At 58.0% G+C, this 49772-nt stretch carries 41 protein-coding genes; 16 read left to right on the top strand and 25 right to left on the bottom strand.

What is annotated here, in order from left to right; translation table 11 throughout:
• Positions 1 to 202 precede the first annotated feature (202 nt).
• Entirely contained in the window at positions 203 to 403 is a 201-nt protein-coding gene (locus tag IEX74_RS19260; protein WP_188815708.1) for a hypothetical protein, read from the bottom strand.
• 13 nt (positions 404 to 416) lie between these two features.
• Complete coding sequence (locus tag IEX74_RS19265; protein ID WP_188815659.1) at positions 417 to 2291, bottom strand: M2 family metallopeptidase; 1875 nt, start codon at positions 2289 to 2291, stop codon at positions 417 to 419.
• Positions 2292 to 2502: 211 nt separating this feature from the next.
• Between IEX74_RS19265 and IEX74_RS19270 the strand changes: the two genes are divergently transcribed.
• Both IEX74_RS19270 and IEX74_RS19275 read left to right on the top strand, forming a co-directional pair.
• On the top strand, positions 2503 to 3309 hold the full coding sequence (locus IEX74_RS19270) for a sterol desaturase family protein (RefSeq protein WP_229755377.1): 807 nt from the start codon (positions 2503 to 2505) through the stop codon (positions 3307 to 3309).
• A 237-nt stretch (positions 3310 to 3546) separates the two neighbouring features.
• Complete coding sequence (locus IEX74_RS19275; protein ID WP_188815660.1) at positions 3547 to 4062, top strand: hypothetical protein; 516 nt, start codon at positions 3547 to 3549, stop codon at positions 4060 to 4062.
• Positions 4063 to 4102: 40 nt separating this feature from the next.
• Here IEX74_RS19275 and IEX74_RS19280 read toward each other — a convergent pair whose 3' ends face one another.
• The gene (locus tag IEX74_RS19280; protein ID WP_188815661.1) at positions 4103 to 5050 is read right to left on the bottom strand and encodes a M90 family metallopeptidase; all 948 of its coding nucleotides are present in this window, start codon (positions 5048 to 5050) and stop codon (positions 4103 to 4105) included.
• A gap of 136 nt (positions 5051 to 5186) precedes the next feature.
• Complete coding sequence (locus IEX74_RS19285) at positions 5187 to 5543, bottom strand: low molecular weight protein tyrosine phosphatase family protein (RefSeq protein WP_229755378.1); 357 nt, start codon at positions 5541 to 5543, stop codon at positions 5187 to 5189.
• Positions 5544 to 5731: 188 nt separating this feature from the next.
• Here IEX74_RS19285 and IEX74_RS19290 point away from each other — a divergent pair, with 188 nt between their 5' ends.
• From IEX74_RS19290 to IEX74_RS19300, 3 genes are all read left to right on the top strand, one after another.
• Positions 5732 to 8602 (top strand): glycosyl hydrolase, encoded by a 2871-nt coding sequence (locus IEX74_RS19290; protein WP_229755379.1) that lies wholly within the window; start codon positions 5732 to 5734, stop codon positions 8600 to 8602.
• An 81-nt stretch (positions 8603 to 8683) separates the two neighbouring features.
• Positions 8684 to 10000: a gluconate:H+ symporter gene (locus tag IEX74_RS19295; RefSeq protein WP_188815662.1), complete on the top strand. Its 1317-nt coding sequence runs from the start codon at positions 8684 to 8686 to the stop codon at positions 9998 to 10000.
• Between the two features lie 87 nt (positions 10001 to 10087).
• Positions 10088 to 10609: a gluconokinase gene (locus IEX74_RS19300; RefSeq protein WP_188815663.1), complete on the top strand. Its 522-nt coding sequence runs from the start codon at positions 10088 to 10090 to the stop codon at positions 10607 to 10609.
• Between the two features lie 148 nt (positions 10610 to 10757).
• Here IEX74_RS19300 and IEX74_RS19305 read toward each other — a convergent pair whose 3' ends face one another.
• The gene (locus tag IEX74_RS19305) at positions 10758 to 12140 is read right to left on the bottom strand and encodes a DEAD/DEAH box helicase (RefSeq protein ID WP_188815664.1); all 1383 of its coding nucleotides are present in this window, start codon (positions 12138 to 12140) and stop codon (positions 10758 to 10760) included.
• Between the two features lie 214 nt (positions 12141 to 12354).
• Here IEX74_RS19305 and IEX74_RS19310 point away from each other — a divergent pair, with 214 nt between their 5' ends.
• Positions 12355 to 13596, top strand: a complete 1242-nt coding sequence (locus IEX74_RS19310; RefSeq protein WP_229755380.1) for an MFS transporter — start codon at positions 12355 to 12357, stop codon at positions 13594 to 13596.
• Here the strand turns inward: IEX74_RS19310 and IEX74_RS19315 are convergent.
• Positions 13593 to 14537 carry a YihY/virulence factor BrkB family protein gene (locus IEX74_RS19315; protein ID WP_188815665.1) on the bottom strand — a complete coding sequence of 315 codons (945 nt, stop codon included), beginning with the start codon at positions 14535 to 14537 and terminating at the stop codon, positions 13593 to 13595. The genes IEX74_RS19310 and IEX74_RS19315 overlap by 4 nt on opposite strands.
• A 99-nt stretch (positions 14538 to 14636) precedes the next feature.
• On the opposite strand from IEX74_RS19315, the gene IEX74_RS19320 reads away from it, so the two are divergent.
• Positions 14637 to 15149, top strand: a complete 513-nt coding sequence (locus tag IEX74_RS19320) for a DUF2062 domain-containing protein (protein WP_188815666.1) — start codon at positions 14637 to 14639, stop codon at positions 15147 to 15149.
• Positions 15150 to 15286: 137 nt separating this feature from the next.
• Here IEX74_RS19320 and IEX74_RS19325 read toward each other — a convergent pair whose 3' ends face one another.
• The 4 genes from IEX74_RS19325 to IEX74_RS19340 form a co-directional block, all read right to left on the bottom strand.
• Positions 15287 to 16231, bottom strand: coding sequence for an enhanced serine sensitivity protein SseB C-terminal domain-containing protein (locus IEX74_RS19325; protein ID WP_188815667.1), 945 nt, complete (start codon positions 16229 to 16231; stop codon positions 15287 to 15289).
• Positions 16232 to 16630: 399 nt separating this feature from the next.
• Positions 16631 to 17056, bottom strand: a complete 426-nt coding sequence (locus IEX74_RS19330) for a c-type cytochrome (protein ID WP_188815668.1) — start codon at positions 17054 to 17056, stop codon at positions 16631 to 16633.
• Entirely contained in the window at positions 17053 to 17748 is a 696-nt protein-coding gene (locus tag IEX74_RS19335; RefSeq protein WP_188815669.1) for an SCO family protein, read from the bottom strand. Before IEX74_RS19335 ends, IEX74_RS19330 begins: the two co-directional genes overlap by 4 nt.
• The gene (locus IEX74_RS19340; RefSeq protein ID WP_188815670.1) at positions 17745 to 18239 is read right to left on the bottom strand and encodes a hypothetical protein; all 495 of its coding nucleotides are present in this window, start codon (positions 18237 to 18239) and stop codon (positions 17745 to 17747) included. Before IEX74_RS19340 ends, IEX74_RS19335 begins: the two co-directional genes overlap by 4 nt.
• A 179-nt stretch (positions 18240 to 18418) precedes the next feature.
• On the opposite strand from IEX74_RS19340, the gene IEX74_RS19345 reads away from it, so the two are divergent.
• Entirely contained in the window at positions 18419 to 19243 is an 825-nt protein-coding gene (locus IEX74_RS19345; protein WP_188815671.1) for a hypothetical protein, read from the top strand.
• Between the two features lie 56 nt (positions 19244 to 19299).
• Here the strand turns inward: IEX74_RS19345 and IEX74_RS19350 are convergent, their stop codons facing one another.
• Complete coding sequence (locus tag IEX74_RS19350) at positions 19300 to 19806, bottom strand: DUF4112 domain-containing protein (protein ID WP_188815672.1); 507 nt, start codon at positions 19804 to 19806, stop codon at positions 19300 to 19302.
• A gap of 144 nt (positions 19807 to 19950) precedes the next feature.
• Here IEX74_RS19350 and IEX74_RS19355 point away from each other — a divergent pair, with 144 nt between their 5' ends.
• Positions 19951 to 20961: an aldo/keto reductase gene (locus tag IEX74_RS19355; protein ID WP_229755381.1), complete on the top strand. Its 1011-nt coding sequence runs from the start codon at positions 19951 to 19953 to the stop codon at positions 20959 to 20961.
• 169 nt (positions 20962 to 21130) lie between these two features.
• Positions 21131 to 21529, top strand: coding sequence for a hypothetical protein (locus tag IEX74_RS19360; RefSeq protein ID WP_188815673.1), 399 nt, complete (start codon positions 21131 to 21133; stop codon positions 21527 to 21529).
• 127 nt (positions 21530 to 21656) lie between these two features.
• Here the strand turns inward: IEX74_RS19360 and IEX74_RS19365 are convergent, their stop codons facing one another.
• Positions 21657 to 23171: a diadenylate cyclase gene (locus IEX74_RS19365; RefSeq protein WP_188815674.1), complete on the bottom strand. Its 1515-nt coding sequence runs from the start codon at positions 23169 to 23171 to the stop codon at positions 21657 to 21659.
• Positions 23172 to 23327: 156 nt separating this feature from the next.
• Between IEX74_RS19365 and IEX74_RS19370 the strand changes: the two genes are divergently transcribed.
• The gene (locus IEX74_RS19370) at positions 23328 to 23579 is read left to right on the top strand and encodes a hypothetical protein (RefSeq protein ID WP_188815675.1); all 252 of its coding nucleotides are present in this window, start codon (positions 23328 to 23330) and stop codon (positions 23577 to 23579) included.
• Positions 23580 to 23672: 93 nt separating this feature from the next.
• On the opposite strand, the gene IEX74_RS19375 is transcribed toward IEX74_RS19370, so the two are convergent.
• Positions 23673 to 24896, bottom strand: coding sequence for a TIGR03862 family flavoprotein (locus IEX74_RS19375; RefSeq protein ID WP_188815676.1), 1224 nt, complete (start codon positions 24894 to 24896; stop codon positions 23673 to 23675).
• A gap of 215 nt (positions 24897 to 25111) precedes the next feature.
• On the opposite strand from IEX74_RS19375, the gene IEX74_RS19380 reads away from it, so the two are divergent.
• A complete protein-coding gene (locus IEX74_RS19380) occupies positions 25112 to 26299 on the top strand; it encodes a cation:proton antiporter (RefSeq protein ID WP_188815677.1) in 1188 nt (395 codons plus the stop codon).
• Between the two features lie 138 nt (positions 26300 to 26437).
• Here IEX74_RS19380 and IEX74_RS19385 read toward each other — a convergent pair whose 3' ends face one another.
• The 4 genes from IEX74_RS19385 to IEX74_RS19400 all read right to left on the bottom strand — a co-directional run bounded on the left by IEX74_RS19385 (position 26438) and on the right by IEX74_RS19400 (position 32953).
• Positions 26438 to 28216: a chloride channel protein gene (locus IEX74_RS19385; protein WP_188815678.1), complete on the bottom strand. Its 1779-nt coding sequence runs from the start codon at positions 28214 to 28216 to the stop codon at positions 26438 to 26440.
• A 147-nt stretch (positions 28217 to 28363) separates the two neighbouring features.
• Positions 28364 to 29191, bottom strand: coding sequence for a mechanosensitive ion channel family protein (locus tag IEX74_RS19390; protein WP_188815679.1), 828 nt, complete (start codon positions 29189 to 29191; stop codon positions 28364 to 28366).
• A gap of 219 nt (positions 29192 to 29410) precedes the next feature.
• Positions 29411 to 29845, bottom strand: a complete 435-nt coding sequence (locus tag IEX74_RS19395; RefSeq protein ID WP_188815680.1) for a nucleoside deaminase — start codon at positions 29843 to 29845, stop codon at positions 29411 to 29413.
• 105 nt (positions 29846 to 29950) lie between these two features.
• Positions 29951 to 32953 (bottom strand): PD-(D/E)XK nuclease family protein, encoded by a 3003-nt coding sequence (locus IEX74_RS19400; protein ID WP_229755382.1) that lies wholly within the window; start codon positions 32951 to 32953, stop codon positions 29951 to 29953.
• 278 nt (positions 32954 to 33231) lie between these two features.
• Between IEX74_RS19400 and IEX74_RS19405 the strand changes: the two genes are divergently transcribed.
• From IEX74_RS19405 to IEX74_RS19420, 4 genes are all read left to right on the top strand, one after another.
• The gene (locus IEX74_RS19405; protein ID WP_188815681.1) at positions 33232 to 33840 is read left to right on the top strand and encodes a TetR/AcrR family transcriptional regulator; all 609 of its coding nucleotides are present in this window, start codon (positions 33232 to 33234) and stop codon (positions 33838 to 33840) included.
• Between the two features lie 76 nt (positions 33841 to 33916).
• Positions 33917 to 35299 (top strand): TolC family protein, encoded by a 1383-nt coding sequence (locus IEX74_RS19410; RefSeq protein WP_229755383.1) that lies wholly within the window; start codon positions 33917 to 33919, stop codon positions 35297 to 35299.
• A 141-nt stretch (positions 35300 to 35440) separates the two neighbouring features.
• Positions 35441 to 36601, top strand: coding sequence for an efflux RND transporter periplasmic adaptor subunit (locus IEX74_RS19415; RefSeq protein ID WP_188815682.1), 1161 nt, complete (start codon positions 35441 to 35443; stop codon positions 36599 to 36601).
• A 166-nt stretch (positions 36602 to 36767) separates the two neighbouring features.
• Positions 36768 to 40061 carry an efflux RND transporter permease subunit gene (locus IEX74_RS19420; RefSeq protein ID WP_188815683.1) on the top strand — a complete coding sequence of 1098 codons (3294 nt, stop codon included), beginning with the start codon at positions 36768 to 36770 and terminating at the stop codon, positions 40059 to 40061.
• Positions 40062 to 40323: 262 nt separating this feature from the next.
• On the opposite strand, the gene IEX74_RS19425 is transcribed toward IEX74_RS19420, so the two are convergent.
• From IEX74_RS19425 to IEX74_RS19460, 8 genes are all read right to left on the bottom strand, one after another.
• On the bottom strand, positions 40324 to 40899 hold the full coding sequence (locus IEX74_RS19425; protein WP_188815684.1) for a Crp/Fnr family transcriptional regulator: 576 nt from the start codon (positions 40897 to 40899) through the stop codon (positions 40324 to 40326).
• Positions 40900 to 40914: 15 nt separating this feature from the next.
• Positions 40915 to 41940, bottom strand: a complete 1026-nt coding sequence (locus IEX74_RS19430; protein ID WP_188815685.1) for an SDR family oxidoreductase — start codon at positions 41938 to 41940, stop codon at positions 40915 to 40917.
• A 225-nt stretch (positions 41941 to 42165) separates the two neighbouring features.
• A complete protein-coding gene (locus IEX74_RS19435) occupies positions 42166 to 42690 on the bottom strand; it encodes a GrpB family protein (RefSeq protein WP_188815686.1) in 525 nt (174 codons plus the stop codon).
• Between the two features lie 3 nt (positions 42691 to 42693).
• Entirely contained in the window at positions 42694 to 43278 is a 585-nt protein-coding gene (gene nudK / locus IEX74_RS19440) for a GDP-mannose pyrophosphatase NudK (protein ID WP_188815687.1), read from the bottom strand.
• Between the two features lie 258 nt (positions 43279 to 43536).
• Positions 43537 to 45105, bottom strand: coding sequence for a T9SS type A sorting domain-containing protein (locus tag IEX74_RS19445; protein WP_188815688.1), 1569 nt, complete (start codon positions 45103 to 45105; stop codon positions 43537 to 43539).
• 720 nt (positions 45106 to 45825) lie between these two features.
• Entirely contained in the window at positions 45826 to 46782 is a 957-nt protein-coding gene (locus tag IEX74_RS19450; RefSeq protein WP_188815689.1) for a glycoside hydrolase family 43 protein, read from the bottom strand.
• A gap of 57 nt (positions 46783 to 46839) precedes the next feature.
• Positions 46840 to 48768 (bottom strand): alpha/beta hydrolase-fold protein, encoded by a 1929-nt coding sequence (locus IEX74_RS19455; protein WP_188815690.1) that lies wholly within the window; start codon positions 48766 to 48768, stop codon positions 46840 to 46842.
• Between the two features lie 101 nt (positions 48769 to 48869).
• Positions 48870 to 49772, bottom strand: a 903-nt coding sequence (locus tag IEX74_RS19460) for a glycoside hydrolase family 97 catalytic domain-containing protein (RefSeq protein ID WP_188815691.1), incomplete at its 5' end; no start/stop codon positions are given.

The raw sequence follows: 49772 nt of genomic DNA on the forward strand, positions 1-49772 counted from the left end.
AAAGCCGGGCGAGGAGCCCGGCTTTGCTGTTTATGATGGTTTGTAATCCATTCGAGTGAAACATCCCCCTGCTGGCGCGGGCTTGCAGCCCGCGCCAGTAGGAGCGGCAGTTCCAATCATTAGCGCTCACCATTGCACGCGCGATGCTTTGGCGGCTTAGCATGACGTTCTTTTTGCTGATGGCTTCAGGAATACGGCTTGTCTACTTCTGCGTGGCGGGATTAAATACCATACGAAATGCGTGGAGTGCGGCCGGATGATAAATAGTCTGATGCGTTTCGGCAGGCATGGGCTCGTAGTGCCAGGTCAGCCCAGTACGGGATTGGGTGGTTTTCAGTATATCGGCAAGCTGGTGGGTGGCGGCGGCAATATCCGGCTGGCTGCTGTTAGCCAGGTATAGCACCTTATTGCTGTATTTACATCGTGTACTTCCGCCCTTTATTCTGCTGCTTCAGATACGTCATCAGCGGCTGGAAATAGTCGACCATGGCGCGGGCGGAGAGGTCTTCGCCGGTCTTTTCTTTCAGCACAGTGCGCCAGTCTTTGCTGGAGCCGGGGCGCATGATGTCGCGCAGGAAATTGCCGACTTCCTTGCTGCCGTAGTAGTTTGTGGCGTGCGGGTCCTGGTGCAGGATCTGCTTGGCAATGTGGTCGTGCAGTTGGAACAGGATGACGTAGCTCAGGGCGTAGTCGTAGTACTGCGCGGGGTCGTCGTTGATGTGGGTTTTGGTGGCGGGGTCCAGGTAGTTTTCGCCGCGCGCGGTGGGCGGCACAATGCCCTGGTACTTCTTCACCAGTTCCCACCACTTGGCATTGAGCTGGTCGGCGGGCAGGTTGTCGGCGTAGAAGCTGCTTTCCCACTCGCTCATCACGCCCGAGGAGAACGGAATGAACGTCACATAGTTAAGGGCTTCTTTAAGCAGCGTTTGGGTCTGGTCGGTTTGGGTTTTGGGGTCCATCAGCTCCAGGCCCACCAAGAAGGGTTTCTGACTGGCGGCTAGGCCCATGAGGCTGCCCATGGCTTCGTGGTAGCCACGGTTGGCACCTTGGCGCAGCAGCACCGGCACATCGGGGTTGGTGTAGGTCAGATAGTAGTAGATGTGACCTAGCTCGTGGTGGGTGGTTTCGTACCACTCGGTGTTGGCCTCCACGCTCATCAGGCTGCGCACATCCTGGTTGAGGTCGATGTGCCAAGCGGAGGCGTGGTTATTTTTCTTGTAGTTGGCGCCGGCGGGTAGGGGATAGAGGCTGCTTTTCTCCCAGAAGCTAGCGGGCAGCGCCTGAAAACCTAGGCTCTGGTAGAAGCGCTCGGCTTGCTTCACTTGCCACTCGGGACCTTTTTTGGCGAGCGTGGCGTCGAGGTTCACGCCTTTCACGTCGACCATGGCACTCCAATCCTGACCCCAGCGGTTGGGCAGCCACGAGGCGGGGAGGTAGTCGGGCACTTGCTTCACGCCGTACTTTTTGGCTAGCTCGTAGCGAGCGTAGGTGTGCAGCTCGCGGTAAAGTGGGCGAAGCTCCTCGTTGATTTTGCGCACCAAAGCCATCATTTCCTCCCGGCTCATGCCGTAGTCGGAGGCTTGGTAAGTGAAGAAATCTGAGTAACCCAAGGCTTGCACGGTTTGGTTGCGCAGGCCGCGCAGGTCCAGCAAGCCGGCCTTTAGTGTCGGGCCGATGGCTTTGCTCGCTTCCCAAATGGCCTGGCGCTTCTGCGGGTTCTTCTCGGTGCGCAGCAGCTCATCAATGTCGTTGGTAGTGACAGATTTGCCGTTGTATTTGTAGTCGAAGCCGTAGAGCTTTTCCGTCTGGGCGGCTTCGGCTTTGATGCGGCGCTTCACCACGTCGGCCACCGTTTGGGGTGAGTTGGCAGCGTTGTAGAGGGCGGTTTGCAGCTCCTTTATCTGAATTTCCGAAAGCTGGTCTTTGTGCTCCAAGAATTGCCGCAGGCGCTGGATATTCTCGGCGCTGCCCGCGAAGGCGGCCATGCGCTCGTTAGCGCGGGCCGTGGCACCGGAGTTGGTGGTGTCGCCGGGCACAATGTGCGTGTTGGAGCGCCATTCTGCCTCGCTCGACTGCGTGTAGAGTCGCTGGTATTCAGCGGAATATTGCTTTAGAAAGGTATTAGCCTGCGCACGCCAATCGGTGGAGGAAGCTTGGTAAGTGGCTTGTGGAACGGGGCTAGCAGAAGCCGGAGCAGCAACCGTAGCAGGCGTTTTGGCCGCCGGTGCGCACGACCACAGCGTGGTACCTAGGGTAGCGAGGGCCAGGCCGCTGAAGAATTGTTTTTTCATAGTAAGCGCGAAAGAAGAAGCCGAAGCCAGGGGCAAAACGCCGCCGCTCGTCAGCTAGCCCCGAAAATAAGAAACCGCAGACGAACCGGCCGAAACGCAACGGGTCGCGCTAGTGTTTATTTGCCGCTACGGTAGCGGAAAGGCCTACTTGGTACCGTGCTTGCTACCACCCCCTAAGCTTACAACCTCTTTATTACCCCTCTTAGTAGCTATGTCTACGTCCATCACCATGACTCAAGCCGGCAGCATTTATGCCGGCCATTTCCTGTTTACCCTAGGTCGCTATGTTGTATTCGCCGGTATTGCTTACCTGATCTTCTGGCGCTGGCGCAAAGAGCGGTGGCAGTCGCGCCGCGTGCAGCAGAAGTTTCCCGAAGACAAGTACCTGCACACCGAGGTAAAATATTCGCTGCTTACCTGCCTGATTTTCGCGGCGGTGGGTGTCGGGATTTTTGCCGCTAGCCAAGCCGGTTACACGCGCATCTATACCAACCTGGCCGACCACGGCTGGACTTACTTTGTGCTAAGCATTCTGCTGCTTATTGTAGCCCACGACGCCTATTTCTACTGGACGCACCGTTTCATGCACCTTCCCCAGGTGTTTAAGTACGTGCACCGGGTGCATCACCTCTCGCACAATCCTTCGCCGTGGGCGGCTTTCTCCTTCCACCCCTTGGAGGCTGTTATCGAAGCGGGCATTGTACCGCTGATGGTATTTATCATCCCGCTGCACGGGCTTGCTCTAGGTATATTTATGCTGTATATGATGGGCATGAACGTGCTGGGGCACCTAGGGTATGAGCTGTACCCGGCTGGTTTTCTGCGAACTAAGTTTGGGCGGCTGCACAACACCAGCACCCACCACAACATGCACCACCAATACGTAAAGGGAAATTATGGCTTGTACTTCAATATCTGGGACCGGCTCATGGGCACCAATCACGCCAGGTACGAAGCTAGGTTTGAGGAAGTGACCGAGGGCAAGCAGCCGAAAAAAGCGGTAAGAAAAGCAGCGTAAAGCGGCTGTGTTCAAGCCGGTATTTCGGTGATTATGCCGAGCCGGGCGAGGAATCTAGGTTAATGCTATCTTGGCAAACTTAGATGCCCCGCCCGGCTCGTTTAGTTTCACGATAACCTGGCTTTTATGAATCAAACGCGGAAAGCCGTAACCGTTTAAGAGGCTAATGACGGCTAGGTTCAAGCTGTCTTCTAGTTGAACCGGAGTCTAATAGATACATATTTTAAATAATACATTATGCGGAGAATTGCGCTTTTATTGTTACTCTATTATTTCTCCTTTGGCATGGCAAGCGGTCAAGTTAAACAGGATACTGATAAAATGAGATTAATTGTAAAAAGTGATAGAAAGAAGTTTCCTAATGATCATCCATTCATTGTTATTGAGTTTAAAAATATTAGTAATAATACGATCAGACTTGCGGAGTTTGATGATTATCCAGGTAGCTGTTTAGATGTATTGTTCTTTACATCTATAATTGTTCATAATGAAAAGGGGAGATTTGTTGCTATTAAGCAAGGGCCAGGTAAAATTGATATTATTGAATATCCTAGTCGGACTACCTACATCGAAGTTTCAAAAGGCAAATCTTGCCGTCGGATAATAAACCTGAATGATTATTTACGGCATGGAAAGTCAAAATTAGAGCCAGGGTTATATAGAATAAATGTCAATTATGTAAATTGGTATGGGGGTGAATGTATTAAAGGAGCTTTTCATTCCAGCGAATTATTGCTCCGCGTAGAAAAGTAATTGACCTCTGTGTGGCTTCCCTCTTTTTCATCTCTTTCGCTCAAGCAGCCTGCTGCTCCTGCTGCAACAAGTGACAATCCTTATACTTCTTGCCGCTACCGCACGGGCACGGGTCATTGCGCCCAAACTTGCGCTTGCTGCGCAGCGTTTTCAGCCACTCCCTAGGGTCGACGCTGAAGCGCAGGAAACGCTTTTTAGGATTTTGCCGCAAAGCCCGGCTCAGCAATTGGTACAGTTCGGGGTGGTTTTCCTGAAGCTTCTCCGGTTTCTCAAAGAAGTACTCCGTCACGACGGCGAAGAACTCGGCTTCGTTGGTGGCGCCGTAGGGGTTGATTTCCGATTTGCCGTCGCGGATGGCTTGGATTTCCCGCTGCATCACCTCGGCCCAGGGTTGCAGCAGCTCGGGTGGGAGAGCTAGCTTCGGCACGCCGTCAATCACGCCATCGGCCTGGTCGAGCAGGTGGGCAAATTCATGAATGCCTACGTTTTGCTTGTCCATGGCGTCTTTAAAACCTTGCTCTAAAGAGGCTTTCGAGAGGCGCATATAGTGCTGATTCTGAAAGTTCTGCACGCTGCCGAGCAACGTGCCTTCCAGTGGCGCTAGCTCCTTGTTGGGGTCTTTGTCCTGCTTCCACGCATCGGGCACAATGAGCACTTCGCCTAGGTTGCCATATTGCCAATCGGGGAAGCCGAACACGGGAATGATGGCCGAAGCAGCCACGAGCACGCGGGTCGTATCATCGACTTCGACCTGCACGCCGGTGATGCGCGTTTCGGCCAGAAAAACCTGAACAGCCCGCTCGAAGCGCTGCTTTTCGTTTTTCGACAAGGCTAGGTAAAACGCCACGCGACTAGCTAGAACCTGACGCCATTCGGCTGGGAAATCCTGCGCCAACGCGGCAGCCCGCACGCGGCTTTCGCGCGTGACGTAGCGGTAAAAAGCGAAAACGACGGCTGCCAGCACGGCCAGCCAGATGATGTAGTTCATTTAGCAATGAGCAATGAAGAGTGAGCAATGAAGAATGCTCTAAATGCGCTTGAGCGGCGACTTCGTTATACGATCAAGCCGTTATTTCGCCGAAATCAAGCGCATTGCTCACTCTTCATTGCTCATTACCAATTGCTCATAGCCAATTGACTCCCAGGTGTTCTTGCAGACGCTCGCGCAGCAAATCTTGCAGCACATGGTCGAGAAACTGAAACTTATCGGGGATGCGCAGGCAGATGACAGGCTTGCCAGCTAGCTCCGCGGCGAACTTCTGCCGCAGAATATCCGCGTGCTTGCGCTCCATCACGAAGATGGCATCAGCCCAACCTAGGTGGCCAGCCGTGACGCGCACACGGGCGCCCGGCTCGGTGCCCGCCGAGCGCGCCACGTAGTGCGGGTGCCCATCGAACAGACGCTCGGCGGTAAGGCTGCGCCAACGGTTCTGGCTGCAAATGAAGAGAAGCTGGCGGGTGTCAGTGGAGATGGGTGGCAAAGAGAATAAGCGAGTTAGTCGCCGCAAAAGTACAACGGAGGCGCGCGGTTGTGCTACCTAGGTACCAACGTTGGGAAATTGCCCACCGGCCAGCAGACTTCAGGTGAGTGCGCTGCCCGAATGCACGTTTATTTGCTTACATCTTCCCCAAGCAAACGCCGCTGCTTCTTTCTTCGGGCGCTTTGCTTATGTTCCAAACCCTCCCAATGCCGCACCCCGACCCTAAGAAACTCCTGGCTGCCGCGCTTTGCGCCCTCACCTTGGCAGCTTGCCAGCAACAGCTAACCTCTTCACCGACTGCTGCTTCGGCAGTCACAACTTCCGCTTCTGCCGCGTGGCCGGCAGTGAAAGCCGAAACGCACCCCTGGACGCGCTGGTGGTGGATGGGCAACGCCGTGGATGAAGCTAACATCATCCGTAGCCTGAAGCTCTACGCCGATGCCGGGCTGGGTGGCGTGGAAATAACGCCCATCTACGGCGCCGTCGGTTTCGAGCAGTCGTACATCGATTTTCTGTCGCCCAACTGGATGCGTATGCTCAACACCTCGGTGCAGCAGGCGCACAACCTAGGTTTGGGCGTGGATATGAACCTGGGCACCGGCTGGCCCTACGGCGGCCCGCAGATTACGCCGGAAAGCGCGGCCGGCAAGCTCGTGGTGCAGACCTATGAGGTGAAAGCCGGGCAGCGGCTGGCCGAAAAGCTGGTGGTGCAAGACCCGCGTCAGCAGAAGCTAGGTGCCCCGCTCAAAGCCGTTGTTGCCTACGGCCCGAAAGGCGAACGACTTGACTTACTGACGAAAGCAGATGCCAGCGGCCAGCTCAACTGGCAACCCTCGGCTGGCACCTGGCAGGTTTACGCGGCTTTCGGCGGACACACCGGCCAGATGGTAAAGCGGGCGGCGCCCGGTGGCGCGGGCCTTACGATGGACCATTTGTCGGGGGAGGCACTGGCTATGTACCTGCGCCGTTTTGATACGGCTTTCGGTGGCAAACCAGCCGGCATTCGTTCGTTTTTCAACGACAGCTACGAGGTGTACGACGCCGATTTCTCACCTAGGTTGTTCGAGGAATTTCAGCAGCGGCGCGGCTACGATCTGCGGCTGTACCTGCGCGAGCTGGTGAGCAAGGAAAACAACGAGCAGGTGGCCCGCATCCGCGACGATTACCGCGAAACGATGGCCGAGATGGTGCAGCAGAACTTCACCAAGCCCTGGACCAACTGGATTCACGGGCAGAAAGCGGTGTCGCGCAACCAGGCGCACGGCGCGCCCGGCAACGTGCTCGACCTGTACGCCAACGTGGATATTCCAGAGTGTGAGACGTTTGGCTTGACCAAGTTCCCCATTCCGGATGTGCGCTACTACACCGTCGACACGAAGAACGTGCCGCCCGACCCGGTGATGATGAAGTTTGCCACCTCGGCCGCCAACGTGATGGGCAAGCCGCTGGCCTCGTCCGAAACGTTTACCTGGCTTGGGGAACACTTCAAAGTGCCGCTGGCGCACTGCAAGTCCCAGGCCGAGTTGGCTTTTCTGACAGGCGTCAACCACATCTTTTACCACGGTACCACCTACTCGCCGGAGCAGACCAACTGGCCGGGCTGGCTCTTCTACGCCTCCACCGAGTTTGCGCCTTCCAACAGCTGGTGGCCGCATTTGGAAGGGCTGAACGAGTATATAACACGCTGTCAATCAGTGCTGCAAGCCGGGCAGGCCGACAACGACGTGGTGATGTACTGGCCCGTGTACGACGTGCGGCACAACGCCCCGCCCAAGCTCGACATGATGATCAGCATTCACACGATAGAGGAATGGCTGTATCCGACGGCGTTCTATAAAAATGCCATGCAGCTGTCGAAGAATGGCTATGCGGTTGACTTTGTGTCGGATGACATGATCCGGCAGGCTCAGCCCAACGGCAGTGGCTTGCGCGTGGCGCAGCAAGGGCCTAGGTATAAGGCGCTTATCATTCCTTCGGTTGAATTTATGCCGGTCGAAACGCTGGCCAACGTGGTGAAGCTGGCTCAGCAGGGCAGCACCGTTATTCTGCAAGAGCTGCCCAAAGACGTGCCCGGCTTCCACGAGTTAGCCAGCCGTCGGCAGCAGCTGAAGGCGCTTACGGCAGGGCTGAGCTTTGCCGCCGCCGGCAATGGCGTGCAGGTCGCTAAAACTGGCAACGGCCAGATCGTGCTAGCTTCCGACGTGCAGAAAGCGCTGGAATACAGCAAGATTGGCCGCGAAACGCTCACCGACACCGGCTTGCAGTTCGTGCGCCGCAATGACAATGGTACGCGCTACTACTACCTCGTAAACCACACGGCTAACACAGTCGATTCGTGGGTGCCGCTGAACACCAGCGCCAAATCCGTCACGATTCTGGACCCGCAGGATGGCCGCGCCGGCCTGGCCAGCACCACCGCCGACGGCAGTCAAACCAAAGTGCGCCTGCAAATCAAGCCCGGCGAATCACTGATCCTGAAAGCAGTTGAGCAAGCGGAAGTTGCCGTGCAGCCCTGGCAATACCTAGCCCCAACCGGCACGCCCATAGCCGTAAGCGGCGACTGGAAACTGCACTTTACCGGCGGTGGCCCCGAGTTGCCGAAAGATCAGAACCTCGGTAAGCTGACCTCCTGGACCGACCTGGCCGACGACAACGGCAAGCGCTTCTCGGGCACTGCCGAATACACCGTTAGCTTCACGATGCCCGCCAAAACCGGCGCCGATTACCTGCTCAAGCTAGGTGACGTGCGCGAAAGCGCCCACGTCTGGATTAACGGCCAGGATGCCGGTTTCATCTGGAGCTACCCCTACGAGAAGAAGGTGGGCGCGTACCTGAAAAAAGGCAAAAACACGCTCAAAGTAGAGGTAGCCAACCTGATGGCTAACCGCATTATCGACCTGGACAAGCGCAAAGTAGAATGGCGCAAATACCACGAAATCAACTTTGTAGACTTGTACTACAAGCCATTCGACGCATCTGGCTGGCAGTTGCAACCCTCGGGCTTGTTAGGCCCCGTGACGCTACAGCCGCTCACGGCCAGCGCGAGCAACGTGCAGTAAGGGAAAGCCAGAACGTCATGTCGACCAGCGGGAGACATGACGTTCTGGTGCAAAGTGGTAACTGTTAACTGGTAACTAAAAATGCCTTTACTCCTGGTGCTGGCGGCGGTTATTCTGCTGCTGATTCTGACGATAGGGTTCAAGCTTAACGCGTTTCTGGCGCTGGTTATCGTGGCAATGGCTTTGGGTTTGGCGGAAGGCATGGCCGCAAAAGCCGTGTTATCATCCGTGCAGAGCGGCATCGGCAGCATGCTAGGTTCGGTGGCCATGATCCTGGGGTTTGGGGCCATGCTCGGCACGCTGCTCATAGAAAGTGGTGCCGTTCAGCGAATTACCCATCAGCTTATCAAGACCTTTGGCACGAAGCATATTCAGTGGGCGCTGATGCTCACAGGGTTTGTGGTGGGCCTGCCGATGTATTACATGGCGGGCTTCGTGCTGCTGGTGCCGTTGGTGTTTGCTATTGCCGCGTCTACGCGCCTGCCGCTGCTGTACGTGGGCGTGCCGCTGGTGGCGGCGCTGTCGGTCACGCACGGCTACCTGCCGCCGCACCCCGGCCCGACGGCCATTGCGGTGCTGTTCAAGGCCGACGTTTCCCTGACGCTGCTCTACGGATTGGTCATCGCCGTGCCCGCCGTCATTCTTGCCGGGCCGCTCTTTTCCAAGCTCCTAAAGCGCTACAACCCTACACCGCCCACCGGGCTGGCTATGCCCAAAGAATTCACGGATGCGGAAATGCCGGGCTTCGGCGTCAGCCTGTTTACCGTTCTCACGCCGGTGCTGCTGATGACCATGGGTGCCGTGGCCACGCTGGTGTTGCCGGCCACTTCCCGGTTCCGGCAGTTGTTGGAATTTATCAGCGACGCGAACCTAGCCATGCTGCTATCGGTGCTGGTGGCGATAGTGACCCTAGGTCTGAGCCGGGGCAAAACCATGAAGCAGGTGATGGATCTGATCGGCAATTCCATCGCCGGCATCGCCATGATTCTGCTGGTTATTGCCGGGGGCGGCGCGCTCAAGCAGGTCCTGGTAGATAGCGGAGTAGGCGGCTACATCACCGATCTGTTCAACGATTTACACCTATCACCGCTGGTTATGGCATGGGCTATTGCGGCCATTCTGCGCATCTGTTTGGGCACTTCTACCGTGGCTTCGCTGACGGCCGGCGGCGTGGTATTGCCGCTGATTGCGACTACCACCGTAAAGCCCGAACTCATGGTGCTGGCCGTGGGCGCCGGCAGCCTGGTGTGCTCGCACGTCAACGACCCTGGCTTTTGGATCTTCAAGGAATACTTCAATCTGACCATTCCGCAAACCCTCGCCACCTGGACGGTGCTGGAAACGCTCGTGTCGGTGATTGGGCTCATCGGCGTGCTGGGCTTAGATGCTGTACTATAACGTTTTGTGATACAGATTTGCCCATTGATACGCTTGAGCTTGCGATTATGCGTATACTACCCCGGCAATCATTTCAACACAAGCAGTATGGAGAGTGGTCGGATTTTCATTGTAATGGGCGTGTCGGGTAGCGGCAAAACAACGATAGGGCAGCTATTAGCCAAAAAGCTAGGAATTCCCTTCCACGATGCCGACGATTTTCATTCGGCGGCCAACAAGGATAAGATGGCGCACGGCATCCCGCTCACCGACGACGACCGCCGCGACTGGCTCGCGCAAATGACCGCCGGCATCAGCGAGTGGGAAAAAACCGGCGGCGCCGTGCTGGCCTGCTCCGCCTTGAAAGAAGTGTATCGGCAAGAATTACAAAGCGGCGCTCAGCAGCCCATTAAATGGACCTTTCTGGATGGTTCGCGCGAATTGCTACGCGGCCGCCTCCTACACCGAAAAGGTCACTACATGAAGGCCGACCTGCTCGACTCGCAGCTGGAAACGCTGGAAAAACCTAGCTACGGCTTACGAATCGAGCTAAGTAACCAGCAGAGCCCGCAAAGCATCGTAGCGGAGATTATCCAAGCCTACGTGCCCGAACACGTTGAACAGAAGTAGCTTAGAAGATAGCGCAGCATAAAACCATACGCCTGTCATCCTGAGGCACGAAGGACCTTACTACGATGGCATAACCTAGGTTTGCAGCCGTAATAAGGTCCTTCGTGCCTCAGGATGACAGGCGTTTTTACAGTTTGTTTTTAACAGTTTACTCCACCAGCGACACCCGGATCTTCCGGCCCTTGATCTTGGCGCCGGTCACGCGCTCGGCTACTTCCTGGGCTTGCTGGCGCGGCACGGCCACGTAGCTGTAGTGGTCGAACACTTCGATGTGGCCTACAGCTTCGCGCTCCAGGCCGCCGTGCGCTACGAAGGTGCCAACCAAATCGTGGGCACTCACTTTGTCCTTGCGGCCGGCCGAAACGTGCAGCGTCGTGCTGACGGGCCTAGGTGCTTTGGGTGCGGCGGGCGGCAGCTTCGGAGCGTGCATCGGCTTCCACTGAATCGTCTCGGCGACGGGCCATTTCTGCACGTGGCTTTGCTCAGCGGGGGTGGCGAGCAGGTGCGCCGTGCCCTCGGCACCGGCGCGGGCCGTGCGGCCGGCCCGGTGCTGGAAAGCATCCGCCTTGTCCGGCGACTCATACTGAACAACTGTATCCAAGGCTGTTACGTCGAGGCCGCGGGCAGCTACGTCGGTGGCGACCAGCACCTGGCTGGAGCCGTTGCGCAGCTTCATGAGGGCTTTGTCGCGCTCCGGCTGCGGCATTTTGCCATGCAGCACTTCGGCCGCTACGCCCCGGCCCACCAGAAAGCGGGCTACTTCCTGGCATTTCTCCCGCGTGTTGCAGAACACCAGCACGCGGCCCGCGCCGGGCTGCTGAAGTAGGTGGTACAACGCGGCCGGTTTCTGCTCCGTGGAGCCAACATGACCAATCAGCGTCAGGTTCTCGGGAAGGCGGTCCTCGTCCTGACCTAGGTTTACTACCCGGGGGCGAGTGAGGTTGGCGCGGATGAGGTTCAGCACTTTATCCGACATTGTAGCCGAGAACAGCAGCGTCTGACGACGGCGCGGCAGGCGCTTCACAATCTCCACCAGCTCCTCCTGAAAACCTAGCTCCAGGAGCTTGTCGGCCTCGTCGAGCACGAGCGTTTTGAGTTGGTTCGGAATAATGGTGCGCCGCTCCAGGTGGTCGAGCAGGCGACCGGGTGTGGCCACCACGATGTGCGGCGCCTGTTTGAGCGAGGACGTTTCGTCGCGCATGGCGTGGCCGCCGTAGAACGCCGCCACCCGCAGATTGGGCAGGTACTTACCTAGCTTTTTGAGGGCGTCGCGCACTTGCAGGGCTAGCTCGCGGGCGGGCACCAGCACCAGAATCTGCATCACATCCTGCGTCACGTCAACGTGTTGCAGCAGGGAAAGACCGTAGGCCGCCGTCTTGCCGGAACCCGTTGGCGCCTGACCCGCTACGTCCTGCCCGGCCAGTGCCATGGGCACTACCTGCTCCTGCACAGGCGTGGGCGTGGTAAAGTTCAGCTCGGCAAGCGCTTGGAGCAGGGGAGGAGCGAGGCCTAGGTCGGCAAATGAGGTCATAGAAATCAAAGAATACAACGACAAAGGTAAGAAGCGATTAGCGGCTAATCGTCGGTCTTGCTTTAAGGCGGCCTGAACCAAGTGGTATACGTACTGGTTTGGAGAAGATTTAACGGAGGTTTTGGCGCCTGCACCTAGGTTGAGCGCTGCTTGCTGAGTTCAGCACGAAAGCTGATGCCCAACCTTTTACAGTAAGAATTAGCGTAGAATACGAATGACAAACAACAAAGTACTGACCGCGCCCGTGCCCACATCGGAGGCGCAAACGGCTCCGGCCGCGCCCATGAGCAGCGCTCTGGTGTGGCTGATGGCCATTTCCTGCGGCCTGGTAGTCGCAAATATTTACTATAATCAACCGCTGTTGGCCGAAATCGGCCGCACGTTTGGGCTTTCCGATAGTAATGTGAGTCTGATAGCCACAGCCACCCAGATCGGCTACACCCTAGGTTTGCTGTTCGTGGTGCCGCTCGGTGATAAACTGGAACGTAAGCGCCTGATCCTGATTGAGCTAGTGCTAGCCGCCGTCGTGATGGGCATAGCCGCGTGGGCGCCTTCCTTTACGGTGTTGCTGGTCGCCAGCGTCTGGATTGGCATTTTCTCGGCCGTGCCGCAGCTGCTGATACCCATGGCGGCCAACCTGGCCAGCAATGAGGAACGCGGCAAGATCGTGGGGAAGGTGATGAGCGGCTTGCTGATCGGCATCCTGCTGTCGCGTACGATTAGCGGCTATGTGGGGGCACATTTCGGCTGGCGCACGGTGTTCGAGGCGGGTGCCGTGGCCATGCTGTTGCTGGTAGCCGTGCTGGCCGTGAAGCTGCCGAAAGATCAGCCGGTTTTTGAAGGCACGTACGGCAGCCTGATGAAGTCCCTGGTGACGCTCACGCGCGAGTTTGTGCCCTTGCGGCGCGCGGCGCTGGTGGGCGGATTTCTGTTTGCCAGCTTCAGCGTGTTTTGGACGACGCTGGTTTTTTTCCTGGAAGGCAGCCCCTATTTTTATAAGAGTGATGTGGTCGGCTTCTTTGGCCTGGTCGGGGCATGTGGGGCGCTGGCTGCACCCATGGCCGGCAAGATGGCCGACAAGCGCGGCGCCGATTACGCCATTGGCCTCGGCATCCTGGCGGGGCTGGTGGCCTTTGTGGTGCTGGGGCTCATCGGCCAATTTCTGGTGGGGTTGGTGCTCGGTATTATCCTGCTCGACGTGGGGGTGCAGGGCGCTCATATCTCCAACCAGTCCCGCATCTTTGCGCTATTACCGGAAGCCCGCAGCCGCCTGAACACGGTGTACATGACGGCTTATTTTATTGGCGGCTCGGTGGGCTCGGTAGTGGGCGGCGCAGCGTGGACTGCCTTCGGGTGGCACGGCGTCTGTGTCGTGGGGCTGCTGTTTGTGCTGCTGGCGTTCCTGGCTAATAAGTTCTATGGCCGCTCCCAGGAACCCGCCACGGCGCGTACCTAGGTTCTGTCTTCCTCCAGCTCCACCAAGCGGTAGCGCACAGCCGATTTTTTGGGTCGGATGTCCATGCCGACGTAGTGCGCGTAAACTTTTGTGAAACAGGCGCCAAAGTAGAAAATGATGGCGCAGTAAAACACAAAAAGCAGCACCAGCACGATACTGGATGCCGGCCCGTAGATCGGACCTAGGTTGCGCGGCACCAGCAAAAAGCCCAGCACATGCTCGCCTAGCTCGATGAGGACGGCCGTCAGGGCGGCGCCGCGCAGCACGGCTCGCCAGGGCACCTTGGCGCTGTTCAGGTTGCGAAAGGTAACGGCAAACCAAGCCGCCAGAATCAGCAAAGAACTGACGACGTTCAGCACCTGAAACAGAAAGTTGCTGAAGTTTGCGTTGAAGCTATTGAGGTGGGCGGTGAACAAATGCAGCGCGCCATCAATCAGGAAAGCTAGCATCGAGAGCAAGCCCGTCGCCAGCAGCAGCCCCAGGGAACGGGTGCGCTCCTTCACGATTTTACTGAAGCGTCCTGTGGCACGAGCGGGCCGAATCTGCCAAAGCTGGTTCAATGAATTTTGAATCACCACAAACAAGGTGGTGGCGATAAACAGCAGAAAACCAAAGCCTAGCCACGTCACGAGGCGGCTGCGCTCGATGTTGGTAACGTTCTGCAAAATCTGCTGCACCAGCCCGGCCGCCGCCGTGCCGAGCAGGGCCGAAAGCTTGGTGAGCAGCAGCCCCCGCACCGCCGAGCGGGAGTAGAGCGACCCGAGCAGTTGAATCAGGATGATCAGGATGGGCGGCAGGGCAAACGTGGTGAAGAAGGCCGTGGCGGCCCCCAGCCGCAGCGGGTCGTTGGCGGCCAGCTCGCGGGCGGCGCGGCGCAGCAGCAGAAAGAAATCCGTCCAAACTCTAGGCCGGGGGTGCCCTGGCAGGCGTACTTTTGTCATCAGCTCGCGTACAATCCGTGGGCGTGTGGCCGCGGGAAGCGAAGGTAACGCACTGCTCCCGTACGAGCCAGCGCTCGCCTCACCAAAATCATTGCTGTTTTGTCTCTACCATCTGCGCCGCCCGCTTCTTCCTCTCGCCCCGCCGCCTGGCTGCGTCGTCGCGTGGTCGATCCGCTGCTGAACTTACTCAAACAAGGCTTATCCCCTAGCCAACTGGCGCTTACGGTAGCACTGGGAGTGGTTTTTGGGCTGATTCCCTTTTTGGGCGGCACTACCTTCCTCGACTCAATAGTAGCCGTGCGCCTGCGCCTCAACGTGGCAGCCATGCTGCTGGTGAGCCATCTGCTGAGCCCGTTGCAGCTGTTGCTGCTCATCCCATTGCTACGTCTGGGCGCCCGGCTGTTCGGCGAAGGCCCCGCTCCAGACCTTACCATCACGAAACTACGCTTCCTTTTAGCAAATGACCTAAGCGGGGCGTTCAGTCTGCTCTGGCGCGCCGAGTTAGGTGCGCTGCTTCTGTGGGCATTAGGTGCGGTTCCACTGGCAGCCCTACTTTACCTAGGTCTCCGGCCTATTTTCCGGCGCATTATCGCCCGTCAAGCGGCGGAGTAGTTTAGATAAAGAACGTCATGCTGAGCTAATCGAAGCATCTCTACTGCCAAAGTAAACCTAGCTTTTAGGAAAATTGCCGTTGTAGTAGAGATGCTTCGACTAGCTCAGCATGACGTTCTATCAAAGCTGAAGCGAACCTAAGCGCGCTGATACACAGGCTCTACCTGCGCAAAATACTGGTTCAGCGGTTCGTCGGAGCTAGGGTCGAGCAGCATCATATCCACAAACTGGTGGTCGCCTTGCAGGTTGCCCTGAATGATGGGACCTAGCTCCTGCAAAAAGGCGGGGTCGCTCTGCTCGGTGTGGAAGGCCAGGAGCAGGCGCGGCGGCTCGGGGCTGTTCTCCAAGCGTAGCTCGGCCAGGTAAGCCGCCTCAATAAAGGGTTGCTCGGCGCAGTAAGCGCGCAGGGCGTCGGCCAGTGCCACTGGATTTTCGGCGGGTGGCCCGATCAACATCTGACCTTCCGGAGCGGCAGGACCACCCTCAAAGAGCTTACCGGTCAGCAGATCAGCTATTTCACCGGCGGGCAGCAGCTTGCCCACCACCGAGAACGGGTTGAGCGCGCAGTCGGCACCCTGAATCATATTGAACAGGTCGAAGCCGCGCAGGCGTAGGAACGAAAGCGGCTCGGGCACATTCTCGCCATCGAAGATCCGCTCCTTCGACGTGAACACCGGAATTTTGCCGTCGTGCAGCACTTGCAGCTGGATTTCGGTGCCGGCTTCCACAGTCACCTCACCGGCCGGCGTGCCTTCCTTCGGGGCCGTAATCACGATAAGCTCTTCTTGCAGAAGAGCTTGATAGAAAGCAGGGCGAACTTCCGGCTCACTTGCGGCCCGCATCAGCAGCTCTTCCAGGATGTTGGTCGGCGTGAAAGCCGGCGGCTGCGGCATGGCCGGCATCGGCGGGATAGCAGGCATCGGGGGCGCGGCTGGGGCTGGCGGAGCCGTATAGTTGGAGCCCTTATAGCGCGGACCGGTGCTAGCGGGGGAAGCAGGTGTGGCCGACGCGTCGGCTGGCGCCGGGGTAGCAGGCGCGTCAGTTGGTTGTTGCTTGGATTTGAGAAAGTCGAAGAGACCCATAGGTATAGAGGATTTGGATTGGCAAGCTACTGAGGATTGAGGAAAAACGCTGCCTGTAGCTGCTACAGATTTTTGATAAGTTGACCGGCTAAAAAGATAAATAAAATGGCTTTTTATTCGACATTATTAATGGATAATAATGAAGCTTTATAGGCAATCTGAAGAGTTGGCATTGCTCAGCAAGCTGAGCTGGTTGAAGCATCTCTACCGCCTCGTTGAACAATGTAGAGACGCAACATCTTGCGTCTCGTCGTTGCTGAGGTTGTTTACCTAGGTTTCCTATACCGGTCGTTCAACGGAGAGACTCCAACTATTGCGTTTCTACAGCGTTCAACGAAGCCCGCGAAACGCTTCAGCCAACGAGGCATCATTACCTGGGTTGACGCTTTCAGCCTGGGGCTACAACCCGCGCGCGCCACCGCAATACTTTAGCTCGTCGGCTACCTCCTTAATCGTCCAAACCTCTTCCTTGTTGCCCCACGAGGTTTGCACGTAGTTCAGCAGGTTCGTGATTTCGGAGTCGGTGAGGCTTTCGTTGCCGGGCATGAGCTGGTTGTACTTCACGCCGTTTACCGTGATTTCGCCGGCCAAGCCTTTGCGCAGCTGGCAGGGCAGGCTGCTGCGGTGCTGACCTAGGTAGTCGGAGCCGGCGAGGGGCGGGATGAGGCGGCGGAGTCCTTCGCCGTTCTCGCCGTGGCAGCTGGCGCACCGTTGGGCGTAGAGGCGGGCACCTTCGTTTTTGCGCTTCGTGAAGCAGCCGGCCAGTAGCAGTACCGCCAGTAGCACCGCCGTAGCGCGCACCCATTGCAGCGGACCTAGGTTCATCGGGAGGTGGTTTGCTTTTCAGCTTCTATCTCCTTCAGCAACAAAGGAATATCCTGCATTAGCTTCTCCACCTGACTTGGCTCCATGCCGTCGTAGAGGCCGCGGATGTGGCGCTGCGTATCAACGAGAGCGAAGGTGCCGCTGTGCGCGAAGCCGCCTTTCACGGTAGCATCTTTCTGAGCACCCGTCATGTAGGCGCGGGCCAGGCCGAAAATCGTGTCGTGCTGGGCGGTGGCAAAGTGCCAGCGGCTGGCATCCTTCACGCCTAAGCGCTCGGCGTAGTCGCGCAGCACGGGGATGGAATCGTGGGCCGGGTCGATGGTGTGGGAGAGGAAGAGTACGCGCGGGTCGCCCTGAAACTTCTCGTACACGCGCAGCAGCTCGCTCTGCATTTTGGGGCAGATGCTCGGGCAGGTCGCGAAGAAGAAATCCGTGATGTAGATCTTGCCCTTGAAGGTGTCGTTGGTGATGGTTTTGCCCTCCTGATCGGTGAGCGTGAAGGTGGGCACGGTAAAGATGGTGTCGGCTGGGCCAGCCATCGGCGCAGGCTGCATGGCTCGGTCGCCCAAATAAGGCAGCTTCGTTTCCGAATCCGCTGACGCGCTATTGGTAGAGCAGGCAGGAAAGAGGAGGGAGCTAGCTAGGGCTAGCAAGCTTACGCTCAAGGTGTGGCGGAGAGTGGAAAACGTCATTTGGCAGAAGGTTGGGTGGCTGGCTGCGCTTGCTTGAGCACTAGTTGGGCCGAATCAATACTATGCTCCATCAGCACGCCGACGGAATCGATAAAATGCTGTTGTTCTTTAAAGTAAGCTAGCTGCTGGTCAGCAGCAGTAGCAGCCGCAGGCTTGTGGTACTGGTGCATCCAACTCATCATGGCCGCGTCGGCAGTTAGCAGTGAGCGGCGGCGTTGGCCGGCCTCAACAGTGTCGGGGAGACTAGCTTTTTGCAGTTGCTGGCGCAGATCGTAGAGCTGGTCCATGCGACCCATCAGCTCGTCGTGCCGCGCCAGCACGGCTTTTTCGGCAGCTTCGGCTTTTTGTTCGTCACTTTCGAGTGACAGGCAGGCGGACAGCGCCAGCAGGAGCGGCCAGAATAGGAACAGCAGGGTAAGGCGGGCAGATTTCACGGCGCGAATGTACAGCACGCACGCCGAAGCAGCGACTGGCGTGTAGGAGTACAACACCTAGCCCTAGGTGGGTTGTTCAACAGCTAAAGACTTTTCGGAGACCTAGCTTTTAGCGCCAACCTAGGAAGAAGACAACAGCTGCCCGCAACCAGCACCAGGCCCACCGAGCAACCTCACAAAATTTATAGAACGCAGAAGCTACACTCAGCTTGTTTGCTACCGCTTTACGGACGAACTTGGCTGCTATAGAATATCTTAATTTATTACAATTACTTGCTGTTATAATAATGAGTAGGTCAACCTTTCTCGTGATTCTATTGCTGGTGTTGGTTGTTGCTGGATGTCAAAGTACAAGGTCGATTGCTACCTTTCCCAAAGTGCGTGAGTATGGTAGGCATTCGACGCCGTTGCCAATGGATTCTGTTAATAATGCCGAACCTATACTTACGGCCGCGTTGCCAGGCATAGAAAACCTAGCTCTGGTTCAACCGAAAAAGCGGAGCGTAAACCTAGGTTCCGCTCTGGTCGCGCCTACGCTCACCCCGCTTAAGCTGCCTGCTGATACCTTGAAGAAGGCCGTACCACCAACGGTAAGTGGCAAGCCCGATCCGGCAACCACGGTGGTAAACGTGATAGGCGGAGCCATGGCCGTCACGGGTGTAGGTGTAATGATTGCCAGTTCCAATGCTGATACTGGAGGAGAATGGGGAGGCCTAGCAGATGCTATTGGTGGATTTATGGGGCTGATACTAACAATAGCCGGCGTAACGTTGCTCTTTTTCCAAGGGAAGAACGGCCGCTTACGTCGTCTGCGCGAAGCACGCAGAGCCGCTAGAAATCCTGTGACTCCCGGCACTGAGCAGGGCCTAGCCACGCCGCCCGATGTTACAAAACCAACCACAACCAGACGCCAGCGAAGCAGAGCAGGCGGGCACTTAGTTATTGCAGCGGGTTTGCTGGCGCTACTGAGCCTTTTTGCTGGCTTCTTGATTATCATACTATTGCCTGCTAGCCTCATACTCTTATTACTAGGGCTAAGCTTGATGATAGCAGGTCAGTAGAGCTATCCGGAGTGCCCCCATATGTAAGCAGTTGTAGGCAATCAAAGGCCCGCAACCTAGCCCCAATGTGTTGCCCCGTAGTGCCACAGCCATGCGGTCAGTGCCCACAGGCCCCAGGCCAACAACCCGAAGAACACGAGCATCCCGAGCAGCACTATCGTCAGCAAGACGCGCCCACCACCCTGGTACTTGCCTTCGGCGTAGTGGCGACGCAACAGCTCCACGTTACGCTCATTGCTTTTATAGGCGAAGTCGAAGATGTTGCCGATAATTGGAATAGCGCCTAGGATGGTGTCTATTAAAATGTTAAGCGCCATGCGAATCACCACGTGGCGGCTGGCGCCGTGGCGCATCATGGTCATCACCAAAGCCACCGAAACGGCAAACGTCGACAAATCGCCGACGAAGGGAATGAGGCCGAGCACCGGGTCGAGGCCAAAGCGGAAGCGCGTGCCGGGTAATTGGAACTGACTGTCCATGAGCCGGGCTACGCGCTCCACCCAGCGCAGACGCTCATCGGTGGCAAGAGATTGAGGGCGAGTAACAACAGCTTGGACAGGCATAGAACAAGGGCTTTTTGCTTTTAACGAAAACGCCGGGAAAAAGGCAGTCGTAGGAGGGTTGAAAACCTAGATTGCCAATCAAAAAGTGGCCGTGCTGGTTATTCCTATCGTATTACCATTTCCCCTCAACCCGCCCGGAAACGGGTGTCAAAGACCAAAAGCATCATGCAAACGCGCACATTAGGCAACTCCGACCTCACCGTATCAGCCCTTGGCCTGGGCTGCATGGGCATGTCCGACTTCTACGCTGGTCGTAACGACGAGGAAAGCATCCGCACCATGCATCGGGCCGTGGACCTAGGGGTTACCTTCTTCGATACGGCCGATATGTACGGGCCTTACATCAATGAGGAGCTGGTGGGCCGGGCACTGCAAGGTAAACGCAGCCAAGTAGTTATTGCCACCAAGTTCGGTATTCAGCGCGACCCCAACGACCCCACCAAGCGCGGCATCAATGGCCGACCCGAGTACGTGCGCCAAGCCTGCGAAGATAGCCTGCGCCGCCTCGGCACCGACCACATCGACCTGTACTACCAGCACCGCGTCGACCCAAACACGCCGATTGAAGAAACGGTGGGCGCCATGAGCCGCCTCGTGGAAGAAGGCAAGGTGCGCTACCTAGGTTTGTCGGAAGCCGCTGCCGACACGCTGCGCCGGGCTCATGCGGTGCACCCCATCACGGCCCTGCAAAGCGAATATTCGCTCTGGAGCCGCGACCCGGAAGATGGCGCGCTGCAAACCTGCCGCGAGTTAGGTACGAGCCTGGTAGCGTACAGCCCACTCGGCCGGGGCTTTCTCACGGGCCAGATTCAAAAGTTCGAAGACCTGGCCGAGGACGATTATCGCCGCTTTACGCCCCGCTTTCAGGGCGAGAATTTCCAGAAAAACCTTGATGTGGTGGCGCGCATCCGCGAACTAGCCGCCCAGAAAGGCTGCACGGCCGGGCAGTTGGCCCTGGCATGGGTATTGGCGCAAGGCCAGGACGTTGTGCCCATCCCCGGCACCAAGCGCATTTCGTACCTGGAGGAAAACCTAGGTGCCCTGCAAGTACAGCTCACCGAAACCGATTTGCAGCAGATTGCCGAAGTAGCTCCGCGTAGCGCTATTGCCGGTAACCGCTACCCCGAGGCCATGATGCAGACGCTGAATGGCTAGGTGAAGAGCTATAGGCGACACGCTGGAACGTCATGCTGAACTTGCCGAAGCACCTCGCGCGCAATGGTAATTATATACTACTGTGGCAGAGATGCTTCGGCAAGCTCAGCATGACGTTCTTCAAGTAACCCAGGTCGGAGCTAATCAATACATTAGCCTAAAAAGCAGGATGAAAAAGTATCTACTTGGCTTGCTATTAACGCTTTACTCGGGCTTTGCCGCGCAGGCGCAACGCACGGGCGGTGCCGCTTCCGACTCGGTGATGATTACCATTTTCCTGCGGCATCAGCAGGATAAAAGCCTGAAGCAGCTCCAGGAAATCCAGGAAAAGAACAACTTCTGGGGGATGTTTCCGCCCAAGGAAACGCGCGTGGTTTCGTGGTATGTGCTGATGGGCATAGGCCAGGTTGTGACGCTGAGAGTGGCGCCCAAAGACGTGCGCACCCTGAACCTGGCGATTGAAAACGGCGCCTGGGGCGCTTTCAACACCGAATTTTATCCTACCTACGACTACGCGCCAGTGTGGCGCGAATCGATGGAGAAACGCAAAGCCGGCAAGAAAAAGTAGTGCCGCTGCCCAAACCAACCTAGGTCAGACAATGACAAAAATGCCATTCCGGGTGAAACGAGGAAGCTGGGTTGACTAACCTAGATCTTAACTCAGATTCCTTGCTACGCTCGGAATGACAGCGTACTCACTTCTGCGCCGGCGGCAGCAGGTCGATCAGGCCGTCTTCGCTCACCACAATGGCCAGCACAGGGTAGCGGCTGCTTTCCACGTAACGTACGGCGGAATTGTAGCGCGAGCCCCGCGACGAATCGCCTTTCTCGGTAGCCAGGCCATCGAGGATGGCGCCGATGGCGTAGCAAACGCCAGTCGGGTTGATAAGCACTGCGCCGTCGATATTAGTGACCAGGCGCAGCACGGAGGGCGTCATGATGCGCGGCGCCACTCGGAAGCACTGCCGCGTGAGGCGGGCCGCTTCCTGGGCCGCGCCCTCCGAGATGACCAGAATGGTGCCTGTAGGCTGCACGCTGGCGTTCTGGGTTAATTCCCAGAGGAAGGAAATTCCGTTGTCGTCGAGCTGGGGAAAGACACGGCGCACGGCGCGGGTGAAGTTGGCCTCATCGACGCGACCCTGGGGCAGGCGCGGCGTATTCGACACCACCTTCATCATCACGTTGCCATTGTGGCTCAGCTCCCAGCTGTAGTGCTTGGTGAAGTGTACCGTGAAAATGGGCTCGTACTGCGGGTCGGAGCGCTCGACCAGGTACCCTAGGCCAAACACGTCGCTGGCGTCGGTTACGAGCGAGGTGCGGCCTTCGCTTAGCTCCAGCAGCTTCCGAATGGAGCGATGGTCGCGCAGCGGAATCGGGGTTTCGAGCGTGAGCACGGGTACCACGGCCGGGTGGTGTCGCCTGGCTATCAGCATGGTACCTATGCCTTCGTCGCCTTCGTGGCGCAGGGCGGCCACGCCGTTGCAGGCGTCGTAGAGGCCGTGGGTGCCGGCGGCGGCGCGCAGCATAAAGCGGCGACCAGCGGCGCGCAGCAGCTCGTTGTAGTCGCGGTCGAGTACGGGCCGATCGTCGTCATCGTCCGATTCGCGCAGGGCGCGGGCGCAATCCTGCAAAAACTCCTGCACGGCCGCCGCCAGCAGCGAGCCGCGCCGGGCTCCGGTGGTGAGGGGCGGCAGCGCGTAGTAGCTCAGGTACGCATCAGCGGAAAACTGCAAGGCGATAACAACCAGATAGCCATACAGATTAACCGGCAGCGAGCAGAAGCTGATGCGGTCTTCGCCGCGCTCAGCAGCCAGGTTTTGCAGCGTCAACTCGGTGGAGCGCCGCAGCAGATCGTACCAGCGCTGCTTCTCGTAGCGGTCGTGGTCGCCTGGGTGCAGGTGGTACACGATTTCCCGCGGGCCTTCGGGTTCGAGGGAGCTAGCCCTCGACTTTACGTTAGCAAAATTGGTGGGCTGGTAGCGGTGGTGCGGGGGCTCTACCACGACGGCCTGGGGCTCGTCGGTTTCGCGACCGGCAGCAAGTCCCAGCAGGAAAACTTCAGGTTTAAGATTCCGGTCGAGCAGATTGAAAACGCCCTCGGCAAAAAGCTGAGCCGTGACGCGAAAAAGACTTTGGTGGTCCCACATGGGCAATTCGGGCGGGGCAGGCAATCGGGAAGAGAAGGGGGCGCTGATAGGTACGGAAAACATGTGGGAAGGTAGCTGAACAATCGGCAACATTTCAGGCATTTTTACGCAACTTCCGGTGCTGCACCATGTTAAAGTGCTGGAAAGGACACCGGCGGGGCTTGTAAAATGTCTGGGGCTGCTGTACCTTCGAGAGTAGCTCCCCTAACTGCCACGGCCATGATGTTTGATCTACTGTTCGGGTTTATGTGCGCCGTGTCGTTTTTGCCGCTCACCACGGGGTACTGTGCTTATAGCTACGGCCGCTCCTTCTGGCTGTGGTTTGCGCTGGGCTGGGTGCTGCCGATCATCTCCTTCTTCATTCTCTTCGCCCTGATCTGCCGCAAGCAGCTCAACCAGGGTGAGCGGCTATTGGATGAAGCCAAAGAGATTCTGGCCGAGGCCGAGCTGGCTGCGATGAACAAGAAGTAGTTTGCCTTTTAAAATTGTAAGAACGTCATGCTGAGCTTGTCGAAGCATGACGTTCTGTAAAGCTCAAAACCTAGCTTTTCAGCTGTCGGGTTCCTAGTTCTGCGCTTCCAGCCAGCCTAACACACCTCGTGCGGCCCACGCGCCCGTGCTGAAGCAGCCTTGCAGCAGATAGCCGCCCGTGGGCGCTTCCCAGTCCAGCATTTCGCCGGCCACGAACGTGCCGGGGCGGCGGCGCAGCATCAGGTGGTCGTCTACTTCCGCGAATGGAATGCCGCCGGCGGTAGAAATGGCTTCATCCAGCGGGCGCAGGCGCGTAACGGGAAGCGGAACATGACGCAGCAACCTGGCCAACGCCTCGGGGGTGGCGGTGGCTTCGGGTGGGGCTACTTCGCGCAGCAGCGTAGGCACCGGCGGACCTAGGTGGAGGGTTTTGGTAAGGAAAGCCGCCAGCGACTTGCCCCCGCGCGGCTGACCTAGCTTTTGCAACAGCTGCGCGTCGGAGAGGTCGGGCTTCAGATCCAGCAGGAGGGGAGCAGGCGTGTTGTGGGCCAGCGCGGTACGCAGGGCCGGCGTGAGGGCGTACACGGGCGTGCCTTCCACGCCGTAGTCGGTCAGGAGCAGCTCGCCCCGCACTTGCTGGTCGCCGCAACGGAGCGCAATGTTTTTGAGCGGTGCCCGGCCTACTTTTTCCCTGAAAAACGCCGACCATTGAATTTCTGCGCCGCAATTGGAAGGGGCAAAAGCTGTGGGCGTAACCCCGATATTGGCTAATGCTGTCGTCCATTGGCCGTCAGAACCGGTTTTGCGCCAGCTGGCGCCGCCCAGGGCTAGCAAGGTGGCGTCTGGTTGTATTTCAAACTCCTGGCCGGTGCTTTCATCGCGCAGCCGCAGGCCATTAGCTCCCGCAAAACCTAGCCAACGGTGCCGGGTTTTCAGCTCGACACCTAGCTCCTGCAACCTGCCTAGCCAGGCGCGGAGCAGCTGAGCGGGTTTGTATCCAGCCAGCGGGAAAACGCGCCCACTAGTTCCCACAAACGTCGGAATACCTAGGTTGGTGGCCCACTGGCGCAGATCAGCGGGCGAAAAGTGGCTGAGGTAAGTGGCAAAACGGGGCTGCGTGGCGCCGTAGTGCGCCTCAAACGTGGCGAGTGGTTCGGCATTGGTGAGGTTGAAGCCACCGTGTCCCGCCACCAGAAACTTGCGGCCTACCGTGGCCTGCGCCTCGTACACCGTGACGCGGTGGCCCGCTTCGGCCAGACGTTGCGCCGCCAGCAGGCCCGCGGGTCCGCCGCCCACCACCGCAATAGAAAACGACATAGAAACAAGGGAAATAGCAAAGCAAGATACGGCACCTAGGTTTTGCAGCCGGTGTATCTTGGGGCGAAGTAGTGCGGAACGGATTTCCGCGCTACCTACTGCTGTGGCTCCGGCCAAATTTTGCAGCTTGCCGCTAAAACCAGGCAGCCGATTTCCGACGGGAAGCCGAAAGTTGCCGTATAGTAGCGCTTACTACCTGCCGTCAGGCCCTCCGCATGAGCTCGTATAACATCCTGATTGGGCTGAGCATAGCCGTCATTCTCTCCTACTTATTCGACATGGCCGCGCGGGCCACGAAAGTGCCCTCCGTGCTGATGCTCCTGCTCACGGGCATCGCCCTGAAGCAAGCCGCCGATTACACCGACGTGCACGTAGCAATACCACAGGTGATTCTGGAGATGTTCGGTATTATCGGGCTGATTATGATTGTGTTGGAAGGCTCGCTCGACCTGAAGCTAGCCCGCGACAAAGCGCCGCTCATCCGCCGCTCGTTCTTTGCGGCGGCTCTCATTCTGATTGTACAGGCCATTGCCATTGCCCTGCTATTGCGGGCCTACGTGGGCGTGTCGTTTCAGAGCTGCCTGGTGAATGCCGTGCCGCTGGCCGTTATCAGCAGCGCCATTGCCATTCCGAGCGTGGCAAGCCTAGGTGGTGAGAAACAGGAGTTTATCGTTTACGAAAGCACCTTCTCCGACATCCTGGGCATCATGTTTTTCAACTTCGCGCTGCAAGACGACTTTGCCCAGGGCGTTTCCGTCGTCACCTTCGCCCGCGACTTTATCGCCATTCTGCTGGTGGCGGTGGTGAGTACGGTGGTGCTGGCTTTTCTGCTTCATCGTATCACGCTGCATATCAAATTCTTCCTGATTCTGGCCTTCCTGATTCTGATGTATAGCCTGGCCAAGGAGCTTCACCTGTCGTCGCTGCTGCTGGTGCTGGTTTTTGGCCTGGCCGTCAACAATGCCGAGCTGTTTCTGAAAGGGCCGCTGCGGCGCTGGTTTCACCCCGAACGGCTCGCCAGTGAAGTGCAGCAGCTGCGCAGCATCACGGGCGAATCGGCGTTTCTGATCCGCACGTTCTTCTTCCTGATTTTCGGCTACTCCATCACTGTCAGTAACTTACTGAGCAGCGCCGTTATTCTGCAAGGCCTGCTCATTGTGGGCGTGCTGACCTTAATTCGCTTTTTCTACCTGCGCTACATCGCCCGCATCGACCTGATTCCGGAAGTGTTTATCGCGCCCAAAGGTCTGATTACGGTGCTGCTTTTCTTCAGCATTCCGCCCGAGCACAGCATCGGCGAAATCAGCGAAAACATCCTGTTCGTCGTCATTCTGCTCACCGGCGTGCTGATGATGGTGGGGCTACAGCTAGCCCACCGCAAACCCGAGCTAGGGGAGTATTGATGTGCTGATTTATTAATGTGCTGGTGTGCTGATTTATTAATGTGCTGGTGTAAGAACGCGCCACGGCGCGTTCTGCATCCGCGCCGTTCGGGTTATGGCGCGCAAGAACGCGCCGTGGCGCGTTCCTACACCAGCACATCACTCCGTTTCTTTCAGCAGCTGACGGCGGTAGGCGGCTAGGATAGTGGTTTTCAGGATGAAGCCGACATATTTGCCTTGGCGCACGACGGGCAGCGCCCAGGCGTCGTGCTCCTCCAATTGGTGCAGGGTGTCGAGCATGCTGTCTTCGGCGTTGATGATGGCGGGCGGCGCACTCATCAGGTCGCACACGCGGGTGGTGTCGTAGTGCTCATCATCGAAGAGGGCGTCGCGCACTTTATCCAGCGACACAATGCCGAGCAGCTGCCCGTCATCGCCGAGGACGGGAAAGAGGTTGCGAGAAGCGTGGCGGAACGCATCGACCAGCTCGCCCAGCGTATCGTTCGGGTGCACCGCCACGAAGTCGCGCTGCACGAACTTGAGCGGCTCTAGCTGGGCCAACAAGCCTCGGTCGCGGTCGGCGTGCATCACCACGCCGCGCTGCACCAGCTTGCGCGTGTACACCGAGTATGGCTCGAAGTACTTGGTAATCAGATAGGAGCTGGACGTTACGACCATCAGCGGCACAAACAGCGCGTAACCGCCCGTAATTTCGGCAATAAGAAAGATGCCCGTGAGCGGGGCGTGAATGACGCCCGCCAGCACGCCCGCCATGCCGAGCACCACAAAGTGAACCTCCGAAATCGGGTAGAGGCCGCTCATGTTGATCAGCCTGGCGAGGACAAAACCTAGGAGCGCGCCCGTAAACAGCGACGAGCCAAACATGCCCCCATTGCCGCCCGCGCCGATGGTAATGGTGGTGGCAAACACCTTGAACAGCATGCTCGCGCCCGCCACCAACAGCAGCGTCCACACGTTTTCATCCTGATACACGGCGAAGATGGAGCTGTCGATCAGGCGTTCGGGCTGGCCGCTAAGTAGCAGCTGCACAATGTTGTAGCCCTCGCCATAAAGCGGCGGGAAGATGAATACCAGCACGCCCAGCAGCAAGCCGCCAACCACCACCTTGCGGAAGGTGCCGGGCCAGGTGGTGAAAAACGTATCGGCCCAGAAGTAGACGCGGATCATGTAGACCGACATGAGCGCCGTGAACACACCTAGGGTCAGGTAGAGCGGAATGGCTTGCACGGGCCAGGTTGTGGTAATCAGCACGAAGGGCTGGCCGGCGTACAACGCCTTGGAAATCACGGTGGCCGTGGCCGAGGAGATGAGCAGGGGAATGAAAAACGGTGCCGACAGCTCCGATAAAATTACTTCCACCGCGAACAGCACCCCGGCAATGGGGCTGTTGAAGATGGCCGCCACACCGGCTGCCGCCCCGCAGCCCGTGAGCAGGCGCCGCTCACGGCGGCCCACCCGCAGCAGCCGACCTAGGTTGGAGCCGAGCGCCGCGCCCGTCACCGAAATCGGGGCTTCCAGACCCGCCGAGCCGCCAAAGGTGACCGTCAGGAAAGAGGTGAAAAACTGCGAGTACATCTTACTGCGCGGCACGATACTGCCCTGACGCGCAATGTTATAGATGACCGGCGCGATGCCCCGACTGAGCTGTCCGCCAAGCAGGTAGCGCGTAAACAGCACCGTAAGGCCAATGCCGAGAATGGGGTAGAGGAAGAGCGCAAACACGCGGTTTTGCTCCGGCACCCAATCGTAAAGCCACTCCTGCGCCGTGTGCACCGAGCCTTTCAGCACCACCGCTGCCAAGCCAGCCGCTGTGCCCACCAGGATGCTCACCAGAATCAGATAGATCCGGTCGTTGATGTGACGTAAGCGCCACAGTAACAGCGGACCTAAGATTCGGTGAACGGTACTTTTAGGCATGGCAAAAGCGCTAAGGGCGGGTACGCGCAGCGTTGCAAGAATCCGGCCGCCGCGTCACAACGGCGGCGCAGCAAAGCGCTGGTTGCTTGCGGAAAAGTAGCGCTTTGCGGGGAAAAAGCTAGGTTAGCCCGACATTGAAAGCGCGACCTAGCTTATAGTAGTTGTGGGCGGGTAGCCCGCGTCGATCAGCATGGCTTTGGTGCCTTGCATCAGTTTGCTTTTCAGCACCAACACGTGCCGGCGGTAATCTTCCGACTTAGCCCAGAAATACACGCGCAGATCGGCAGTGGTGCCGGCGCTTTTTTCCAGGGTGATATAACTAATGTACGGCGGCACGGACTCCACCCCTTCGGTGCTGTTGACGTACTGCAAAATCTTGTCAATGACCTGATCCGGCGTCTTTTGGTCGCCGTAGTCGACGCTGACCAGGAAGTCTTGGCGGATGTAGTCGTTGCGGGTGAAGTTGATCAGGGGCTCGCGCAGCACGACTGCATTCGGTAGGAAAATGTGCTTGCCTTCGAAGGTTTTGATTACCGTCGTGCGCAGATTCAGCGCTTCCACCTGCCCTAGCATGTCCCGGATCTGGACCGTGTCGTGGATGTGAAAGGGGCGGTTGAAGGCGAGCACCATGCCCGCCAGAAAGTTCTCGGCAATGTCCTTCAGGGCAAAGCCCACCACAAAAGCCGTGAGGCCCGCCGCGCCCAGCACGCCGCTCACCACTCCCGAAAGGCCGATTACCTGCATGGCCAGCAGCACCCCGGCCAGGATCATGCCCCACTTGGCCACATTCGTCAGGAAATCAGCCAGAAGCGGGTCGTGCGCTTTGCCTTCCAGACGGCTGCTGAGCAGCAAGCTGAAGCGTTTGGCTACTGCCAGCGCCAATGATAAGACAACCAGGGCGATAAGCAGCTTGGGGGCTATGTACAGGAAGCTTTCCCAGTAGGAGTGGAGTACGCGTTGCAGGTCTTGGAGCATGAAGAGAAAGTAAGAGGTACCAGGCTTTTGAGGCAAAACCTAGGGTGCCTTTACGATAACCTTAGCCCTGGAGGTTCTGTCGGCGGCCGGCTGCGCAAAGCAAGGAGTCGCCAAACGACCAGCGGCCGGCACCTAACCTAGGTGCCGGCCGCTGGTCGTTTATTCGCTGGGTAGGTTGTCATTCCTCGCTCAGCTCGGAATGACAACCTACCCAACTACTTACAGCTCCATAATGTCCTCGTTCCAGATCATCGGCTCGGCTTCGATGAACTCCTGCATCATCTGCACGCACTCGTCCAGGTCCAGGTCGACTACTTCCACGCCGTGGCTTTCCAGGAAAGCACGCGACTCGCCGAACGTGCGCGACTCGCCCACCATCACCTTCGGAATCTTGAACTGCACGATGGTGCCGGCGCACATGTAGCAGGGCATCAGCGTGGTATAAAGTACCGTGTCGCGGTAGGTGCGCTGGCGGCCGGCGTTGTTGAGGCAATCCATCTCGCCGTGCTTGATGGGGTTGTCCTCCTGCACGCGCTTGTTGTGCCCCCGCGCGACGAGCTTGCCATCGCGCACCAGCACAGAGCCAATCGGAATGCCGCCTTCCCGGCGACCCTGGCGTGCCTCATCAATGGCGGCCTGCATGAATTCGTCCATAAACGGTGAGTTGGTGAAATAGTGAGTTAGTGAGTGTCTTTTGTGCAAGGCAATATTACACTCACCAACTCACTATTTCACCAACTCGCCATTTCACCAACTCACCTACCGCGCGCAGATGCCTTTATAAGGGCAGTACTGGCAGCGGTCCAGGTCATCGGTCTTGCGAATAGGCTCGGCGGGGTCGAGGATGCGGCGGGCGAGTTCGGTGAGCATGGCTTCACCTTTCGCGACAAACGACTGCCCATCTTCGGTCAGAAAGCCCATTTCGGCCGTCATCGGGCCGGCACCTAGGTTGCGCAGCGAGATAATGGCCGCATCGGCCGCGTGGCGACCTTCCCGCTCCAGCATGAAGCGGTAGAGCCAGAGCTGCCGGACTTTATCGGCCGAGGAAGTGGCGTCGGTAAGCAGGCGCTCGGTGGCGGCCTGGGCATCTTCGCCCTTCTTTTGCAGCTTGAGGTCGTAGGGCTGCACAAGGCCGGTTTTGTAGTCGACCACGCGCAGGCTGCCGTCGGGTAGCTCGTCGAGGCGGTCGGTGAAGCCGTAGAGGCGTAGCAAGAGCTGCTCGCCCTCAGCTACTTGCAGCGGAACCTTGGTTTCCAGAATCTGTTCCAGCGCTACCACTTTCAGCGGTAACGCGCCGGGCTGCGCCAGCAGGTTTTCCAGGTAGCGCTGCACCAGCTGCACCGCCACCTGACCCAGCACGTAGTTCAGGCCTTCGTCGGTGCGGGCATGGCGGTCGGTTTCTTCCTTCCGCAAAGCCCGCTCTACCTCGCCAGGCGCCTGCTTGAGCAAGCCCGGAATATCGGCCGCCGTAATGGGCTGATCTGCTTGCACAAAGGGCCGGAACATGTTTTCCAGCGCCTCGTGCACCACCGTCCCGAAACCATCGGCACCTAGCTTTTCTTCTACCTCTTCGGCTTCCTGAAAACGAGCTAAGCGGTTGAAATAGAACCGCAGCGAACAGTTCAAGAACTCATTCAGCGCGGAGGGAGAGAGGCCGTGCTCCAGCACGCCGCGCAAGGCGTGCAGCATCTTCTCATCCTTTTCCAAGACCAGGTCGCCGACGGGCGTTTGCGCCACAACGTCTTCATTATCTGTATCCTCGTCATCATACAAGACATGAATAGGATGAGGAGAAGAGGTCGCCGTTGCCGTCAAGTCCCGGAGCACTAGCTGCGGGTTCTGCGGTAGCAAGTCGTTCTCAATCTGTAGCAAAAACCGGCTCCGCTCACCAGTGCGGGTACCCTCGGCGCCGGGCAGCACATGCAGCAGATCGACGCGGCGGGCGCGTTGCAAGAGGCGCCAGAATTGGTGCGCGGTGGCCGCTTCGTGGTCGGCGTAGGTGGGCAGCTTGAACTGCGTGAGGACGTCGTAGGGGAAGAGCGAGGCGTGGCGCTTGGGCGCGGGCAGCACGTTCTCGTTGCAGCTCAGGATGATGATGTGGTCGAAGTCGAGGGCGCGGGTTTCCAGCAAACCCATCACCTGCACATCGGCAATCGGCTCGCCGGAGAAGGGCAGGCGGGTGCGCGCCATCTGCTCGTAGAGGAACCGCCGGAACGAGCGCACCGACAGCCGCTGCTCCCGGCAGTCGAACACCGAATCGAGGCGCTTCACCAGCGTAAAAAACAGATACAGGTACTCGGCTTCAATGGCCGAATGCTGATCCTGATAGGCTTGTTTCAGCAAATCAATCAGCGTGTAGCAAGCCGCAATAATATCGTCGCAGGTGTCCCAGGTGCGAAACAGCGCCGCAATGAGCGGGTGCTGCCGACCTAGGTCCAGCAGCTCGCTGGCGGGCAGCAGCACGGCGTTGCGCTTCACGATCTGGTGGCAGATATTTTCCAGTAAGCCGTGATACTGGGGCTGTTCCTGCTTATCGAGCCACTGCTGGTAGCGCCGCAGAAACGGGTGCATCAGCAGCTTCGTGACGGCCAGGTGATGGTAGCGCGGCACGCCGTAGCCGGTTTCGGCGCTGCCCTCCCGGATGCCAGTGAGGTGGACCTCAAACAGCAGATCCACAAGGTTGAACAGCGGCGTGCTCTGAAAGCTCAGACCCATCGTGACGTTGTACTCGGGTACGGCTTCGGGTGGCAGGCCGTGGAGCACGGGCAGCAGCAGCGTTTCGTCGGGCAGCACCACGGCCACTTTGGCGGTGGGATCGTGCAGGCGCGACTCGGCCAGCAGCTGACCAGCCACTTTGCCCTGCATGCTGGCGTTAGCCACGCCCACAAACTGCACTTCACGGGGCAGGCTACGCAGCAAATCCGCCGGCCCACCAAAGTTCTCGTTGGGCAGCTCCCAGTCGCGGCGGTAGCGGCGCAGGTGCTGGCCGGCGCGGTTGGGCGAGTCGTTATCCATATAAAAGGCGTCGCCATCGAAATGCACCTCCGCTTTGCCCTCGCGCAGCAACAAGCGAATCAGCTTTTCTTCCGCCCGCGACAAAGAACCTAGACCCAGGAAGAAGTGCCGCGCGATAGTAGCGTCATTGTTCTCAAGGCGGTTCTGCATCCGCCTGACGGCCAGGCGGTACGCCAAACCTGGGTAAGCCAGGTGGTCGTGTTTCATGCGCTTGCGCAGGCGCCAGTACACTTTCTCCAGGTCATCCCAAAAGCGAAAATATTGCGCCGTAGTGCTGGCCGGGGCGGGCACGTCGGTCAGCTCCCAGCGCTCCAGCGCCTTCGCTTGGCTCAGGTACTCGAACATCTTGGCGGGTGAAGCTAGGTTCTGGTCGAGGTTGGAGAAATCCTGCAACAGCAAGCCCGACCAGCCCACGAACTGATCGAAGTCGAGCTTCTTATCAATGCCGCGCAGGATGTCGAACAGCATGAGCTGCAAGGCAATAGGCTCTTCCACCTGCACGCCAGCCAGCTCCACCATGTAGTCTTCCATAGCCGTCACGCGCGGCGACCAGAGCGCCTGCCCGGCCTCAGCGGCCAGGGCTAGCTCGTTCTTTAGGTACACCACGGCCCGGCGCGTAGGCACAACGACTATCAAATCAGATAGTTCGGAGCCGGGAAACCGCGTCACTAAATCCCGCGCCATTTGGGTGAGGAACGGAGTGGCAATGGCGGCAGGAGCAGAGAGCGTAGATGAGCTGGCGAGCATAAAAACAGAGAGCAAAACTTCTTAAAGATACAGCAGCGGCGCAGGCTTTCCGTAGCTGGGCTGTAACAACCTGATACCTAGGCCCGTTGAGAAGGGCTTAGTAGTACATGCTTCCTCTGGCAGGCTCAGTAGGCGCTTAGCAAAGCTAGGTTGTCGTCTGCCCTACTTCTGCAACAGGAATCGAAGCTCCGCTAAGCATCTCATAAAAATTAATCAATTGTTTAAAACATTGTCATAAACCCTCTGTTTAAAACGCTACTCACCTGATTGCAGAAGCTATGTCGGAAGAAACTGTACCCTTGAACACTGAGAAGCGTATCAAAGAAGCGGCTCGTAAGGTGTTCATGGAGAAGGGTTTCGACGGAACAACCTCCCGCGATATCGCCGAAGCAGCGGGCATTAACGTGGCGCTTACCAACTACTACTTCCGCAGCAAGGAGAAGTTGTTTAAGATGATTTTTGAGGATGCGCACCGCGAATTCTTTCACGAAAGCCACGAGCTGCTGCAAAAACCGATCAGCCTGCGCGAGAAAATTCCGCAGTTGATGGCGGCCGATTTTAACCTGTTTTCTAAAACGCCCAATCTGTCGCTTTTTCTACTAGCAGAGCGGCACCGGCACCCAGAGCTACTCGCCTCGGTGGAGCAACCGTCGGCTTTAGGCTTCTTTCTCAACCAGATTCAGGAGGCAGTGGAGCAGGGCGAAATCCGGCCGATGGCGCCGGCCCATGTGCTTCAACTGATTATGGCCAATGTCCAGTTTGTATATCTATCGAAGCCCGTGATGGTGCAATGTGCCAACCTTAACCCAACCACCTACGCTGACTTCGCCGGTCAGCATCAGCAGCTCGTAACCGACATGATAATGAACTACTTGTTTAATTTCTAACGCTGTTTTCTCTGACTTAGCTGGCTTGGCTGCCCAGGGTAGGGCGCCCCTTTTGGCCTTAGTTTAAAACCCGAAAATGAACAGAACATTACCTCATCTGCGCGCCCGAAGTCGCGCGCTGCTGCTCAGTATGCTGCTGCTTGCGCCGTGGCTCGGCTGGGCGCAAAAGGCCACTACGCCCATCGGCTCGCTGCCGCCGCAAGCCAATTTGCAGCAATGCATCGAGTATGCCCTCAACAACCAGCCTCTGGTGCGCCAATCGAGGCTGAATGAGCAGATCGGCGAACGGAACATCCGCATTGGGCTGTCGTATTGGCTGCCCCAGATCAACGGCACGGGCATCTACACCCGTAATATTCAGCTGCCTACCAGCGTGTTGCCCAACTTCACCGATCCTTCGGCCGGGCAGCAGATCATTCGTATTGGTCTGAAAAACACTTCGACAGTAGGCCTGGGTGCCACGCAGCTGCTCTTCAATAACGACGTGCTGCTGGCTGCGCGCTCGGTGCGGGCCACGCGCCTGAACTATGCCCAGACCACCACGCTCAACAAGATTGAAGTGGTGACCAACGTCAGCAAGGCGTTCTACGACATTCTGCTCACGCAGGAGCAGCTCCGCATTCTGCTGGAAGACATTCAGCGGCAGGAGCGGCAGGTGAAAGACGCCCGGGCGCAGTTTGAGCAAGGCATCGTCGATAAAACCGACTTCCTGCGGGCGGAAATTTCGGTGAAGAATGCCTACGCGCAGCGCCGCACGGTGTCGGAGTCGATGCGGGGTAAGTATGCCACACTCAAGCAGCTGATGGGCCTAGGTCCGGAAAACCCGCTGAACCTGACCTACGACACGCTGCAAATGGTGCAGGAAACGGCCCTGGATACGACGCAGCAGCTAGCTTACGAAAGGCGCGTCGAGATTCAGCAGCTGCAAACGCAGAAACAGCTTCAGCGCTTCCAGATCGACTACTACCGCTACGGGTTTCTGCCTTCGCTGTCAGGGTTTTACAACTACAACCGCGTTTATCAGAACAACCATTTCGGGGATCTTTACAGCCGGGCTTTTCCCAACCAGAACGCGGGCTTGCAGCTGGCTCTGCCCATCTTCACCGGCACCCGGCGCCTGCAAAACCTCAAGATTGCGGAGCTGCAGGATGATCAGCTTGACCTGAGTTTGTTCGACACCCGTAACCAGATCAATACGGAGTACGAGCAGACCATAGGTACCTACAAAGGCGCCCTGAACGAGCTGGCTGTGGTGCAGCAGAATGTGGCCGATGCCAAAGAGGTATACCGCATTCTGAACCTCCAATACCGCGAAGGCATCCGCACGTTCCTGGACGTGATTATCGCCGAGACGGACCTGCGCACGGCGCAGCTGAATTACTACAATGCCTTGTTCAACGTGCTGTCCAGTAAGCTGGATGTGCAGCGGGCGCTCGGCAACATCACCTTCAATCAGTAGAGGTTAGAGCTTAGAGGAGAGAACCTGGAGCTTAGAAACGAGATAAATACCTCCTGTTTATCGTATTTCTTCCCCACTCTGCTGCTCATTCTTCTCCCCAAACTCTAAGCTCTAAGTTCTGATTTCTAACAGCTAAGTAACATGAACTGGAATTCTAAGCGGGTGTTGCCCGTCATTATAAGCGCCACGATGCTAGCTTCTTGCGGCAAGAAGGACGAACAGCAGCAGCAAGGACCACCGCCTGCCATTCCGGTGGCGGTGTATAAGGTAAGCGAAGAGCCGGTGGTAGGCGCCGATACGTACCCCGGCACTGTAGTGCCGCTGAACGAGGTGCAGCTGCTAGCCGAAGTAACTGGCTATCTGACGGATATGTATGTGCAGGATGGGGCACGCGTGACAAAGGGGCAGCGGCTTTACGGCATCGACCGCACCCGCTACCAGGCTTCCTACAACGAAGCCGCCGCCCAGCTGGAAGTAGCCCGCACCAACTACGCCCGCGCCGCCCAGGATGCCGAGCGCTACGTGCGCCTCGGCGAGCAAGACGCTATTGCCAAGCAGCAGGTGGATATTGCGAAGGCAACCCAGGCTAATGCCAGGTCGCAGATTGCAGCGGCGCAGGCCGCCGTCAGCAGCGCCTCGCTGGATGTGCGCCACTCCGCTATTACGGCGCCGCTCACCGGCACCATCGGCATTGCGCAGGTAAAGCTAGGTGCCCTCGTGACGCAGGGACAAACGCTCATCAACACGGTTTCGGCCGAGAATCCGATTGCGGTTGATATCAACATTGCCGAGCAGGACATTGCCCGTTTCCTAAAGCTGCAACAGAATAAGGCGGCGACCAAGGACTCCGTTTTCACGCTCGTACTGCCGGGGCTGCGTCCTTACACGTTGCCGGGTAGAGTGGCTACCGTGGACCGGGCCGTTGACCCGCAAACCGGTACGCTGCGCGTGCGGATTCAATTTCCGAACCCCGAAAAGCTCCTCAAAGCGGGCATGAACGTGACCCTGCGCGTGCTCAACCAGGATACCGGCAACCAGCTCGTGATTCCGGCCCGCGCCGTGACCGAGCAGATGGGCGAGTTCTACGTGTACGTAGTCGGCGATAGCAACAAAGTAGCCCAGCGCAAGGTGATGACCGGCACGCGGGTGAAAGATATGGTGGTGGTACGCAGCGGGTTAAAGGAAAACGAAACCATCGTGAGCGACGGTTTGCAGAACCTGCGCGAAGGTGCCGTGATTCAGGTGGGCGACCCCACGAAGCCAGCCGCCGCGCAAGGTGGGAAGCCGACGGCTGCTAAGTAACAACTCAGAAGAACGTCATGCTGACGAAGGAAGCACCTCGCGTGCTGACGTGGGCAAAGTAGCTCCAATCACGAGGGCTGCCATTGCACGCGAGCTGCTTGGACCAGCTCAGCATGACGGAATACATCAGCAACGATACGCGGGCTAAAAGCCCGCGCTACATCCTATGATATCAGACGTTTTTATACGGCGGCCGGTCACGGCAATTGTCGTATCCATTGTGATTGTTCTGGTTGGGGTGCTCGCCATCCTGAGCCTGCCCATCAGCCAATACCCCGATATCTCGCCACCCGTGGTCCAGATTTCGGGCAGCTTTACGGGGGCCGACGCGCAAACGGTAGAGCAAACCGTGATGACGCCCATCGAGACGCAGGTAAACGGTACGCCGGGCATGGCCTATCTGTCGTCGAATGCCACGAGTGACGGCCGGGTGTCGTCGAACGTGACGTTCGAGATTGGTACCAACATCGATATTGCGACACTCGACGTGCAGAACCGGGTGAGCGTGGCTCAGCCGCAGCTCCCCGATGAAGTAAAGCGCCTAGGTCTGACGGTGAAAAAGCGGAATCCGACCATCCTGATGGTGGTGGCGCTGTACTCGCCCAAGAAGACCCACAACATTCAGTTCCTCGACAACTACACCAATATTTACGTCCGCGATGCGCTTTTGCGCGTGAAAGGCGTGGGTGACGTGACCAGCATCGGCCAGGACTTCTCGATGCGCGTGTGGCTCAAGCCCGACCGCATGGCGCAGCTAGGTTTGAGCGCCGCCGAAGTAACGAATGCCTTGCGGGAACAGAACGTGCAGGTGGCTGCCGGCTCCATCGGCTCGGCCCCGCAATATGGCTCGCAACCCTTCGAGTACACGCTTTTTGTAAATGGTCGCCTGACCAAACAGGAAGAGTTTGAGAACATCATCGTGCGCACCAATCCGCAGGATGGCTCCATCGTGTATCTCAAAGACGTGGCGCGCATCCAGCTCGGCAGCTTCGACTACTCGCGGGCTTCGACCGTGAACGGCAACCCCGCCACGCTGCTGCTCGTGAACCAGACGCCGGGCGGCAACGCTCTGGAAACAGCCGAAGGCGTGTACGCGGCCCTCGATCAGCTGAAGACGAAGTTCCCACCCGATGTGTCCTATAAGGTGCCGTTTGAGTCGGTGACGGTGGTGCAGGTGTCCATTGAGGAAGTAATTCACACCCTGATCGAAGCGCTGGTGCTGGTGACGGTGGTGGTGTTCGTGTTCCTGCAAAGCTGGCGCGCCACGCTCATCCCGATTGTGGCGGTACCGGTGGCCATTGTGGGTACGTTCATCATGTTTATTCCCCTAGGTTTCACAATTAACACGCTGACGCTCTTTGGTTTCGTACTCGCTATCGGTATCGTCGTCGACGATGCCATCGTGGTGGTGGAAGCCGTGCAGCACTATATCGATACGGAGAAGATTTCGGCCCGCGAAGCCACGCAAAAAGCTATGGCCGACATCACGGCGCCGGTTATTGCCATTGCCTTGATTCTGGCGGCGGTGTTTATTCCGGTCGGCTTCATTCCGGGTATTGTGGGGCGTTTGTACCAGCAGTTTGCCATCACTATCGCTATTTCGGTGGTGCTGTCGGCTTTCATTGCCTTGTCGCTCACGCCGGCGTTGTGCTCGTTGATGATGCGCCCTACGGAGCAAACGGCTGATTCGAAGGGTATCAACAAGCTGTTCTACAAATTCAACCAGTGGTTTGGCCGCGTCACCAACTCCTACTCCAACGGGGTGCAGCGCACACTGAAAGCTACGCCGCTGGTGCTCATCGTGTTGGCGTGTATCTATGCCGGTACGTTCGGCCTGTTCCGTACCAAGCCATCGGGCTTCATTCCGACCGAGGATGAAGGTCGTTTGTACGTGTCGGTGGAGCTGCCGCAGGGTGCTTCCAGCGCCCGCACGAAGGCCATCATGAACCAGATGTCAGACATCATTCGCGAGAAGGTTCCGGCCATCAACAACTACTCCGGCATTGCCGGTCTGAACGCGCTGAACTTTGCCTTTAAATCGAGCAGCGGCACCTTCTTCGTGCAGCTCAAGCCTTGGGAAGAGCGCAAAGATGAGTCGCAGCAGCTCTACGGCGTAATTGGTCAGCTTCAGAAGGAGTTCTCGGTGATTAAAGGTGCCAACATCGTGGTGGTGCCGCCGCCCGCTATTCCGGGCCTGGGTAACACGGGTGGTTTCAGCTTCCAGCTGGAGCAGCGTGAAGCTTCAGCCGATATCAAAGCCTTCGAGGCGACCGTGAACAAGTTTGTGGCTGCCGTGAATCAGCGCCCCGAAATCGCGCGGGCCTACACCTTCTTTACGGCCAAAACCCCTGGCTATCAGATAACTGTCGACCGGAATAAAGCCAAAAAGCTAGGGGTGCCGCTCACGAACATCTTCCAGACGATGTCGACCTACCTAGGTAGTACCTACATCAACGACTTCACCCGCTACGGCCGCAACTTCCGCGTGGTGGCCCAGGCTGATACGTTCTACCGCAAGGATATTACGGAGCTGAACACCTTCTACGTGCTTAATCAGCAGGGAAATCAGGTGCCGATGAGCTCGTTGGTAACCTACAAGCTGGTCGAAAACGCGCCGCTGATTTCGCACTACAACCTGTTCCGCTCAGCCGAAATCAACGGTGATGCGAAGGCAGGCTACAGCTCTGGCCAGGCCATTGCAGCTTTGCAGGAAGTAGCCGCCCAAACCTTGCCCGCCGACTACGGCTTCGACTTCTCGGGCCTGAGCCGCGAGGAAATTAACGCTGGCAACAGCACCATCGTCATCTTTGGTCTGTCGATCCTGTTCGTGTTCCTGCTGCTGGCGGCCTTGTACGAAAGCTGGTCGGTGCCGTTCTCGGTGCTGCTGGCCGTGCCGCTGGGAGCCTTTGGCGCTATCGTGGCCCTCACATTCCTACCCAAGCTCACCAATAACGTGTACGCCCAGATTGGTCTGATCACGCTGATTGGTCTGGCCGCCAAGAACGCCATTCTGATCGTGGAATTTGCCAAGGAACGCGTCGACTGGGGTATGAACGTGACAAAGGCAACGCTGGAAGCCGTGGAGCTGCGTTTGCGCCCGATCATCATGACCTCGTTGGCGTTCATCCTAGGTGTGCTGCCGCTGGCCTTTGCCTCCGGTGCCGGTGCCGTCTCGCGCCAGACGATCGGCTGGACCGTGACCGGGGGTATGATTGCGGCAACCTTCCTGGCCATCTTCGCGGTGCCGGTGCTGTTTGTGGGCATTACCAAGCTAGCTTACGGCAAGGAGAAGCTCGCTGAAATGGAAGCCAACTACAAGCCCGAAGAGCACGGCCACGTTCAACACGGCTCGAAGGAGCCCAATACGCCGCCGGAAGGCCCATCGGAGCCGAAGCAGAACGATCGAGGCACGGAAGAGCAACGGCGCAACGACCAGACGCCGCCGGAGCTGGGAACCTAGGTTTCACTTCCGAAGCAACAGAAAAAAAGCCAACGCTTTCAAGGCGTTGGCTTTTTTTCTGTTGCTTCGGTATATAGTTTTATCGGGGATGATCTTTGAAATGCCCAGCAAACTAGCGCCCTATTCGGAACACAGCGCACTCACATATCACAACTCCTTTTACCGGGTAGGTCGGGACAAACAGTCAGCAGTTTGGCTAACTACTAAGCCTCACGGTCTGCCTTTCGTCACAGGTTGGTTACTGCCTGATAGAGGAAAAGAGCTACCGTAGCTCGGTTTTTCGAATGCGACTCAAGGATTGCGGCGTGATCCGTAGGTAAGAAGCAATATAGTGTTGCGGTATGCTCAAAATCAGGTCAGGGTAGCGCTTAATAAATTCCTGGTATTTCTGCTTGGCGGTTCCGAAATGCAAAAAGTCGTTGTCCTTCAAGGTGTTGAGCAATGCCACTTCCGTCAGGAGCTTGCTCAGGATGAAGAGCTTGGGAATTTCCTCCATAAGCTGCTGCCAGGGGCGCCGCTCGATAAGCAGCAACTCGCACGCCGTGAGGGCCTGAATGCCTGAGTGCGTGGGTTGATTGCTGGAAAAGCTCTCCAGGTCCAGGATAAATTGGTTGGGGCGAAGAAAACACGTGGTGGCTTCGTCCTCCGGTTCCGGACCCACCAGGTACCTCCGGCAAACGCCGGCACTGACGAAGCCCAGCCGGTTCGAGAGCTCGCCGGGCGCGAGGAAATGCTCACCCGCCCGGAATGGCTGCATCGCAAAATGGCCCGTGATATAGGCAATTTCGTCGGGGCTCAACACCCCGCCGAAACAGAATGCTTGGCGTAGATTTTCCATACGAATGGTTGGCGCTTACTTAACCAAACCTAGGTCGAGGATGCTTTGGGCGCAGGCAATCACGGCTTCCTCCTGGGTTAGTGGCTGCCAATGTAGCAGCTCTTTGGCTTTTCGGTTGTCGCACTTGCGCTGCTGGCCTAGGTCCAGGAGCACCGGCCGAATGGCCGGGTCAAACCAGCTAAGCAGCCGGGTCAGGAGATTAGGCAGCACCCGGCGCGGAATGTTACGGCCGGGAAAACGGGTGCGCAGCAGAGCGGCTATCTGGGCATACGTCAGGAAGCCCGCCGTGCCCACGAAGCGTTGACCCGCGGCAGCCGGCTGCTCCATGGCCCGCCGCAGCAGGTCGGCGATAGAGCGCACATCTACCAACGCAAAACCTAGGTCGGGCACGGCGGGCATGCTGCCATCCAGTAGCTTGAGCACTGCGTTGGCGGAATTGCCAAAATCCTCTTCCAGCACCGGCCCCAACACCAGGCCGGGCAAGACGGCGGTCAGTTCCAGCTCGCTGGTGTCCGCCGCCATAAAGTCCCACGCCGCCTTTTCAGCCAGCGTCTTGCTGCGGAAATAAGCCGTGGTGTCCACTCGATTGGTCACATCGGTCCACGTCGTTTCGTCGTAGAGCCCGCTTTCCCGGCCTTTGGGCCGCCCATACATCAGGGCACCGGTGGAAGACGTAAGCACCACGCGTTTGACCCCGTTGGCTGCCGCTGCCCGCAGCACGTGCAACACGCCGTTTTTGGCGGGCACAATCAACTCATCCTCGTGCTGGGGCACTTCCCGCGGGTTTGGCGAAGCAATGTGCTGAACGTAGTCCATACCTTGCATTAGGTCGTGCCAGACCGTTTCATCGGTCAGTTCCGCTTGGGCAAAGCGTAGCTTGTCTACATGCTGGGTGTGGCGCGCCAGCATAGTTTTTACTGCATCTGCCCGGTCCAGACTCCGCAGCGTACCGGTAACTTCGTACCCATTCTCCAGCAAGTGGATGGCCGTATGCGAGCCGATAAAACCGGAGATGCCGGTCAGTAATACCTTACCTTTCATAGTCGTTGCGTTACGCGGCAAAGGTCCAGGACCTGGCGCTACGCCCACGTTACCAATGGGTAAGAAAATCAGCAGCTAGTAAATTCTGGAGGCCGGACGGCGCAGAAAATCGGCTTCGTTTTACCTGGGTTGTTCACGAAAACCTAGGTTTTCACAACCACCAAGACCTAGGTTTTCGTGGACAATCCAGGGCACACGCATCAACCTGGCGGCTCTGCCCGTGTCTCACCCATTGCCAATGATGTTGCCGATAAAGGTTGTCTTGCCTTCCACATACTGTTCGCTGGCGTAGGGAAAACGACGCGCAAGGTCGCGCTTTAAGGCCGCATACGCTTGGGCCTGTTCGGGGTGCGTGCGCAGGTAGTTGCGCAGGGAAAGATGATTCGTGAGTCCTGCGCCTGCTGCTAAACACACGTAGAGGTGATGCGCGGGCCACGTTCTTTTGGGTGTTGTGTACGGGGCATTTTCATCCAACTGTTTAAAAGCTTCCCGCTCCTTTACGCCTCTATTGCCCAGATGCTGATACCCCAACGCTGCTAGTGGCGCTACCAAAACAGGCAAAACTGCCTGATCTTGAATAACAAGATCAATATCGATAACCGGTTTGGCTGCCAAACCGGGCACGGCGGTGCTGCCGACATGTTCGATGCCGATAAGCCACTCACCGAGCGCCGCAGCATAGACCTGGGCTAATTCCTGAAAGGCAGTAGGCCAGCTAGGGTTATACTCGACGATTTCAATCTTGCGCATGTCCTATCCGAGGAGTGCATGAAGCTGCGCATACTGGAGCAACAGGATGGTTTTTGCATCTCTGATTTCGCCCGTCCGGATCAGGTGCAAAGCATGAGCAAACGGTAATTCCAGTACTTCAATGTCTTCCTGTTCTTCGGCTAATCCACCGCCATCGTGCACGCGCAACTCCTCACCGTACTCGGCCACGAAGAAGTACAGCATTTCCGTGACGGAGCCCGGCGACATGTACGCCTCGAATACTTTCTGCACTTTTTGGATCCGGTAGCCGGTTTCTTCCTCCGTTTCCCGCCGGATGCAGGCTTCCGCGTCGTCTTGGTCGAGCAGGCCCGCGCAGGCTTCAATGAGCATACCGGTAGTGTTGCCGTTCAGGTAGGTGGGCATACGAAACTGCCGGGTTAGGATAACCGTCTTCTTGCCGGGGTTATACAGCAGGATGGCCGCCCCGTTGCCCCGGTCGTAGGCTTCGCGGCTCTGGGTAGACCAGCGACCATCTTTCTGCCGGAGCGCGAAGGTGATTTTGCGGAGCGTGTACCAATTGTCGGATAATACTTCAATCGTCTTGGTATTGACTTCCGGAGTGTACATGGAACTAGAGTTAGAAAGGAAACAAAAAAAGAGCTGCGAGGAAGTATAGCTACTTCCTCGTTCATCCTTCGTAGCATGTGCTTTTTCCAGTGGGCGCACCGTGTTCCGTCTTCTTGAGATGGAAGATAGTTATCTGCCGAGGAGCCCACCGTCAGGCCTGGCCCGCCACGAAACCTAGGTAGCCTGCGTCATCAAGCGAAACAGCGGGATACACCTGCCAGGCCGTTTGGCGGTAGCGAAAGGGGGGAGAGGCAGAAGCTACTCAAGCACAATTCGTTGGGTCGCCTGGTATCCCTGTGGTCCGCTTACGCGCAGCCAGTACAAGCCTGCGGGCAGGGTGTCGGTGGGGACCTGGACGGATGCCGCCGTCAGGGCGTGGCGCAAGACCTTACGGCCGACTGCATCCACCAGGTGCAACTGGAGGCCAGAAGGTGGCATATTGAGGGCTAGCTGCACCGTGAAGGAGCTACGGGCCGGATTGGGATACACACGCAACTCTGCGGGCGCCTTGGCTGAATGGTTGGCCAAGACAGCGGGGGCGAGCTTCACCACCCAATAATCGCCGTAGAGCTCCCCGCCGCGGCTGGGTTCGCTCTTGTCATTTACGGCACCATCCGTGGACATGCCCGCCAGCAAATACCCACCATCCGAGGTAGCACTTACCCGCGTGAGCTGGGTATAGCCACCGTCAGCACGCAGGGTTTGTTCCCACTGCTTGGCGCCTTGCGCGTCGAGCTTCGTCGCATGGTACGTGCTGAAGTCGCTGCTGCCAAACAGGCAACCGCCATCGGTGGAAAGAGTGAGGCTGGTGAGATAATCTTCCTGATACGTGCCGTACGCGTGGTCCCACTGTTTGGTGCCCTGCGCATTGAGCTTCACCAGCCAGAAGTCCCGGCCACCTAGGTTGGGCTGGCTTTTATCGCCGCTGGCTCCCGAGTAGGAGGAGCCGGCAAGCAACGCGCCGCCATCAGCCGTCAACTGTAGCCCTTGCAAGTAGTCATTCTCGCTGCCGCCGAGCACCCGGTCCCACTGTTTAAGGCCTTGTGCATCGAGCTTAACCAGCCAAAAATCGTAGCCACCCAAGCTAGGCTGGGTTTTGTCACCGGAGACATCAGATTGGGAGTAGCCGCCGAGCAGGTAGCCCCCGTCCGGGGTTGGTTGCAAGCTGGTAAACGCATCAATTCTACTTCCCCCAAGCGTACGATCCCACTGCTTGTTGCCTTGGCTATCGAGCTTCACAACCCAGTAGTCGCTTCTCCCCCGGCTGGCTTGACTCTTGTCGCCGGAAGTGGCGGAGCTGGAATTGCCGGCTAGCACATAGCCGCCATCGGCGGTTTGCTGCACACTGATCGGGGTGTCATCGGCGTCGCCTCCAATGGTACGGTCCCACTGGCTGGTGCCTTGCGCATCGAGCTTTATGATCCAATAATCTACGCCGCCCTGGCTGGCTTGCGTCTTGTCATCCGAGACAGGCGAATCAGAGTAAGCCGCCACGATATAGCCGCCATCGGCGGTTTGCTGCACGCTGGTTGCCCCGTCGTAGCGAGTGCCACCGAGCGTTCGGTCCCACTGCTTGCGGCCTAGCGCATCTACTTTCACCACCCAGGCATCATCTCCCCCGAGGTGTGCCTGCGTTTTATCACCCGAGATGCCGGACTGGGAGGCGCCCACCAGAATGCTGCCGCCGTCGCGAGTGGGCTGCATTCCCGCGAGTCGTTCCTCCCCGCTGCCACCGAGGGTACGGTCCCATTGCTTAGCGGGCGTTTGGGCCAAGGCGCTTCCCGAGAGCACCAGGGCACAGGCCACGAAGAAAGTTTGGAATTTCATAGCGCGAAGGATCGATGATAAAAGCAGAAGGAAAGCCTAGGTTGGGTAAGAGGCTGCTACAGGTCTGTTTGCTGGCAGGGCCGCTGCAATTGTAGGGCAAAGCTAGCTAGGTACTTATTTGTGGAACTTCGCCAAACGGAGTTTCACTTGCGTCTGCTGGATTTTTAACTCCAAGCCATTCGCAACGGCGCCGGCGACCATCCCATTAGCTTAGGTGCCGAATGCCAGCTGCTGCCGCGCTGGGTCGTTTATGCGACTGGCTTCGGCGGGGCGCTCCTCAAGGTTAACCAGCAGGCCAGGCACGAGCTTGCCCGGTACGCGAATTTGTACAATGCTGGGAGCAGAGCTAGGTCTCCGGCATTATTACAACCAAGTCAAACGGCGACAGCGACGCCAAACAGCCGGATCTTCCGTCGGAAACTATCTAGCGCTGCAATCGACCAGCAGCTGGCGGAATCCGCGCAAGGTGGGGCCAGCTGCTGCGATATAATTTTACTATGGTAGCCGTGCTGTGGGGCGTGCAACGTCGACTCGGAGGCCACGGCTTCGCTGAGGCCTGCGCGGGCCTAGGTCTATCCAACGACATTCAAGCAGAATACCACGAAACGTATGAGCTGCAACGTCACCTAGTCCTGCAATACTTAGCCAGAACCTACCATAACTTGCCGGGTAGGACGTGCGGAATAGCTAGGTGCTGCGCTGGGAAGTGAGCAGCCGGCATTACTTAGCTGGTGCTACCCCGTCTGTCGTTTGCACTATTTTCTGGATGGTGCCGTCGGGGTTGTAGTGCAGGTAATCCACGCAGATGGAGCGCCGATAGCTGCCACCGGTGGGCAGGGCGCCGTTGTGGTAGAAAAAGTAGCTCTTGCCCTTGTAGTCGATGATGCCGGGGTGGGTGGTGAAGCTGTTGGGCACATTTTCCTGGATGATGCCCCGGTAGGTCCACGGCCCGGTGGCGCTGGGGGCCGTGCAATACTCTATCATTTCGGGCTTGGTGCCGGCGCTGGCATACACGAGGTAGTAGAGCTTTCTGCGCTTGTACACCCAAGGCCCTTCGATGTAGTTTTTGGGAGTAAACGTGGTGATGGGGCTCGCCAACTCGATCATGTTATCCTTGAGCTTCACCCACTTGCAGCTGCCGTTGCCCCAGTACAAGTATGCCTGTTTGTTGTCGTCGATAAAAACGGTGGGGTCAATATCATCCCAGGCGTGCGGCAGGTCCTTGGTCATCTCATTGACGATAAGTGCTTTGCCAATAGCATCCCGGAACGGCCCCGTAGGGCGGTCCGACACGGCCACACCGATAGCCGCGCCGCCCTGGCTGTTGTCGTCTTTCTTATGAAACGTGGATACAAACCAGTAGAACTTGCCCTTATGGTAGACGCACTGCGCCGCGTAGGCATCACCGGTAGCCCAGGCAAAGGTTCGGGGCGAGAGGCGCGTGCCGTAGTCTTTCCAGTGCACCAGGTCGGTGGTGGCGTAGATGCGCCAGTCGGGCATCTTGTAGTTCGTTTCCTGCACCGAGGCCGTGTCATGACCAGTGTACAAAAACAGCGTGTCGTGGTACACCAGCGGCGCCGGGTCGGCCGTGAACACGTCTCGGATAATCGGGTTTTGTGCCTGCAAGGGTAGCCAGGACACCAGGGCCAGTAGGACAACGAGGAAAGTGTTTTTCATGGAGCTAGGGTAGAAGATAGGGGTAGTGAACTCGTAAGCCTGTAATTGCTAGGTGGCTTAAAACAGCCTCTGGGCAAACAGGTACAAATCGTGCCGCCACACGGGCCAGGTATGACCGCCGGGATACTCGCTGTACACGTACTTGATGCCTAGCTCATCCATTTTGGCCCGCATCACCTTATTGTTGGCGTAGGCGATGTCGGCCTGTCCGCCCATCGAGAGCCACAGCTGCTTCAGGTTGGTGTTGATGGTGCTGGCATTGGCTTTCATGAAGGCATACTGCGGGTCGGACAGCTGGGGGTTATTGGCAAAAAAGCCCGAGCTGAACACCCCCAGGTAGGCAAACATATCGGTGTTCTTCATACCGGCGTAGAGGGTTTGCAGGCCTCCCATCGACAAGCCCGCCAAGGCCCGATTGTTGGCCCCGGCTGCCACCCGATAGTTGCTTTCCACCACTGGTAGCACGGTTTGTTTTAGCTCGTCTTCAAACCTTTTCAGCGTATTCTCGCCGAAGCCGGCCAAGCCACCGGGGCCGCCCATGTTGCCATCCAGCATTACCACGAGCATGGGCTTGGCCTTCTTTTCAGCAATCAGGTTGTCCAAAATCAAGTCAGCTTTGCCTTGCCTGGCCCAGCCGGTTTCGTCTTCGCCGCCGCCGTGCAGCAGGTAGAGCACCGGGTACTTGGTGGCGGGGCTGGCGTCGTAGCCCGCTGGGGTATAGATATAAAACTGCCGCCAGGTATTAGTGACCTTAGAGAAGAACCGCTTCATCCGAACCTCGCCATGGGGCACGTCGCACAGCGCGTAAAAGCTAGTGCCGCGGCCGGGAACCTCAATGCCGCTAGCCATGCGCCCCATCCCGTAGAAGGTGTCGCTAGCGGGGTCAGCTACGGGCAGGCCGTCGAGCACCAGGGAGTAATAATGCAGGCCCCGGCTGAGGGTGTCGGTCGTCACCATCCAGGTGCCGCTGCTGTCTTTTGCCATGTCGTACTTCCGGCCTAGGTCTAGCTGGGCTTGCTGCACGCCGGGCGCTTTGAGGCGAAACACGGCGCGGTTGTCGGGCAAAAGCTGAGGGTATTTGGCATTGCGCACGTTGGTCGCAGCCGGTGCGCCCAGCACGGTGTAGGTAGGCAGCGCCGCCACATCGACGGGCTTAAACAGCTGCTGCGAGAACATGTACAGCCCGTTTTTCCAAACCTTGAAGTCGTGCCCGCCCGCTTCGAGGTAGTACACGTGCGGCACGCTGTGCTCGTAGAGGTAGTCGTGCGTGCGCTGGCTGATGGGCAGCAGGCCGTCGGCGTCGCCGCACGAAATCCAGAGCAGCTTGAGCTGCTTTTTGGCTTTTGCTACATCGGGCACCAGCTGCTCGGGTTGCCTGGTGTTAGGAGCCGAGGAAAAGCCGCCTACCCAGGCAAATTTATCCAGGTTGCCCAACCCAAAGTTCAGCGACTGACCACCGCCCATCGACAGCCCGGCAATAGCCCGGTTCTCGCGGCTGGTCAGGGTCGGGTAGTGCTTTTCGATGTAGGGGACGAGGTCGGTCAGCAGGTCTTTTTCGAAGTTGGCAAAAGCAGCCACTTTATCCGGGCCGTAGATATTGCCCACGGGCCGGTCGTCTTTCATGGCCCGGCCGTTGGGCATCACCACCAGCATGGGCTTGAGCTTGCCCGCCGCGTACAGATTATCCAGAATCACCTGCGGGCGCCCTCCTTTGAGCCATTCCTTTTCGTCGCCACCGATGCCGTGCAGCAGGTAGAGCACCGGGTACTTCTTCTTTTTAGAATAGCCCGGCGGCGTGTACACCAGCGCCTTACGCACCGTGCCCACGGTTTTCGACGGGTAGCTGATACTATCTAGCTTACCGGTAGCAATGCCCGCGGTGGGTTGGTCGAAGCCCTTAGGTGCTTCCATCGCCATTTTTTGGGCAAAAGTGTTGCTTATGCTCAGCACGACAACGCCCAGCATAACAGGGAGTAGGTTTCTCATAACTCGGAAAAAGGCCCGGCGGACCTAGGTGATGGGTGGGAAAATCGGACGGTTTGCAACGGGAATAATCAAAACCGGCGTAGCCGCCGGCATTCCAGGGCCTAGGGCTGCACCACGAAGCCGCCCCGCGCGGGCAGCGTTACGCTGAGGGTAGTGCCCACCACGGCCCGCGTGCTGAAGCTGCGGTTGGTGTCCCCGTCGGTAATGAGGGTGCCGCTTTGCAGACCTAGCTTACCGAGGTCCAGCTGAATGGTTTTGGGGGCGTCGGTGGCGTTGATGCCAGCCACGTACCATGCGCCGCCGGGTGCCTGGCGGGCCAGCACCACGTACTGGCCGGGGTAGCCATCCACCAGCTTCACGTCGGCCCAGCGCGGGGGTAGCTTTTTCACGAAGTCCTGCACGTAGGCGGGCTGCGCGGCCATGCCCTCGGGCACCTCGGCGTAGTGCTGAATACCGGACTGAAACAGCACCGACAAGGCCAGCTCAAAGGCGTTGGAGGTGCGGCGCTGCTTGCCTCTTATCTCCGAAAAGGCCATAGGCGTGAAGTCCATCGGGCCCACGGCGTTGCGGGTGAAGGGCAGCGTGGCGCAGTGGGTAGCCTCCTGGTCGGTGTTGCGCTGGTCGAAGGTCAGGAACTCGAAGCCCTTCACCGCTTCCATCGTCATCAGATTAGGATAGGTGCGGTTCCAGCCCCTAGGCAAGGTAGCGCCGTGAAAGTTGACCAGCAGACCGGCTTGGGCAGCATCGACGAGCAAATCCTGGTAGTAGTTCATAAACGACTGCCCGTCGCCGCCGAAGAAGTCGATCTTTATTCCCACAATGCCCATCTGCTTGAGGCGGGCAAACTCCTGGCGCCGGCTTTCGGGCTCAAAGAGCACGTTGGTCGGGGTTTGCGGGGCCTGGTTCCAGTGGCCGTTGGAGTTGTACCACACCAGCAGGCCCACGTTTTTGGAGCGGGCATACTGAGCTAGCTCCTGCGTTTTGTCGTAGCCGATTTGCTTGTC

The sequence above is a fragment of the Hymenobacter cavernae genome (assembly GCF_014641455.1).
In the GTDB taxonomy this organism is placed as follows: domain Bacteria; phylum Bacteroidota; class Bacteroidia; order Cytophagales; family Hymenobacteraceae; genus Hymenobacter; species Hymenobacter cavernae.

Bases quoted from the DNA above. Each gene is read 5' to 3' on its own strand.
- IEX74_RS19265 (WP_188815659.1), bottom strand. From the start codon at position 2,291: ATGAAAAAACAATTCTTCAGCGGCCTGGCCCTCGCTACCCTAGGTACC.
- IEX74_RS19415 (WP_188815682.1), top strand. From the start codon at position 35,441: ATGAACTGGAATTCTAAGCGGGTGTTGCCCGTCATTATAAGCGCCACG.
- IEX74_RS19350 (WP_188815672.1), bottom strand. From the start codon at position 19,806: ATGCCTGTCCAAGCTGTTGTTACTCGCCCTCAATCTCTTGCCACCGAT.
- IEX74_RS19435 (WP_188815686.1), bottom strand. From the start codon at position 42,690: ATGCGCAAGATTGAAATCGTCGAGTATAACCCTAGCTGGCCTACTGCC.
- IEX74_RS19400 (WP_229755382.1), bottom strand. From the start codon at position 32,953: ATGCTCGCCAGCTCATCTACGCTCTCTGCTCCTGCCGCCATTGCCACT.
- IEX74_RS19330 (WP_188815668.1), bottom strand. From the start codon at position 17,056: ATGAACCTAGGTCCGCTGCAATGGGTGCGCGCTACGGCGGTGCTACTG.
- IEX74_RS19430 (WP_188815685.1), bottom strand. From the start codon at position 41,940: ATGAAAGGTAAGGTATTACTGACCGGCATCTCCGGTTTTATCGGCTCG.
- IEX74_RS19365 (WP_188815674.1), bottom strand. From the start codon at position 23,171: ATGTTTTCCGTACCTATCAGCGCCCCCTTCTCTTCCCGATTGCCTGCC.
- IEX74_RS19420 (WP_188815683.1), top strand. From the start codon at position 36,768: ATGATATCAGACGTTTTTATACGGCGGCCGGTCACGGCAATTGTCGTA.
- IEX74_RS19300 (WP_188815663.1), top strand. From the start codon at position 10,088: ATGGAGAGTGGTCGGATTTTCATTGTAATGGGCGTGTCGGGTAGCGGC.
- IEX74_RS19360 (WP_188815673.1), top strand. From the start codon at position 21,131: ATGAAAAAGTATCTACTTGGCTTGCTATTAACGCTTTACTCGGGCTTT.
- IEX74_RS19275 (WP_188815660.1), top strand. From the start codon at position 3,547: ATGCGGAGAATTGCGCTTTTATTGTTACTCTATTATTTCTCCTTTGGC.
- IEX74_RS19325 (WP_188815667.1), bottom strand. From the start codon at position 16,231: ATGGGTCTCTTCGACTTTCTCAAATCCAAGCAACAACCAACTGACGCG.
- IEX74_RS19410 (WP_229755383.1), top strand. From the start codon at position 33,917: ATGAACAGAACATTACCTCATCTGCGCGCCCGAAGTCGCGCGCTGCTG.
- IEX74_RS19370 (WP_188815675.1), top strand. From the start codon at position 23,328: ATGATGTTTGATCTACTGTTCGGGTTTATGTGCGCCGTGTCGTTTTTG.
- IEX74_RS19390 (WP_188815679.1), bottom strand. From the start codon at position 29,191: ATGCTCCAAGACCTGCAACGCGTACTCCACTCCTACTGGGAAAGCTTC.
- IEX74_RS19280 (WP_188815661.1), bottom strand. From the start codon at position 5,050: ATGAACTACATCATCTGGCTGGCCGTGCTGGCAGCCGTCGTTTTCGCT.
- IEX74_RS19315 (WP_188815665.1), bottom strand. From the start codon at position 14,537: ATGACAAAAGTACGCCTGCCAGGGCACCCCCGGCCTAGAGTTTGGACG.
- IEX74_RS19310 (WP_229755380.1), top strand. From the start codon at position 12,355: ATGACAAACAACAAAGTACTGACCGCGCCCGTGCCCACATCGGAGGCG.
- IEX74_RS19335 (WP_188815669.1), bottom strand. From the start codon at position 17,748: ATGACGTTTTCCACTCTCCGCCACACCTTGAGCGTAAGCTTGCTAGCC.
- IEX74_RS19450 (WP_188815689.1), bottom strand. From the start codon at position 46,782: ATGAAAAACACTTTCCTCGTTGTCCTACTGGCCCTGGTGTCCTGGCTA.
- IEX74_RS19385 (WP_188815678.1), bottom strand. From the start codon at position 28,216: ATGCCTAAAAGTACCGTTCACCGAATCTTAGGTCCGCTGTTACTGTGG.
- IEX74_RS19305 (WP_188815664.1), bottom strand. From the start codon at position 12,140: ATGACCTCATTTGCCGACCTAGGCCTCGCTCCTCCCCTGCTCCAAGCG.
- IEX74_RS19445 (WP_188815688.1), bottom strand. From the start codon at position 45,105: ATGAAATTCCAAACTTTCTTCGTGGCCTGTGCCCTGGTGCTCTCGGGA.
- IEX74_RS19290 (WP_229755379.1), top strand. From the start codon at position 5,732: ATGTTCCAAACCCTCCCAATGCCGCACCCCGACCCTAAGAAACTCCTG.
- IEX74_RS19270 (WP_229755377.1), top strand. From the start codon at position 2,503: ATGTCTACGTCCATCACCATGACTCAAGCCGGCAGCATTTATGCCGGC.
- IEX74_RS19375 (WP_188815676.1), bottom strand. From the start codon at position 24,896: ATGTCGTTTTCTATTGCGGTGGTGGGCGGCGGACCCGCGGGCCTGCTG.
- nudK (WP_188815687.1), bottom strand. From the start codon at position 43,278: ATGTACACTCCGGAAGTCAATACCAAGACGATTGAAGTATTATCCGAC.
- IEX74_RS19425 (WP_188815684.1), bottom strand. From the start codon at position 40,899: ATGGAAAATCTACGCCAAGCATTCTGTTTCGGCGGGGTGTTGAGCCCC.
- IEX74_RS19405 (WP_188815681.1), top strand. From the start codon at position 33,232: ATGTCGGAAGAAACTGTACCCTTGAACACTGAGAAGCGTATCAAAGAA.
- IEX74_RS19380 (WP_188815677.1), top strand. From the start codon at position 25,112: ATGAGCTCGTATAACATCCTGATTGGGCTGAGCATAGCCGTCATTCTC.
- IEX74_RS19295 (WP_188815662.1), top strand. From the start codon at position 8,684: ATGCCTTTACTCCTGGTGCTGGCGGCGGTTATTCTGCTGCTGATTCTG.
- IEX74_RS19395 (WP_188815680.1), bottom strand. From the start codon at position 29,845: ATGGACGAATTCATGCAGGCCGCCATTGATGAGGCACGCCAGGGTCGC.
- IEX74_RS19455 (WP_188815690.1), bottom strand. From the start codon at position 48,768: ATGAGAAACCTACTCCCTGTTATGCTGGGCGTTGTCGTGCTGAGCATA.